This is a genomic window from Sphingomonas sp. Leaf30, from assembly GCF_001422525.1.
Classification (GTDB): Bacteria; Pseudomonadota; Alphaproteobacteria; order Sphingomonadales; family Sphingomonadaceae; genus Sphingomonas; species Sphingomonas aerolata.
This window is the reverse complement of sequence record NZ_LMKZ01000001.1, coordinates 410,642-465,173: the sequence shown is the minus strand read 5'-3', so window position 1 is coordinate 465,173 and position 54,532 is coordinate 410,642. Positions and strand designations below refer to the sequence as shown.

Here is a 54,532-nt window from a genome sequence, read left to right as displayed (position 1 = left end):
CCCCCAGCCGCTTCAGCATCGAGCCGATCTGCGGCCCCCCGCCATGCACCACGACCGGGTTGATCCCGACCGCCTTCAGCAGCACCATGTCCTCGGCGAAATCGCGCTGCAGCTCGGGGTCGCCCATCGCGTGCCCGCCATATTTCACGACGAAGGTCTTGCCGGCATAACGCTGCAGATAGGGCAGCGCCTCGGTCAGCGTCTCGGCCTTGGCGAGCAGGGCGGGATCGGGCGTATGATCGGTCATCCCGCCCCCTTAGCCAGTGCAGCGCTTGAACGAAAGCCGCGCTGCCCCCCTTCCGTCATCCTGACGAACGTCAGGACCCAGAGCCAAGCAGCGTCACCGTCCGCGACCCTGGGTCCTGACGTCCGTCAGGATGACGGACTAGATCAAACCCGGTCCAGCCGCCGCCCCAGCCGCACGAAGAAGGTGATCGCGAACGGCACCAGCACCACCGACAGCACCACCTTGGTCAGCATCTGCCCCGCCATCAGCTCGACGATCGGCCGCGCGCCGAGGAACGAGATGGTGATGAACAGCACCGTGTCGATCACCTGCGACACGATGCTCGCGATCATCCCGCGCAGCCACACCAGCCGCCCCTCGCCCCCGACCGGCCCCGCCAGCCGCGCGAAGATCAGGACGTTGAGCGTCTGCGAGATCCCGTAGGAGATCAGCCCCGCCATCATCATCCGCGCGCCCTGCCCGACGACGACCGGGAAGGCGTCGACCGCGGGCGGGTACATCCCCGGATCATGCGGCAGCGCGAGCACCAGCTGGATCAGCGCCGCCGACACCAGCAGCGGAATGAACCCCAGCCGCACCAGGAACGTCGCGGTCTTCTGCCCGTGCAGTTCCGAAATCGCGCTGCTGATCACCACCAGCAGCAGGAACGCGAAGATCCCCGCCTCGACCGCGAGCGGCCCGAGCGCGACCTGTTTCACCCCCAGCACGCCGGCGATGCACACCATGCCGCCATAGAGGACAGAGAAAATGAAGAGCGAACGCGGGAACGCGGGAAGGTCTGTGGTCATCGCGCCGGACGCTAGCGAAATGCCGCGCGCCGTCAAATGCCTAGCCCCCATGAAACCGCGCCGTGAAAGCGTGCAGGCGTCAAATGACTGGCGAGCACGGCGTACCCGTGTCATGTCGGCCGCTTGCGCAGCCGGGGGGCCGCGTGTGTCACCGTACCAAAACGCAGGGCGTCCATGGAAAGACTGATCATCGGCCTTGCAGGCATCGCCGTCATCCTCGGCATCGCGGTGCTGCTGTCGAGCGACCGCCGCGCGATCCGGCTGCGGATCGTCGGCGCCGCCTTCGCGCTCCAGGCGGGCATCGCGATCCTCGTGCTCTATTCGAGCTTCGGCAAGGTCGTGCTCGGCAGCATGTCGGGCGGCGTCGCCAATCTGCTCGGCTATTCGCAAAAGGGCACCGAATTCCTGTTCGGCAAGATGGCGACCCCCGAGATCGGCGGCCAGAGCTTCGCGATCGCCGCGCTCCCCGTCATCATCTTCTTCGCCAGCCTCGTCTCGATCCTCTATTATCTCGGCATCATGCAGTTCGTGGTGCGCTGGGTCGGCGGCGGCATCGAGAAGGTGATCGGCGTGTCGAAGGTCGAATCGCTCTGCGCGGCGGCGAACATCTTCGTCGGCCAGAGCGAATCGCCGCTCGTCATCCGCCCCTATCTCGCCGGCCTCACCCCCGCGCAGCTCTTCACCGTGATGACCAGCGGGATGGCCGGCGTCGCGGGTACGATCCTCGCGGCCTATGCGTCGATGGGCATCCGCATCGACTATCTCCTCGCCGCCAGCTTCATGGCCGCGCCCGGCGGGATCCTGATGGCGAAGATCATCATGCCCGACCGCGTCACGCCGCCCGAGGGCGAGCTCGCGCTCGGCGACCTGCCCGGCGAATCCTCCGCGGGCGAACCCATGCCGCAGGCGACGCATGACGAGGAAAAGCCCGCCAATTTGATCATGGCCGCCGCCCAGGGCGCGCAGACCGGCGTCCGCCTCGCGGTCGCGGTCGGCGCGATGGTGCTGGCGTTCGTCGCACTGGTCGCGCTCGCCAACGGCCTGCTCGGCGGGCTCGGCAACATGATCGGGCTGCCGGGGCTGAGCTTCCAGGGTCTGCTCGGCTATGTCTTCGCGCCGATCATGTTCCTCCTGAACGTGCCGTGGAGCGAGGCGGGGATCGCCGGCGGGCTGTTCGGGCAGAAGATCGTGCTGAACGAATTCGTCGCCTATATCTCGCTTGGCACCCAACCCGGGCTCAGCCCGCGGACGATCGCGGTGATCACCTTCTCGCTGTGCGGCTTCGCCAATTTCTCGTCGATCGCGATCCAGATGGCGGTAACCGGCAGCCTCGCCCCCAACCAGCGCCCGATGATCGCCAAACTCGGCCTCCGCGCCCTCGCCGCCGGCAGCCTCGCCAACCTCATGTCCGCCGCCCTAGCCGGCCTCCTGATCAGCTAAAAATACCCCTCTCCCCTCGGGGGAGAGGGAGGGGCCCACGCAAAGCCTGGGAGGGTGAGGGCACGCGAGGCTCGAGACCCCTCATCCCAACCACCCCTCACCCTCCCGTCGCCTAAAGGCTCCTCCTTCCCTCTCCCCCAAGGGGAGAGGGACAAAAAAACCCCTCTCCCCCCGGGGGAGAGGGAGAGGCCCACGCGAAGCGTGGGAGGGTGAGGGCACGCGAGGCTCGAACCCTCACCCCCTCACGGCAGCATCACCGTATCGATCACATGGATCAGCCCGTTCGACTGGCGCACATCGGCGATCGTGATCCGCCCCTTGTGCCCCTTGCCGTCCATGATGCCCCAGCCGCTGCCCGACTTCATGAACATCAGCGGCTCACCCTGCACGGTGGTGTAGCTGGCCGTCCCGCCATCCGCCTTGGCTTTCGCGGCGATGTCGGCGGCCATGATCGTCCCCGGCACGACATGATAGGTCAGCACGCCCGCCAGCTGCGCCTTGTTCTCGGGCTTGAGCAGCGTATCGACCGTCCCCGCGGGCAGTTTGCCGAACGCGGCATTGGTCGGCGCGAAGACCGTGAACGGCCCCGGTCCCGACAGCGTCTCGACCAGGTCGGCGGCCTTGACCGCGGCGACCAGCGTCGTGTGATCCTTCGAATTGACCGCATTCTCGACGATCGTCTTGGTCGGGTACATCGCGGCGCCGCCGACCATCGGGTTGGTCTGCGCGGCGACCAGCGCGGTGCCGCTGACGGCGACAGCGGCGGCAATGATCGTGGTACGAAACAGGGGGGTCATGACAGTCTCTCCTGATCGGCGCCGATGATCCGGCTGCCGCGGCGAAGATACGGCCACCCCGGCCGCAACGATGCACACGCTTTTTTACATTCCGGTGCGCAATGTTTCCCAGGCGGCAATCTCTTCGTCATGCCGCCGCGCAATCACCAGGTCGCCCGGTTCGCCGGACTCGAGATCGACCGTCACCGACCCGGTCCATTCGACCGTCGCATTGCCCGACAGCGTCACCATGCCGTCCGCCCCCGCCTCGGCGCGGACCAGCCCGCCGCGGTTGAACACCGTCGTCGGCGTGTCGTACGCGATCCGCCCCGTCAGGCACGCGGCAAAGGTCGACGCCGCCATCGCGCTGCCGCAACTGTCGGTCAGCCCGACCCCGCGCTCATGCGTGCGGACGAACAGGTCGGTCCCGCGCACCTCGACAAAGCTCACATTGGCGCGGTTGGGCAGCCAGTCGGGCGCCGCCTCGCAGGCCTCGCCGACGCGGACCAGCTCGGCATCGTCGACCGCCTCGACGAACGCCACCAGATGCGGGTTGGGCATCGCCACCGCGGTGAACGCGCGCGTCGAGGGCAGTCCGGCCAGCGGCGCCTCGACGATCTGGTCCGCATCGACATGCATCGGCCACGCCGCGACGTCGAGCGACGCCGGCCCCGCGGTCTCGCGCACCGTGAACACGCCCGGCGCAATCTCCGCGTCGCGCACGACCAGCGCATCGCTCGTCTTCAGCCGAGCGGTCGCGCGCGTCAGCCCGGTCGCGGCGAACCCCGCGCGCGCGACGCAGCGCAGCCCGTTGAGGCAGGTCTCCGATTCGCTCCCGTCCGAATTGAACATCCGCATCCCGAACGCACGCCCGTCCTCGTCACCCGCGGTCAGCAGCAGCAGCCCATCGCCGCCGACCGGCCCCGCGCGATCCGCCAGCGCGCGTGCGACGCGCGCCCAGTCCGCATCGCCCAGCGACAGCGCACGCGCGTCGATCAGCGGGAAATCGTTGCCGGAGCCGTGACATTTGATCAGATCGAAGCGCATGCCGCGCCCTTAACCCCGTCGCCGCGCAAAGGCGAGCCGCGCCCCCCATCCCCGCCCTCATAATGCCCGCCCGCATAATGTGTCGCGAGCCGATCGAGCGCGAGCGTCAGCACCAGCCGCCCCGCACGCGCCGGCCAGGACAGCGCGCGCTCCGCCGCGGGCAGCCCCTCGCCCGCGCACACCACCCGCCACAGTATATCCGCGAGCCCCGGCCCCGCCGCCGCGATCGCCGCGTCGAACCGCCGCTTCGCCGCGATCTGCGCGACGGTCGGGTCGAGCGTGTCCTGCCCGCCGCCATCAACCCGCGGCGTCCAGCGCATCGTCACGCTCGGCGCGATCGACGCGGTCTCGTACGCCGCCCGCAACCGCTCGCCCGCCGCAAACTGGCGCGCATCGATCAGCCCGCGCGACCGCAGCCAGGTCAGCGGCGACTCCGCCCGGTTGACCGTGACGCTCCGCCCGCCACGCGCGACACCTTCCCGCTGCACCTCCCGCTCACCGACCCTGTCAGCTTCACGCTCACCTTCCCTGTTGGCATCCCGCCGCATGCCCCGCCCGTCGATCGCGACCTCGATCAGATCCTGCATGCGCCGCCCTTTCCATTTGCCGAGTCCCGATTGTCTTGCCATATTCGACCAGAAATTGCAAGAAAAAACAACCTATCTGGTTTGTGCAAGCGACGGAGCCTGTCGATGATCACTGCTATCCGTGCCGTCCGCCGCGCCAAGGGATTGACGCTCGACGACGTCGCAAGGCGTTGTGATCCCCCGACAACCGCGCAGACGATCGGCCGGCTCGAGACGGGGACGCGGACCGTGTCGGTCGGCTGGCTCAACCGGATCGCCGCCGCGCTCGACGTCGCCGCGGTCGATCTCGTGACGATGCCCGAACGCGCCGATCTGCCCGTCGTCGCGATCCTGGATTCGACCGGAATTCAAGCCCCTACCCGCCCAAACCTCGCCACCCCGCCGCATGTCGAGCCGGGTCAGGTCGCGGTCACGGTGGCCGCCGGCGTCGGTGACTACCGCACGGGCGACGTGCTCTGGTGCACCACGCTCGGCCCCGACGAATTCGAGAGCGCGCTCTACCGCGACGTGCTCGTCCCCCGCCCCGCCGGTCGCTTCGCCTTTGGCCGTCTGGTCGCGCTAACCGACGGCAGTCCCACGCTTATTCCGGTCGGCGACGATGCCGCGCCCCAGCAGATCGAGCGCCCCGTCTGGATCGCCCGCGCGGTCCGCCTGATCCGCACGCTCTGAGTCGCCGCCCCGCATTGACGGCCCGGAGGCGGCGGGCCATCGCTGCCGCATGATCCGCGGTTTCTTCCTTTCGCTCGGCCAGCTCGGCGATCCGCCGGTGCTGCGCGTCTTTGCCAAGTCGATGGCGGTGACGCTGCTCGTCTTCGCCGCGCTCGGCCTGCTCATGTGGCTGGGCGCAAAGGCGATTTTCGCCGCCTGGCTGGGCAGCGACCAGGCCGGGATCGCCGCCGCGGTCGCGCTGTTCCTGACCATCCTCGCGGTCTGGATCCTGTTTCGCGCGGTCGCCATCGCGGTCGTCGGGATCTTCGCCGACGATGTCGTCGCCGCGGTCGAGGCGCGCCATTATCCCGCTAGTCTCGCCACCGCGCGGCCCGTGCCGTTCGCGCGCAGCCTCGCGATGGGGCAGCGCTCAGCGTTCCGCGTGCTGCTCGTCAACCTGTTGATGGTGCCCGTCTATATCGGCCTGCTCGTCACCGGTGTGGGGACCGCGGCGGCGTTTTTCGTGGTCAATGGCTGGCTGCTCGGGCGCGATCTCGGCGATATGGTCGCGGCGCGCCACATGGACGCCGCGGCGATGCGGGGCTGGCGTGCGACGACGCGGGCGTCGCGGTTCGTGCTGGGTCTTGCGAACACCGCGCTGTTCGTGGTTCCGATCCTCAACATCGCCGCCCCCGTGCTGGGCGCGGCGATGGCGACGCATTTTTATCACGGGACGCGCGCAGCGGTGCGCGCCCGGGGGACCAGCTGATGACGAGATCACGTGTCAACGCGTTGAAAGGCTTCGCAATCTCGCGGTCCGCCCCGGGCCTGGCGATCGCCCTCGGCCTCGCGCTCGCCGGCTGCGCCGCGCCGGTCGCGACCGCGCCGGTCGGCCGCCCCGCCATCCCCTATACCAGCGTCGGGCTCGAACGCGTGATCGGCCAGACCGCCGCCGGCCTGACCCGGCTGTTCGGCGATCCCGACGCCGATGTCCGCGAGGGCGCGGCGCGCAAGCTCCAGTTCCAGAGCGGAATTTGCGTGCTCGACGCCTATCTCTACCCCGCCGGATCGGGCGAGCCCAAGGTCACCTATATCGACGCGCGCGAGCTCGACGGCAGCACGATCGACCGCGCGAGCTGCGTCGCCGCGCTCACCCGCCGCGACGGCGGCCGCTAGGCCGCTCAGGGCCCGGGCGGCGGCCCCGTTTCGGTCGCGCCCGCCGCGCCGACCGGGATCCGCGTCGCGGGCAGCGCCGCCTGGCATTCGGGCGGCGGTGCCGGGGGCCGGCGGTGGAGATGATCGATCTCCGCCTGTCGCCGGTGCAGGTAGAAGGCGCGCGACGATGCATAGGGATCGCCCGCATCGTCATGCAAACACTTGAGAGTTTCGTCGAAATCGGCGCGGTGGTCGAGCGCGCCGAGCACGCCGGCCGGCACCGTATAGCTCGCATCGGTGAACGGCGACCCGATCGCGGTCGGCAACAGCAACCGGTCGAGCGTCCCGCCGATCAGGTCGCGCACCGTCGTCGGCCCGACCAGCGGCAGGAACAGGAACGGCCCGTTGCCGATCCCGTGATACCCCAATGTGTTGGCAAAGCCGTTCGACCGGCGCGGCAGCCGGAACGGCCGCTTCTTGGCGACGTCGATGACCCCCGCCGCGCCGACCGTCGAATTGATCACGAACCGCCCGACCGTCTCCGCCGCCTTGCCCGGCTTGAACTGCAGCAGGAAGTTCACGAACACGATCGGCTCGCGCAAGTTATAGAGAAAATTGTGAATACCCTTGCGGATCGGGCTCGGCACCTTGCGCTTGTAGACCCGCGCCACGGGTCCCACGACCGCGCTGTCGACCGCCTGCGTCGCCCCGAACGCCTGGGCATTGACGCCGCGGAGCGGATCCCCCGCATCACGCGACTGCCCGACGACGACGATGTCCTTCTGCGCGTTCGGCTCGGCGGGCACGGGCGCTGGAACCGGGACAGTCTGGGGCGCTGCAACCGGCGCTACGGGCACCACGGGCGGCGATACCGGCACGACGGGCGATTCGGGCACGCGCTGCTCGTCCGCGACCACCGTCGACGGCGCAACCGGGACCGGTGCGACGGGCAGCGGGTCGACGGCCTGCACCGCCAGCGCGGCGACCATCGTAGCAGTGGAAAATGCCAACATATGCAATCATCGCCCCTTGGACCGCCACCGCTGTCCGCATTGCCCCCGCAAGGCAAGTCTCGAATGCGCGCCCCTACACCGGCGTTCGTGAATAATTTCCCCTGTCGCGCGTCACTTGGCCCGCGTCAGCTTAAGTTCGCCCGGTCCCATTCCGCGCGGACGCCATCGTCATTTTCGCCGCCACGACGATCCGCTTTCTCGGCCGCGAATCGCACCGCGTCGAGTCGCGACAAGGCCCACACCGCCGTCCCGCGCACGACCGGCGCCGGGTCGCCCAGCAACGCCGCGACGCCCTCCGATAATGTCGCGTCATTACTATTCCCCGCCGCGATCAACGCGTTACGCACCATCTTGTCGCGCCCGATCCGCTTGATCGGCGATCCGGCAAAGACCTGGCGGAATCCCGCATCGTCGAGCGCGATCAGGTCGGCAATCTCGGGCGCGACCAGCTCGGCGCGCGGCGCGAAGGCGAGATTGGCGTTCGCGGCGGCGGCGAACTTGTTCCACGGGCACACCGCCAGGCAATCGTCGCAGCCATAGATGCGGTTGCCGATACCCGCCCGGAATTCATGCGGAATTACCCCCGCATGCTCGATCGTCAGATACGAGATGCAACGCCGCGCATCGAGCCTGTAGGGCGCCGGAAACGCATCGGTCGGGCACGCGCGCTGGCACGCGTCACAGCTCCCGCACAGATCCCGGCCCGCGGCGTCGCCCTTCAGTTCGAGCGTCGTGTAGATCGCACCGAGGAACAGCCAGCTGCCCTCTGTCCGGCTGACCAGATTGGTGTGCTTGCCCTGCCACCCCAGCCCCGCCGCCTCCGCGAGCGGCTTCTCCATCACCGGGGCAGTATCGACGAACACCTTGAGATCGAACGGATACTCGACACCGACCGCGTCGCTCGCCAGCCACCGGCCGAGCGCCTTCAGCTGCCGCTTGATGACGTCGTGATAATCTGCGCCCTGCGCATAGACCGAGATCCGGCCGACCTCGCCTTGCTCCGCCAGCCGCAGCGGATCGTCCTTCGGCGCATAGCTCATGCCCAGCGCGATGACGCTGCGCACCGCGGGCCACAGGCCGGCGGGGCTCGCCCGCTGCGCGCGCCGCTCCTCCATCCAGATCATGTCGCCATGCCGCCCTTCGGCTAGCCACTGGTGCAGCCGTTCGCCCGCCAGCGGCGCCGCATCCGCGCGCGCGATCCCGCACGCCGCAAAGCCCAGTTCGGCCGCCTTGGCCTTCACGCGTGATTCGAGGTCGGATGGCTTGTCGTCGGGCACGTCCGCCCGCTACCACAGCCGCTCGGCTTGAAGGAAGTTTGCGCGTGGGCGAGGAATGGGCGGTCAAGGCCGGCGGGCTGGTCAAGCGCTTCGGCGACCGGCGGGTGGTCGACGGCGTCGACATCGCCGTGCCGACCGGCGCGATCTACGGCGTGCTCGGCCCGAACGGCGCGGGCAAGACCACGACGCTGCGCATGCTGCTCGGCATCATCGAACCCGATGAAGGCCACCGCACGCTGCTGGGCTTCGACAGCCCGCGCGACGCCTCGGATCATGTCGGCTATCTGCCGGAGGAACGGGGACTTTATCCCGCGATGAAGGCGCGCGAGGCGATCGCGTTCATGGGCGCGCTGCGCGGTCTCGACTGGAAGACCGGGCGTGCGCGCGCGGTGACGCTGATGGAGGGGGCGGGGCTCGGCCATGCGGTCGACGAGAAGATCCGCAAATTGTCGAAGGGCATGGCGCAGCTCGTCCAGCTGCTCGGCTCGGTCGTGCATCAGCCCGATCTGCTCGTGCTCGACGAACCCTTTTCCGGGCTCGATCCGGTCAACCAGGAACGTCTTGAAAAGCTTATCCTTGTCGAACGCGATCGCGGCGCGACGATCCTGTTCTCGACGCATATCATGAGCCATGCGGAACGGCTGTGTGACCGGCTGGCGATCATCGCCGGCGGCAAGCGCCGGTTCGAGGGGACCGTCGACGACGCGCGCGGCGTCCTGCCCCAGCGCGTGCATTACACCCCGCACCGCCCCGACCCCGCGATCCGCGGCGTGCTGCCCCCCGACGCGCTGCCCGATCGCGACGGCTGGCGGTTCGAACTGCCGGGCGGCGGGATCGAGACGCTGCTGGTCCGGCTGATCGACGCAGGATACGGCATTTCCGGGCTCTCGATCGAACGCCCCGGGCTGCACGAGGCGTTCGTGCGAATCGTCGGCCAGCAGGAGGCGCAACCATGACCCGCTTCCGCCGCACGCTGCGCCAGACCTTCACCATCGCCCGCCGCGATTTCACCGCGACCGTCTTCACCCCGATCTTCCTGCTCTTCCTGTTCGCGCCGCTGATCATGGGCGCCTTCGGGGCGGTCGGCGGCCTTGGCGCGGCCAGCGTCACCGACGGCGCGCAGGACAAGGCGCAGATCATCGCGATCCTCCCCGCCGCCGAGTCGCGCATGATGGCCGAGGCGGATACGCGGCTGCGCGGCATCTTCCGGCCAGGCGAGGGACCACCCGACCTGACCACGCAGCCGGCCGCCGCCGATCCGGCGGCACAGGCGCGCAATGCCTTCGACCGCAACGATATCGACGCCGCCGCAGTCCTTTACGGCCCGCTCGCGGCGCCACAGATCCTCTATGGTCCCCGCGGCGACCGCGCCGCGGGCTATCTCGCGACGCTCGCGCAGACGACGCTGGCGGCGCAACAGGCAGGCGGCACGCTGCCCCCGATCGACGTGACCAAGACCCGGATCACGCGGTCGCGCGGATCGGTCGGCGGCCAGCATCAGTCGGCCTTCTTCGCGGTGTTCGGGATCTTCTTCCTGACGTTGTTCCTCTCGGGCCAGGTCGTCGGGACGATGGCCGAGGAACGCAACAACAAGGTGATCGAGGTGCTCGCCGCCGCGGTCCCGCTCGAATCGGTGTTCTTCGGCAAGCTGATCGGCATGTTCGGCGTCGCGGTGCTGTTCGTCGCCTTCTGGGGAACCGTCGTCGGACAGGTCACGACATTGCTTCCCGCAGGCGCGGCGGCGGCGATCGGCGATCTCCGTCCCGCAGTCGGCGGCCCGATGTTCGCGCTGCTCTTCGCGGGCTATTTCACCATGGCCTATCTGCTTCTGGGATCAGTGTTTCTCGGCGTCGGCGCGCAGGCCTCGACGATGCGCGAGATCCAGATGCTGTCGCTGCCGATCACGATCCTTCAGGTCGCGATGTTCGGCCTCTCCTCCGCCGCGGTCTCACGCCCCGGCAGCTGGATCGCGACGCTCGCCGAGCTGTTTCCGCTTTCCTCGCCCTTCGCGATGGCCGGGCACGCGGCCAATTCCCCCGAGCTCTGGCCGCACGTCGCGGCGCTGGCCTGGCAGGCCCTGTGGGTGACGATCTTCATCGTCGTTGGCGCACGACTGTTCCGCCGCGGCGTGCTCCAGTCAGGCAGCGCGCGGCCCTTCTGGCGCCGCGCGAAGCCCCACTGACACAGGTTGTTGACATCGCTGTCAGTACTTGGTCTCCTGCCCGAAAACAGGAGAGTGATGGGTGGCGACGCTTGCAGGCGAAATCACGACGGCTCCGATCAGCGAGCGCGTAACCAACGGGGCGGCAACCGGAAAACAGCCTATCGACCCGCTCGATGTCAGTCGCGCGGACCTCTACCGCGACGATGTCTGGCACGCCCCCTTCCGCCACCTTCGCGCCCATGCCCCGGTCCACCATGTCGCGAGCTCGGATTACGGCCCCTATTGGTCGGTCTCGAACTACCGGGGGATCGTCGAGGTCGAATCGCTGCCCGACCTCTATTCCTCCGAAGCCGGCGGCATCACGCTCGCCGATTTTGACCGCGATCGCGACGTCCGCATGCCGATGTTCATCGCGCGCGATCGCCCGATCCACACCAGCCAGCGCCGCACGGTGGCCCCCGCCTTCACGCCGAGCGAGATGACCCGCATGGCAGCCGACATCCGCCGGCGCACCGCGGAGATCCTCGACGGGCTCGACTGGAACACGCCGTTCGACTGGGTCGACCGCGTCGCGATCGAACTGACGACGCAGATGCTGGCGATCCTGTTCGATTTCCCCTGGGAGGATCGGCGCAAGCTGACCCTGTGGTCGGACTGGGCGGGCGACATCGAACTCGTCAAGAACGAGGAGACGCGCAAGCAGCGGCTCGCGCATATGTTTGATTGCGGGGCCTATTTCCAGACGCTCTGGAACGCCAAGATCGACCGGCCGCCGACGCCCGACCTGATCTCGATGATGATCCATTCGGATGCGATGGCGCATATGGAGCATCACGAATTCATCGGAAACCTGATCCTCCTGATCGTCGGGGGCAACGACACGACGCGCAACTCGATGTCGGCGCTGGCCTATGGCCTCGACGCGTTTCCCGACGCCCGCGCCATGCTCGAAGCGGATCCGGCGCTCATTCCCAACGCCGTGAGCGAGATCCTCCGCTGGCAGACACCGCTCGCGCACATGCGGCGCACCGCAACGCAGGATACCATATTGCAGGGCCAGTCGATCAAGGCCGGCGACAAGCTGGCCCTTTGGTATCTCTCGGCGAATCGCGACGAAAGCGTGTTTGGCGACGATGCCGACGCGATCCGCGTCGACCGTCCCAATGCGCGGCGCCATCTCGCCTTCGGCCACGGCATCCACCGTTGCGTCGGGGCGAGGCTCGCCGAGATGCAGCTCGCGATCCTGCTCGAGGAAATGGCGAAGCGCCGCATGCGGATCAACGTGGTCGGCGCCCCCACCCGGGTCGCCGCGTGTTTCGTCCACGGCTATCGTTCGCTCCCGGTCGAGATCAGCCGCTACTGACTTTCATCGCCCGCCTCCGCGCGCATCCTGTTCGCGGCAAGGTTCGTACTTATATCATGACCATGACACACACATCGCCCGATCGCCGCACGTTCCTCACGCTCGCCGGCGCCGGCGCGGCGGGCTTTGCCCTCTGGGGCTGCTCGTCGCAGTCCGCCCAGGCCGCCGAACGCTTCGAGGTCACACTGAGCGACGCGCAGTGGCGCAAGAAGCTGTCGCCGGATGCCTATAACGTGCTGCGCAAGGAAGGAACCGAGCGACCCTATTCGAGCCCGCTCAACGGCGAACATCGCGCCGGGATCTTTTCCTGTGCCGGCTGCGCGCTGCCCGCCTTTTCGTCAAAGACCAAGTTCGAGAGCGGGACGGGATGGCCGAGCTTCTGGCAGCCCTTGCCCAATGCCGTGCGGACCCGGGTCGATTCGACGCTCGGGATGGCGCGGACCGAGGTGCATTGCCGACGCTGCGGCGGGCATCTCGGCCATGTGTTCGACGACGGCCCCAAGCCGACGGGAAAGCGCTATTGCATGAACGGCGATGCGCTGACGTTCCGGGCGATGGCGGCCCGGTAATCGCTTAACTGGTTCAGCCCGCGTCGTTTACGAGCGTGAAGATGCCGCGCGGGTCGGTCGGGCCATGCTGCACCGTGGCGAGCTGAGCGGCGTTGGCGCGCTGCGTCGCGCTGGGCGCGCTGACCATCTGGAGCGACGGCTGGGCGGGGGCGTCGAGCATCTCGCCGCGCGGTGCATGGCCTGAATAGATGAAGCCCTTGGTCGGATAGGCCGAGGTGCCGAGATCGCCCTGCGGCCCGTACCAGACCTTGACCATGCTCCAGTCACCCGCGTCGGACACGTCGATCGCGCGAACATTCGTTTCGATCGCACCGCGACGCGACCAGTTGGCATGGGTCAGGAGCACTTCGCGGTCGCTGACGACCTTCGAGACCATCGCGACATGGCCGACGCGCATCCGCGAGGTCGGCGAGAAAGCGAGGACGGCACCGGCCTTTGGTGCATGGCCCCGCTCGTAGCGGCCCTCGGCCTGGCTCCACCAGGTGTTCGCGTTGCCGCGGATCTCGATGCCCGACACCGAGCGGGCAAAGGTCACGCACTGCCAGAACTGGGCCGCTGCCGGTGTGGCCGTCATCAGGCCGCACGATACCACCAGCGCAAAACGCGCTGCTAACGCCTTGAAATTCATCGAGACCCCCCGGTCAAAACCCGTTCGTCACAGCCTGGCTACGGGAGGTTCGATTTAATTGAAAGTCGCCGCGGAACCATATCCGACGAAGCGTGTTGTCGCGCCGACGAGCCCCTTTTTTAGCCGACCATGCCGCCCTTTTCCGATGTTCTGCCGCTGATGCAGCGGACACGCGCATGCGGGCCGGGATCGTTAGTCCCGCACCCATCAAGAGAGCGCAGTAGGGCCGGCTTTGCGATGACAGTACGGCGCACCACCTCGTCAAACCACGGCAATTCGAAAAACGGGTTTGCTACGCGCGGCGCGCGGCGATACCAGTCGCAAAAATCTCTGGAGGATGCCGCATGGATACGACCACCCTGTTCCGTCTCGACGGCCGCGTCGCACTGATCACCGGCGGCAGCCGCGGCATCGGCAAGATGATTGCGGCGGGCTTCATCGCGCAGGGCGCGAAGGTCTATATCTCGTCGCGCAAGGCGGATGTCTGCGAAGCCGCGGCGGCCGAACTCGGCCCCAACTGCATCGCGCTGCCGCAGGACGTCTCGACCGTCGCCGGCTGCAAGGCGCTCGCGGCGCAGTTCGCCGAGCATGAAAGCCAACTCGACATCCTCGTCAACAATGCGGGTGCGGCCTGGGGCGTGCCGTTCGAGGAGTTTTCGGAGGTCGGCTGGGACAAGGTCATGGACCTCAACGTCAAATCGCCCTTCTTCCTGACCCAGGCGCTTCACGCGGCGCTCAAGGCCTCGGGCTCGCGCGATCGGCCGGCCAAGGTCATCAACATCACCTCGATCGACGGCCAGCGCCTCAACCCGTGGGAAACCTACAGCTATCACGCGTCGAAATCGGCGCTGATCTACCTGACCAAGCGCATGGCCGCGCGGCTCGTGACCGATTCGATCAACGTCACCTCGATCGCCCCCGGTGCGTTCGCCAGCGACATGAACAAGGCGGCCCGCGATCACGGCGACGCGGTTGCGCAGGGGATCCCCGCTAAGCGGGTCGGCGTCGACGAGGACATGGCCGGCGCCGCGATCTATCTCGCCAGCCGTGCCGGTGATTACGTGATCGGCGAAACTATCACCGTCGACGGCGGCCTTGTCCACGCCTCGCTAGGCACCAGCATCGACGCCTGAGCAAAAGCCCTCTCCCCTCAGGGGAGAGGGAGGAGCCCGCCGCGCAGCGGTGGGAGGGTGAGGGCACGCAGTGCATTCGCTCCCCTGCCCTCACCCCCGCGCGCTCCCTCTCCCCGCCGGGGAGAGGGCTTGCCTGTCACCGGGCAATCCCACCCGCCGCGAGCACCGCCAGCGTCACCAGCTCGCTCGCCGTGCTCGTCATCGGCGCGACCTGCACCGGCTTCTCCATGCCGATCAGCATCGGCCCGATCACCGAATCGCCACCAAGCTCGCGCAGCAGCTTGGCCGAGATATGTGCCGACTGAAGACCCGGCATGATCAGCACGTTCGCCGGCCCCGACAGTCGCGCGAACGGATAATTCGCCAGCTGCTTCGGGTTGAGCGCCACGTCCGGCGCCATCTCGCCCTCATATTCGAACCCGACCTGACGACCGTCGAGCACCGTCACCGCATCGCGGATATTGTCGAGCCACTCGCCCTTCGGATTGCCGAAGTTCGAATAGCTCAGGAACGCGACGCGCGGCTCATGCCCCATGCGACGTGCGACCGCTGCGGTCTGCTCGGCGAAATCGGCGAGCTGTTCGGCGGTCGGGCGCTCGTTGACCGTGGTGTCGGCGATGAACACCGTGTGGCTCTGCCCGACAAGCAGATGGATACCGAACGGCGTCTTGCCCGCGGCCGGATCGATCACGCGGTAGATCTGGCGCATCGTCTCGCCATAGGTACGCGTGATGCCGGTGATCATCGCATCGCCCTCGCCGAGCTGCAGCAGCAGCGCACCGAAGATGTTGCGATCCTGGTTCACCATCCGCTCGCAGTCGCGCCGCAGATAGCCGCGACGCTGGAGGCGGGCATAGAGCAGCTCGACCATCTTCGGCACCAGCGGCGAGACGCGGCTGTTGTGCAGCTCGAAGCTCTCGGGGTCGGTGACGCCCAGTGCACGCAACCGGTCCGGCACGTCGTCGCGGCCGACCAGCACCGGCGTGCCATAGCCGCCCTCCTTGAACGCGATCGCCGCCCGCAGCACGACCTCTTCCTCGCCCTCGGCGAAGATCACGCGCTTGGGATGCGCCCGCGCGCCCTCATAGGCCATCGACAGCACCGAGGTGGTCGGGTTGAGACGCGCACGCAGCGACTGGCGATACGCCTCGATGTCGAGGATCGGCTTGGTCGCGACGCCCGATGCCATTGCCGCCTTGGCGACCGCGACGGGAACGACCTCCATCAGCCGCGGATCGAACGGCGCAGGGATGATATAGGCGGGGCCGAAGCTGTGGCTGACGCCGTATGCCAGCGCGACCTCCTCGGGCACACGCTCGCGCGCCAGCTCGGCGATCGCATTGGCCGCGGCGATCTTCATCGCGTCGTTGATTCCCGTCGCGCGGACGTCGAGCGCGCCGCGGAAGATGAACGGGAAGCACAGCACGTTATTGACCTGGTTCGGATAATCCGACCGGCCCGTCGCGACGATCGCGTCGGGACGCGCAGCCATCGCCAGTTCGGGGCGGATTTCGGGCTCAGGATTGGCCATCGCGAAGATGATCGGCGCGGCCGCCATGTCCTTGACCATCTCGGGCTTGAGCGCGCCTGCCGCCGACAGGCCGAGGAACACGTCCGCGCCGACCAGCGCCTCGGTCAGCGTCCGCGCGCTGCTCGTCGTGGCATGCGCCGACTGCCACTGGTTCACGTCGTCGCGACCCTGATAGATCACGCCGGTACGGTCGCACATGATGACGTTGTCGGGCCGCACGCCCATCGCCTTCATCAGCTCGGTGCACGCGATCGCCGCCGCGCCCGCGCCGTTGACGACCAGCTTGATGTCGCCAAGCTTGCGCCCGGTCACGAGGCAGGCGTTGATCAGCCCGGCCGCACAGATGATCGCGGTGCCGTGCTGATCGTCATGAAATACGGGGATATTCATCCGCTCGCGCAGCGTCTGCTCGATGATGAAGCACTCGGGCGCCTTGATGTCCTCGAGGTTGATGCCGCCGAACGTCGGCTCCATCAGCTCGACCGCATCGATGAAGCGATCGACATCCTCGGTCTTCAGCTCGATGTCGATCGAGTCGACGTCGGCGAAGCGCTTGAAGAGCACCGCCTTGCCCTCCATCACCGGCTTCGACGCCAGCGCGCCGAGATTGCCCATGCCGAGGATCGCGGTCCCGTTCGAGATCACCGCGACCAGATTGCCCTTGGCAGTATAGTCATAGGCGGTCGAGGGATCGTCGGCGATCGCCTGCACCGGAATCGCCACGCCGGGCGAATAGGCGAGCGCGAGGTCGCGCTGCGTCGCCATCGGTTTGGACGCAATGATCTCGAGCTTCCCGGGACGGCCTTCCGAATGGAACAGCAGCGCTTCGCGTTCGGAGAACTGGAGATTATTGTCGTCGGACATAAGCGGGGCCTCGGGGGTATCTGCATGGGGAGCCCCTGCCTTTACGGAACGCGTGGCTGTTCGTCACCCCTTGGGAACCCTTCGCAGTGCTATTGGACGTGCGGGCGGTTTTCGCTACCCCGCGCCGATGTCCACTCCCGCCGCTACCCCGATGATGACGCAGTATCTCGGCCTCAAGGCCGAGGCGCAGGATTGCCTACTGTTCTACCGCATGGGCGATTTTTTCGAGCTGTTCATGGACGATGCGCGCATCGCCGCGGCGGTGCTCGACATCGCGCTGACTGCCCGCGGCGAGCATGAGGGCAAGCCGATCCCGATGTGCGGCGTGCCGGTGCACGCGGCCACCGCCTATCTCCAGCGGCTGATCAAGGCCGGGCACCGCGTCGCGATCGCCGAACAGGTCGAGAGTCCGGCCGAGGCAAAGGCGCGCGGCGGATCGAAGGCGCTGGTCGCCCGCGCGATCGTCCGCGTCGTGACCGCGGGCACGCTGACCGAGGAAGCCTTGCTCGACGCGCGCAGCGACAATTGGTGCGTGGCGATCGGTGAAGCCGGGGGATCCGTCGCGATTGCCGCGGCCGACGTGTCGACCGGCCGGTTCGAGGTCATCGACGTCGCCGACGACGCGGTCGGGGCCGAACTTGCGCGACTTGCCGCGGCCGAGATCGTCGTCGCCGAGGCGAGCGGTTTTGCAGAGGCCGCCACGACGCTGCGCCCCAGGAGCGATTTCGACAGCGGTGCGGGCGAAGCGCGGCTCAAGCGAATCTACGGCGTCGCGACCCTCGACGGCTTCGGGCAGTTCGGGCGGGCCGCATTGGCCGCGGCCGGCGGTCTGGTCGCGTATCTCGAACATAATGCGAAGGGCGCGCTGCCCTTCCTGCGGCCGCCGCGAATCGGGCGGGCGGCACAGGTGATGGCGATCGACGCCGCGACGCGGGAAAGCCTCGAACTGACCTGCACCACCGGCGGCGTCCGCAAGGGAAGCCTGCTCGACGCGGTCGATCGTACCGTCACCGGTGCCGGTGCGCGGCTGCTCGGTGCCGATCTTGGCGCGCCCCTGATGGACAAGGCCGCGATCGACGCGCGGCTCGACCTCGTCCGGTTGTTCCATGACGACCAGGCGCTGCGCGAACGGTTGCGCGCGACGCTGCGCGCGCTGCCGGACATCGGCCGGGCGCTTGGCCGCCTCGCTGCGGGTCGAGGATCACCGCGCGATCTTGGCCAGTTGCGCGACGGTCTCGACGGCGCCTGGAACCTGGGGGAGCGGCTCGATGCACTTACCGATCCGCCGCGCCTGCTCAGCGACGTCGCACCGCTGTTGCGCGGGCATGGCAGCCTGATCGACCTGCTCAAGCGTGCGCTCGTACCATCGCCACCGATCGAAGCCTCTGACGGGGGGTATATCGCGGCGGGATATGACGCCGCTCTCGACGACCTGCGCGATACCGGCGCTGGGGGACGCCGCGCGATCGCCGCACTGGAGGCCGAGTTTCGCACCTCGACCGGCGTGTCCGCGCTCAAGATCCGCCACAATGGCGTGCTCGGCTATCATGTCGAGGTCCCTGCACGAGCTGCCGATTCGCTGATGAAGCCCGACAGCGGTTTCACGCACCGCCAGACCCTCGCAGGTGTCGTACGCTTCAACACGCCCGCGCTGCACGATGTCGCAACGAAAGTGTCGCAGGCGGGTGCGCATGCCACGGCGGCGGAGTCGGCCCATCTCGAGGATCTTACCGCGCGGGCGCTCGCCGGCCGCGAGGCGATCGCCGCGACTGCCGACGCGCTCGCCCGGCTCGATGTCGCCGCCGGTCTCGCCGAGCGCGCAGCCGAGGGGCAATGGTCGCGCCCGATCCTGGTCGACCATGCCTGTTTCGAGATCGAGGGAGGCCGGCACCCGGTCGTCGAGGCCGCCGTCGCCAAGTCGGGCGACCGGTTCGTCGCCAACGACTGCAACCTGTCGGAATCCTCGCGATTATGGCTCGTCACGGGCCCCAACATGGGCGGCAAGTCGACCTTCCTGCGCCAGAATGCGCTGATCGCGGTCCTGGCGCAGGCCGGAAGCTATGTGCCGGCGACCAAGGCTACGCTGGGTCTCGTCGACCGCCTGTTCAGTCGCGTCGGCGCGTCGGACAATCTCGCGCGCGGCCGCTCGACCTTCATGGTCGAAATGGTCGAAACCGCCGCCATCCTCGCACAGGCGACGCCGCGGAGCTTCGTGATCCTCGACGAGGTCGGTCGTGGCACCTCCACCTATGACGGCCTCGCGATCGCCTGGGCCGTGGTCGAGGCGATCCATGAGGACAATCGGTGCCGCTGCCTGTTCGCGACGCATTATCATGAGCTGACCCGGCTCGCTGAACGCTGCGAGGCGCTGTCGCTGCATCACGTTCGCGCGCGCGAGTGGAAGGGCGAACTCGTCCTGCTCCACGAACTCGCCGACGGGCCGGCGGATCGCAGCTACGGCCTAGCCGTTGCGCGCCTCGCCGGCATGCCGCCGGTCACTGTGCAGCGTGCCAAGGCGGTGCTAGCAAAGCTGGAAGCCGGGCGTGCCAAAACTGGCGGCCTGGCGGCGGGGCTGGATGATCTTCCGCTGTTCGCGGCCGCCGCGCAGATCGAGGAGGTGGCGTGCGACGTGCTGCGCGAAGACCTGGCGAAGCTCGACATCGATGCGATGAGCCCACGCGACGCGCTCGACGCGCTCTACCGGTTGAAGGCGCTCGCGACCGAGGGCTGAGCGCAAACCCGGCGAAAACCACTGTATCGCCGATACTTGCCCCCGGCCTGCAATCCCATCGCGCGGCGTCCTAGTATCACATGCAAGACGGATGCTACGCGCCGGCAGAATCATTGGAGCATGGGCTTTGGGCGGACACGGGCACGGGCATGCGGGACACGGGCACGAGCATGCACACGGGCATGCGGGGCATGGGCACGGACATGCACACAGCCATGCGCCGGCATCGTTCGACCGCGCGTTTGCGATCGGGATCGGACTCAACGTGGCGTTTGTCGCGGTTGAAGCCTTGGTCGGATTGCGGATCAACTCGGTTTCGCTGCTCGCGGACGCCGGGCATAATCTGTCTGATGTGCTTGGCCTGGTCGTCGCCTGGGGCGGGACGATGCTCGCGCGAACCGAGCCGACCAAGCGCTTTACCTATGGGCTGAAGGGATCGACGATCCTTGCGGCGTTGACCAATGCGCTGCTGTTGCTCGTCGCGCTCGGGGCGATCCTGCTGGAGGCGACACAGCGTTTCGCAGACCCAACGCCCACGGCGGGCCTGACCGTATCGATGGTGGCCGGGATCGGCATCGCGGTGAATGCGATCACCGCCTGGATGTTCGCGCGCGGTCGCAAGGGGGACGTCAACATCCGTGGCGCCTATCTGCATATGGCCGCGGACGCGCTGGTATCGGCGGGGGTCGTGATCGCGGGCGTGCTGATCTGGCAGACCGGGATCTCATGGATCGACCCGGCGGTCTCCATCGTCATCGCGGTCCTGATCTTCTGGCAAACCTGGGGATTGCTGCGTGAAACCGTCGAAATGGCGCTGTCCGCGGTACCGCGCGGGATCGAATTCGACCAGGTCGACGAGGCGCTATGCACCCTGCCCGGCGTGACGGCGATCCATGATCTGCACATCTGGCCGATGAGCACGACGGAGCCCGTCCTGACCGCGCACCTCGTCATGCCGGGCGGCCATCCCGGCGATCCGTTCCTCACCTCGACCCGCACGATGCTGCAGGAGCGTTTCGGGATCGGCCATGCCACGTTGCAGGTCGAGACGGGCGACGGTCAGCCATGCTCGATGACGCGCCACACGGTGATATGAACCTTTGGGGCGTTGCGGGGGTTATCCTAGTATAGTTCTGGAGTAATACCCGATGAAGAAGCATTTTATCGCTGCGCTCATGTCCGTTGCCGTCGTCGCCCCCGCTATAATGCCTGTCGAAGCCGCCGCTCAGCGTCATGACGACCGCCGGGGCCATGACGACCGCCGGAACAACGACTCGCGCCGCGGCAACGACCGCAACTGGCGCGGCGACGATCGCAACTGGGATCCTTCGCGCAGCTATCAGAACGGCAATTACCGCGAGCGTCGTCTCGGCCGCAATGATCGCATCTATCGCGGTAACGATGGCCGGGCCTATTGCAAGCGCAACGATGGCACGACCGGGCTCGTGATCGGTGCACTCGGTGGCGGCGTTCTTGCCAATCTGATCGGCGGCGGCACGCTCGGAACGCTGGCGGGTGCCGGTGGCGGTGCACTACTCGGACGGTCGGTCGACCGCGGTAACGTCAAGTGCCGCTGAGCTTTTTTGCTCTGTAAATGAAGATACGGCGGCCGAGCGATCGGCCGCCGTTATTGTGTCTGCCTCAGCCGGTTGAACTTAATAAGCGCGAGCCACCGCAAACTCGACCGCTTCGATCATCGCGTCCTTCGCCTCGCCATTGGCAAAGCCCGCGATCGAATCGATTGCCCGCTGACCATAATGCCGCGCCCGCGCAAACGTGTCGTCAATCGCGCGGGTTGCCCGGATCAGACGCACGGCATGCTGCAGGTCGGCGTCGGTGTCACGACGCCCCTCGACCGCATCCTTCCAGAATTGACGATCCTCGGCCGATCCGCGCGCATAAGCGAGGATCACCGGCAGGGTCATCTTGCCTTCTCGGAAATCGTCGCCCGCATCCTTGCCCATCGTATCCGCATCCGAGACATAGTCGATCGCGTCGTCGACAAGCTGGAAGGCGATCCCGAGGTTGCGGCCATAGGCGTCGAGTGCCGCCTCTTCATTCTCGGGCCGATCGGCCACCACGGCAGCGATTCGGCAGGCGGCAGCGAACAGCGCCGCGGTCTTCGCGCCGATGATGTCGAGATAGCGCTCCTCACCCAGATCGACGCGACGCGCCGCCGTCAGCTGATTGACCTCGCCCTCGGCGATGACCGCGCTGGTCGACGAGAGGATCTTGAGCGCCTTCAGGCTGCCCGCCTCGACCATGAGTTCGAAGCTGCGGCTGAAAAGGAAGTCGCCGACCAGTACGCTGGCAGGATTGCCCCAGATGATGTTCGCGGTGCGGTTACCACGCCGCAGGTCGGAGCCATCGACGACGTCGTCATGCAGCAACGTCGCGGTGTGGATGAATTCCACGGCCGCCGCGAGCAGGTGATGCTGCGTCCCGGCATAGTCCAGCAGCTGTGCACTCGCGAGCGTCAGCATCGGGCGCATCCGCTTGCCCCCGCCCGCGATCAGATGACCCGCCAGTTCGGGGATCAACGGAATATCGGAGGTCATGCGCGCGACGATCACCGCATTGACCTGATCCATGTCGGTGGTGACGAGCTTGACCATCGGGTCCAGCGAAGGCTGTGGCCCGGGATTCGAACGAGGGGAGTCGAGGCGGTGGACGGTGGCGCTCATCTGCCCGTGCCTCTGACGGCTACCGCCTCGCAAAGCAACCCTTGCCGGCTCGGCAAACCCCCACCAAAAGGCAGGCGACGGCAATAGGTGGAGGTTACACGATGCCCGACGACCTGCTGAGCGGCTATCGCCAGAGCATCGACAACATCGATGCGGCACTGATTCATATGCTTGCCGAACGGTTTAAGGTGACGCAGGCGGTTGGCCGGCACAAGGCGGAGCACGGGCTGCCGGCTGCCGATCCCGGACGTGAGGAGCGTCAGATCGCGCGGTTGCGCCGGCTCGCCGAGGAAGCTCAACTCGATCCGGAATTCTCCGAAAAGTTTTTGCGGTTCATCATCGACGAGGTGATCCGCCACCACCAGAAACTTTGCCAATGACGCGCTGGGCGGTGGTGGCCGATTGAAAGGTTCACGGCATCGCCAAGGGCGGCCGACATCCCCGCCAGGCCGCACTTCCCGCATATTTGCGTCAGCACAGCTTTATCGACCTGCACGCGCCGGTCGGTTAGGGGAGCGCGATGAGCTTCCTCCTCGCTATCGAAGGCGCCGACGGCGCCGGTAAGGCCACGGCCTCCGCACTGGTCGTCGACCAGTTGCAGGCCGCCGGGCGCAGCGCCGCGGTCATTTCGTTCCCGCGCTATACGGACACAGTCGGCGGCTGGGCGCTGGGGGCGATGCTCGCGGGCACACTGCCACGCGGCACGTCGCCAAAGGCCGCCGCCGTGCTATACGCGCTCGACCGGATGGAATCGCGCGATCACCTGATGGCAACGATGGCGGCGAACGACATCGTCGTGTTCGACCGCTATACCGCGTCGAACATGGCGTATCAGGCGGCGCAGGTGCCGATCGACGAAGCGGATACGATGATGGCCTGGATCGCGAATCTCGAGACGCGCAGCTTTGCCCTGCCGACGCCTGATCTGTCCGTCTACCTCGATACGCCGGCAGACATTGCACGCGGGCTGATCCGCCAGAAGCGCAAGCGCTCCTATACCGACGATGCGTTCGACGCGTATGAAGCGGATACCGGGCTCCAGGACCGCGTCCGCATCAACTATGCCGCGATGGCGGCGGCAGGGCTGCTGGGCCGCTGGGCGACCGTATCGACGGTCACGGCCGGCGCGTCGCGACCGCCAGCGGACATTGCACGCGATATCGTTGCATTGCTGCGCTGAACGCCCCGGAAGGAGACCGGCATGGCCGTCACCGATATTGCCACGCGTACCTATGATCACGGCTTCCGGCTCGATCCGATCGTCCGCAGCCTGCTCGATACCGATTTCTACAAGCTGCTGATGTTGCAGATGATCCGTCACCTGCATCCCAAGGTGCAGACGACCTTCACCCTGATCAACCGCACAACGAGCGTGCGGCTGGCGGACATCATAGACGAAAGCGAACTGCGCGCGCAGCTTGATCATGCGCGTAACGTGCGGTTCGGGAAGAAGGAGCTGATCTGGCTCGCGGGAAACAGCTTCTATGGCCAGGATCGCATGTTTGCGCCCGAATTCCTGCAGTGGCTCGCCGCCTTCCGGCTGCCCGAATACGAGCTGCGGACCGTCGACGGGCAGTTCGAGCTGCGCTTCGAGGGCTGCTGGGCGGAAACGACGATGTGGGAAATCCCCGCGCTCGCGATCATCAATGAATTGCGCGCGCGCGTGGCGGTCCGCGATCGCGGACGTTTCGCGCTCGACGTGATCTATGCCCGTGCGAAGGCCAAGTTGTGGGACAAGGTCGAACGGCTGAGGGATCTGCCCGATCTGGTCTTGTCCGACTTCGGTACGCGCCGCCGCCATGGCTTCCTGTGGCAACGCTGGTGCGTCGAGGCACTCAAGGAAGGGCTTGGCAGCCGTTTCATCGGCACGTCGAACGTCTTGCTGGCGATGGACAACGATCTGGAAGCCATCGGCACCAACGCGCATGAATTGCCGATGGTCTATGCCGCACTGGCCGACGACGACCGGGGGATAGCGGATGCCCCCTACCGGGTGCTCGATGACTGGCGACGCCATTATGGCGGCAATCTGCTGATTGCGTTGCCCGACGCGTTCGGAACGAGCGCGTTCCTCGCCAACGCGCCCGACTGGGTCGCCGACTGGACGGGCTTCCGCCCCGACAGTGCGCCGCCGATCGCCGGTGGCGAAGCGATCATTGCCTGGTGGAAGGCACAGGGTCGCGACCCGAAAACGAGACTCTTGATCTTCTCGGACGGCATGGATGTCGACACGATCGAAGAGACCTATCGGCATTTCCACGGCCGGGTGCGGATGAGTTTTGGCTGGGGAACCAACCTGACCAACGATTTCCGAGGATGTGACCCCGATGGCATGGCCGGACTCGAGCCGATCTCGCTGGTCGCCAAGGTGACGCAGGCCAATGGACGCCCGGCGGTCAAGCTGTCGGACAATCCAGCCAAGGCGACCGGCGATCCGCGCGAGATTGCCCGGTACCTGCGAATCTTCGGTGACGAGGGCCGCACGAACGCGAAGGTCGCGGTCTAGACCCTGCGCCACCGCCCTAAAATGGCCATGCCCTGCCGCCACGGGTAGCGCCCATGGCTGTTTCGCGATTCCCCCTCGGCGCGTCGATTACCCGGTCGAGACGCATCGCGCTGCTCTTCGCCGCGCTCCTGCCGCTCACCCCCGCACAGGCCGACCCTGCAGCCTTCGACCTGTCCGGTCCGGCGCTGAACGTCATGGTGACGCACGGCGCGACGACGTTGCCGATCGGGCAGGTGCCCAATCTCAGCGAAGGCGACCGGATCACCGTGAGTGCGGATCTACCCCGTGATCAGGGTGTCCATTACCTGCTGGTGGCCGCATTCCTGCGCGGCGCGACCAATCCACCCCCCAAAAACTGGTTCACGCAGGCCAAGACGTGGGAGCGCAAGAAGAATACCCTCGACCTGACCGTGCCCGCGGGCGCACGGCAGCTGATCCTCTTTCTCGCGCCGGAAACCGGTGGGGGTTACGACTCGATCGTCGACGCCGTCCGCAAACAGCCCGGCGCGTTCGTCCGCGCCTCGCAGGAGCTCAATCAGGCGTCGCTCGACCGCGCGCGGCTCGACACGTTCCTGGACTCGATCCACCGCCTCGAGCGCACGCATCCTGAACGGATCGAGGCCGTATCGCCGGTTCTGACCCGCAGCCTCTCGATCACGCTCAAGGCCGAATGCCTCGAACAGGCGATTGATCTCCAGGCGGCCTGCCTGACGCAAAGCCGCAGCTCGCTGCTACTGGCTGACAGCCACAGTGCATCGCTGACCGAAACCCTCGTCGGCGCCCCCACCGATCTGGCGTTGCAACTCGCCGCAACACCCGAGGCCGGATACGGCTATTACAGCTCCTATATCGGCGTCGTTCGCGATCTTGCCCGGATTTTCGGTGCATTCCAGTCGACCCAGTTCCAGTATATTCCCGCCCTCGGCCGCGCGGCAGAGTCGCGCCTGTCGCTGTTGCTGAACGCCGCCCCCTCCTTTGCAAAGCCCAAGTCGGTCATGGTCGCGGCGCTTCCGGCGATCGAGGCGCCCGAGCCGCCGCCGCTGCGGACGATCGCGCCCGGTCGCGCGCTGTGTCGAGCACGAGAGGGTGTGCTGCTTCCGGTCGAAGGCGCGCCGCTGATCTATGCCACGCGCTATGCGCATGCCATGGCGGTCCGCGTGACGCGGGCCGACGGCAGCACGCTCGATCTGCCGGTCAGCGCCGATGTCGAACGCGGGGGGTTCCTTCTCGCCGGCCCGGGCAGCGACGGCGGCGACGTGCGAGCCGGTTTTGACGCCACGCTTCATGGCGTATGGGGCTTCACCCCGTTCGACGGTCCACGCTTTCGCATCCAGAGTCCGCGCGCGAACAGCTGGCGCGCGATCGAGGGCACCACGGTGATCGCCGGACGCGATAACAGCCTGACGATCGAGGGCGGAGCAGCCGCCTGTGTCGAGGACATCGCACTCGCCCGCACCTCCGGCACGACCGAGCCGCTCAAATGGGCAGCATTGCCGGATGGCCGGATCACCGCAACGATCCCGAAGGCGCAGATCGCGGCGGGGCAAATCAGCCTGCTCATCCGTCAGCAGGGAATCGCAGATGTCGATACGATCACCGTGACGGCCTTGACGGAGACGGGGCGGATCGACGCGTTCACGCTGCACGCCGGCGATCTTCATGGTGTCCTGACGGGCACGCGGCTCGACACCGTCGCCTCGCTGAGCGTCGATGGCGCGGTATTCAGCCTTGGTGCGGTGGTACGAACCGGCAAGGCCGACGAACGCGTCATGACGGTCGACGCGCCTGCCCCAGTCACCGGCTGGGCCGCGGGCCAGGATCGATCCGGGCGGGTGACGCTGAAGGACGGGCGCGTGCTGCCGGTCGCCGTGCATGTCGCTCTAGCGCGGCCTTCGGTCACACTCATCGACAAGACCATCGCCCCGGCGGCGCACGCAGCGTCGCTGCCGATCACATTGCCGTCGAGCACCGTCATGCCGCTCGATGCCAGCCTGACCTTTTCGATCCGCGGCGCGGGGGCGACCCGGTTCAGCGGGCGCGAACAGGTCGAGATCGCCACGGTCGACGGACGCGCGTCGACGGTCATCGCCGCCGCGAACGGCTACCGCGTCCAGACCGCACAGGTCGCGATTGCGACGATCGAACCGGCCAAGGCGCTGGGCGTATCGGCCTATGGCCCGCTGCGCTACCGCCTCCTGCAGGACGGTGTGGAAAGCGACTGGGCGCCACTCGTCACCCTTGTCCGCCTGCCGACCATCACGGGCTTGACATGCGACAGGGGCGCGCCGCGCTGCCTGCTGAACGGTGACGCGCTGTATCTGCTCGCCGCGGTTGGCGGAGACGCGCAGTTCACCGGCGCTGCGGCAATTCCCGACGGCTATACCGCCAGTACGGTCGCAATTCCGCGCCCGACCGACACGCTGTTCCTCAAGCTGCGCGACGACGATTCAGTCGTTGCAACCGCCAAGCCGAACGTCGTCGACCGCTAGCCCAGCGAGGCGTCGAGCCTTGTCACCGATCCTTTGGCTCGCGTGAGAGGCGGGCCATCAGGATCGCGGCGCGCTTGGCCTGACGGCGAATGCTCGCAAGGTCGACCGTCTCCCCCGGTGCATGATCGCCGCTGCTCGCGGTTCCGAGCCCGATCAGCCCGTCGACATCGCCCGCAACGAACGCAATGTCGCCCGCACCCCGCTTGAGCGGATCGAGCGCAGCCATCTCGGGCAGCCCCATGTCGCGATTGACCAGATTCAATCGGTCGAGCAGCGCGCGATTTCCCACCGTCGGCGGCATGGCGGGATACCCGCTTTCGAACCGGATCGTCGCATTCGTGCCCGGCGCATGCGCCGCAACGATCCGCTCCATCTTCGCACGGACCCGCATGGTCTGACCTTCGCTCAGGGTTCGGAAGTCGCCACGGGCGACCGCGGTTGCCGGAATGATATTGCCCTTGCCCGTCGCGCTTGCTCGGACGCCGTCGCTGTCGAGCGCCGCCGTCGCACCGCCTGCGACCACGCCCGTATTGAACGTCAGGTTGGGTTCGGGCAGATCCTTGCGAAATGCCGCCAGGATCCGGGCCATCTCGTTGATGGCGCCGTCACCATAGGCGTCCGAAAAGATCAGCGACGAGTGCCCGGTCTTGCCCGACGTGGTGAGCACCCATCCGTTCGACGACCGTCGCGCGATCGATCCCATGTCGCGACCCTCGACGACCGACAGGCCTTCGAAGTCGAGCGCGATGTCGGCGCGCTTGCCCGCTGCGATCAGATCGCCCCGCGCGATCGCCACCGGGTCGCCCGCATCTTCCTCATCGCCGGTCAGCACGATCTCGATATCGGCGGCGTCCAGCAGGCCGGCGGCCTTCATCGCCCGCAGCGCCGACAGCATCACGACGATCCCGCCCTTGTCGTCGCCCGCGCCTGGCCCCGTCGCGCTCTCGCCTTTGCGTTCGAACCGTTGAAACGGTGAATCCTGCTCGAAGACGGTGTCGAGATGACCGATGAGCAACAGGCGTTTGGCGCCAGGCTTGCCCGGGTGCCGCGCGATCAGATGTCCCGCCCGCTGCGTCTGTGGCATCGGTTTCCAGGTCACTGCAAAGCCGAGTGGTTCGAGCTGCGCACGGACCATCGCACCGACCTTGGCGACCCCTTCGAGATTCATCGTGCCGCTATTCTGGTCGACGAGCGTCTTGAGCAGTGCGATCGAGCGCTCATGCTCGGCGTCGACGGTCGCAACCGCCCGCATTTCTGCCGGCGTGAGGCGCGCCTGCGCTGCCCCTGCGAGAAGGATACCCCCGACCACCGTCGCGACCCACCAGAATTTCTGTCGTGCCATAAGCGTCTCAACTCCCTTGGCAGCATGAAAGCGGGGTTCGGCCGCCGCGTCCAGTGTCGGGAGATATGGTGGGCGCTGACGGGTTCGAACCGCCGACCTACTCGGTGTAAACGAGCCGCTCTACCAGCTGAGCTAAGCGCCCTCCCGGGATGAAACCCTGAGGTCGGGGTTCGATGCCAAAGCTGCGGCGTCGGGGCAAGCCCCAAAGCGCATGCGTTCAGGCGATCCGCAGCTCGTTGCGCAAGACTGCGCCGAAATAGCCGCGCATTGCGTCGCGCGCGGGCGGCGACAGCGCCATATAGGCGCGGCGGCGATCATGCGGATCGGGCTGACGTTCGAACAGCCCGCTATCGGTCATGCGCGCGATCCAGCGCAACGCCGTCGTCGGCGCGACGGCTGCGGCGATGCACAGGCTCGATACCGACACACGGCGCCGCTCGAGATCGGCGGCGTAGAGATCGAGCAGCATGTCCCAACCCGGATCCTCGAACAGCGTGCCGCCGAAAAACTGGTCGCGAAGCCGCCGCGCGCGGATCGCGCGTCGAATGTCGGTCGCGTCGTGTTGCGTCGCCCCGGGCGCCGCCTGATAGGCGACCGATCGATCGCCGACGATCGCCGGGGGATCGGACGGTCGATCATGATCTGCCTGTGTCAGCCGGGCAAGCGCCTCGGCGATGCGCCCGACCTCCGCGCTCAGGCGCTCGAGCCGGGCCCCGTCGCTCTCACGCGTGACGTCGAAGACCCCGGCGGGCTGGCGCGATCGTTCGATCGCGATCGCCACCGCGGCCACGCATTCGCCGATCCCGGGATCGACGAGCAGCGATGTCGCACCGCCCAGCGTCAGCGCGGTGACCGCGTCGATCTGGTCCGCCCGCAGCGCCACCACCAGCGCAGCATCGGTATCGGCGGCCCAGCCCACGATCTGCGCCATCCGTTCGGCGCGCAGCGGTGCGTTGATCCCCACCGTATCGACCAGAATGATACGCGGTGTCGCGGACCGATCGAGTGGGACGTGCCAGTCGATCCGGGCAATCAGGCGCCCGCCCAGCGCATCCAGCGCGGTCGCGAGCCGATCCCCTGCCCCCGCACCGCCAAGGTCCGCAATCAGAACCGCAGCGGCACCGCCATCATAGCGTATGTCCGCCGATAGCGCGTCGATCGCCGTCATTGCCGCATCCCCCGCCAGACGCGATTAGGCCATGGATCGTACCGGATTCACACGCCAAATGGGTCGGTTCTCGGCGGATCCGGCGGACAGGCAGACGCCGTCAGTCGAGCGCCTTGACGATGTCTTCGACCATCTTCTTCGCATCCGCCAGAAGCATCATCGTATTGTCGCGGTAGAACAAGTCGTTGTCGACCCCGGCATAGCCGACCCCGCCCATCGACCGCTTGATGAACAGCACGGTCTTCGCTTTCTCGACGTCGAGCACCGGCATGCCATAGATAGGCGACGATTTGTCGGTCTTGGCCGCCGGGTTGGTGACGTCGTTCGCGCCGATCACGAAGGCCACGTCGGTCTGCGCGAATTCGCTGTTGATGTCCTCAAGTTCGAACACGTCGTCATAGGGCACGTTCGCCTCTGCCAGCAGGACGTTCATGTGGCCTGGCATGCGCCCCGCGACGGGGTGGATCGCATATTTCACGCGCACCCCTTCCGCCTTCAGCTTGTCGCCCATCTCGCGCAGGACGTGCTGCGCCTGGGCGACCGCCATGCCGTAGCCGGGCACGATGACGACCTGTTCGGCCTGGCTCATCAGGAAGGCGGCATCCTCCGCCGAACCGCGCTTCCACGGGCGGTCGCTGGCGGCTGCGGGGCCGCCGGCATCGGCAGACTGTCCGAACCCGCCGGCGATCACGCTGATGAAGCTGCGGTTCATCGCCCGGCACATGATGTAACTAAGGATCGCGCCCGACGAGCCGACCAGCGCGCCGGTGATGATCATCGCGGTGTTGTGGAGCGTGAAGCCCATCGCCGCGGCCGCCCAGCCCGAATAGGAATTGAGCATGCTGACGACCACCGGCATGTCGGCGCCGCCGATCGGCACGATCAGCAGGAAGCCGATGACGAAGCTCAGGGCCGTGATCGTCCAGAAGATCCACGGCTCCTGATTGGTGACGAAATAGGCGATCAGCCCGAGGATCGCGGCAAGCAGCGCGATGTTGATGACGTGGCGACCGGGCAGCATGATCGGCTTGCCGCCCATGTTGCCGTTTAGCTTCAGGAAGGCGATGACCGAGCCCGAGAAGGTGATCGCGCCGATCGCGACGCCCAGCCCCAGCTCGATCCGGCTGACCGGCCGGATGATCGCGACCGGATCGCCGAGCAGCGGGATCATCAGGTCCGAGATCCCGAATGCCTGCGGGTTGAGATAGGCCGCGACCCCGACCAGCACCGCGGCAAGCCCGACCAGCGAATGGAACGCGGCGACCAACTGCGGCATCGCGGTCATCGCGATCCGCCGGGCGGTCACGAGCCCGATCGCGGCACCGATGCCGATCGCGACGACGATCTCCCAGATGCCGACATTGAGATGCGTGACCAGCGTCGTGACGACCGCGATCGTCATGCCGATCATGCCGAACCGGTTGCCGCGCTGGCTCGTCGCAGGGCTCGACAGGCCGCGCAGCGCGAGGATGAAGCACATGCCGGCGACGAGATAGGCCAGCGCGACCCAGGGGTTCACGGCTACGTCATGCATCACTCAGTTCCCCTCGGATCCGTGACGGTCACTTGGCGACCGGCCGTTCCTTTTTCTTGTACATCGCCAGCATCCGCGCGGTGACCGCAAAGCCGCCGAAGATGTTGACGCTCGCCAGCACGACCGCGAGCAGCCCGAGATATTTCGCGACCGGCGATCCCGCCGCGGCGGACGCGATCAGCGCGCCGACGATGATCACGCTGGAAATCGCGTTGGTCACCGCCATCAGCGGCGTGTGGAGCGCAGGCGTCACCGACCAGACGACATAATAGCCGACGAAACAGGCCATGACGAAGATCGACAGGATCGCGATAAAGTCCATCTCAGCCCTCCTGAGCCCCGCGAATGTTGCGAATGTTGAGACGCAAACGGGGTTTTGTATCGTGCCGGGTCATGGCTGCAAACGCGGATTGACGACCGCGCCGTCGCGGGTCAGGCGGATCGCGTCGCCGATTTCCGCATCGAGCACCGGCCGCCCCGTCTCCTTGTCCCAGAAGGCACTGAGAAAGTTGAACAAATTGCGGCTGAACAATGCACTGGCGTCGGCGGCGAGCCGGCTGGGGACGTTGCGATGGCCGACGATCCTGACGCCGTTCACCTCGACGATCTCGCCCGCGACCGCACCCTCGACATTGCCGCCCTGTTCGACCGCGAGATCGACGATCACCGAGCCGGGCTTCATGCTCGCGACCTGCGCGGCCGAGATCAGCCGCGGCGCGGGACGGCCGGGGATCAGCGCGGTGGTGATGACGATGTCCTGCTTGGCGATGTGCCCGGAGACGAGCTCGGCCTGCGCGGCCTGATATTCGGGGCTCATCTCGCCCGCATAGCCGCCCGTCCCCTCACCCTCGATCCCCGCGACGCTTTCGACGAAGATCGGTTTCGCGCCGAGCGACTGGATCTGCTCGCGCGTCGCGGCGCGGACGTCGGTGGCAGAGACCTGCGCCCCGAGCCGGCGCGCGGTCGCGATCGCCTGGAGCCCGGCGACGCCGACCCCCATCACGAACACGCGCGCTGCGCTGATCGTCCCTGCCGCGGTCATCATCATCGGAAAGGCGCGGCCATATTCGGCCGCGGCGTCGAGCACCGCCTTGTAGCCCGACAGGTTCGACTGCGAGGACAGGATGTCCATCGACTGCGCACGGGTGATCCGCGGCATGAACTCCATCGCCAGCGCCTCGAGGCCCGCCGCGGCATAGGCATCGACCCGGGCGCGCTCGCCAAAGGGATTGAAGCTCGCGACGACCCAGGCGCCGGGCGCGGCGCCCGCCAGCGTTGCCGGATCCGGCGCCTGCACGCCGAGCACGATGTCCGCACCCGAAATCGCCGCCGCCCGTTCGGTGACACTCGCCCCCGCATCGGCATAGGCCGCGTCGGCAATCGACGCGGACTGGCCGGCCCCTGCCTCCACCGCGAGCGTTGCGCCCAGCGCGACGAACTTGCGAACGGTTTCGGGCGTCGCGGCAACCCGCCGCTCGCCGTCCACCTGCTCCTTGAGGACGGCGATCTTCATCGGATCAGGAAATCAGCCAGATGACGATCGCGACGATCACCGCACAGGCGATCGCGCCGATCTTCATCACGCCGATGACGCTGTCATAGGTCGCAGCATGACCCTTGATGTTTGCATCGTCCGCCATGATCCGTCCCTCGCCATTCTGTTATCGGTGCGACCTTATCGGGCCGGTGCCCCAGCCTCAACCCCCGCGCTTCCAAACCCCGGCTTCACGCCGTCGTGCAGCCGCCGCGACACGGTCGGAGCGCATCGCAACCGCCTCAAAGCGATATTTAAGTCGCCCTTTACCTGAAAACGCTAAAGACTGTCCGCAAACGGGACAGGATTCGCCATGACGCGCAACGGGCAGCGCCTGCTACTACTGATCGACAACGAGCCTGCACAACGGCGGCTGGTGTCCGCACTGGCGTCGCGTGGCGGCTGGCGGACCGTGTTCGCGAGCGACGGCGAGATGGCGATCGCCACGCTCGGCACGCAGGACGGGATGCAGCTCGACGCGATCATCCTCGACCATTCCGCACCGCATGAGGACGCATCGGCGGTGATCGCCGAGCTGCGCAATCGCCGCCCGGCACTGCCGATCCTGATGCTGACCGCGAACGGATCGGTCGAGCATGCGGTGAACGCGATGCGCGCGGGCGCGACCGACTTCCTGGTCAAGCCGCTCGCGCCCGACCGGCTGCTCGCCTCGCTCGACGCGGTCGTCGCCGGCACGACCGCGGGCGAGCTGCGCCCGCTGACCGAGAAGATCCCCGCGCTGCTCGCCTTCGACGAGATCGTGGGCTCGTCGCCCGATTTCCGCGCCGCGCTGGCGATCGCCGCCAAGGCCGCGCGCGGCCGCGTCGCGATCCTGCTCGAAGGCGAAAGCGGGGTCGGCAAGGAGGTCGTGGCCGAGGCGATCCATGCGGCGTCGCCGCGTGCCAAACGCCCGATGATCAGCGTCAATTGCGGCGCGATCCCCGCCAATCTGGTCGAGAGCGAGCTGTTCGGGCACGAGGAAGGCGCGTTTACCGGCGCGTTCGAGCGCAAGATCGGCCGGTTTCGCGAGGCGGACGGCGGCACGCTGTTCCTCGACGAGATCGGCGCGATGCCGATCGACGCGCAGATCAAGCTACTCCATCTGCTCGATACGGGCGACGTCCATGCACTCGGTGCGCGGCATCCGCAGCAGGTCGACGTCCGGGTGATCGCTGCCAGTAACACGACGCTGATCGACGAGGTCGAGGCGGACCGGTTTCGCGAGGACCTCTATTACCGGCTGAACGCGGTGCAGGTGACGATCCCGCCGCTGCGCGAACGGACCGGCGACATCCCGGCGCTTGCCCGACACCTGCTCGCGCGGATCGCGCAGCAGCCGGGACTGCGTCCGCTCGGCATCACCGACGATGCGCTGGCGCTGCTGGTCCAATATGACTGGCCGGGCAATGTCCGGCAGATGCAGAATGCGCTCTTCCGCGCCGCGGTGCTGTGCGAAAGCGATGCGCTGACACGGGCTGATTTCCCGCAGATCGCGGCGCTCGGCAGCCGCCGCCGGCCCGAGCCCGCCACCGCGGCCGGCGGCGGTGGGGTGACGCTGTTCAGTGCCGACGGGCATCTGCGCACGCTGGAGGAGATCGAATCGGACCTCATCCGGCTGGCCATCGGTCATTATCGCGGGCGGATGACCGAGGTTGCGCGGCGTCTCGGGATCGGGCGGTCGACGCTGTACCGCAAGCTCGCCGAGCTCGGGATCGACAACGTCGCCTGACCCCGGGCGACGTTACCTTAAAATCGGATCAGGGGCGGCGACCTACCAGAGCACGCCCTTGACCGGCTTCAGCGGCTCGGGGGCCTCGTCGCCGATCGCCTGGAGCAGGTCGATCTCGATCGTCCGGCACATCGCGTTGAGCGGCACGTCGTGGATCGTGTCCGCGAACGGATCGACGAGATCGTCGCCGATCTGAAGCACCGCGAGGAACATCAGCCCTGCGATCGTCGAGCCGATCGGGGTTGCGAAGCCGAGCGTCTCGACCAGCCCGATCGGCAACAGGATGCAGAACAGCCGGGTGAAGAGCGTCGGGAAGAAGCGGTACTGGTTGGGCAGCGGGGTGTTCTTGATCCGCTCCATCCCGCCCTGCGCATTGGCGATATCGACCAGCAGCCGTTCGAACGACGCCTGCTGGATCGTGTCGATCCAGCCGTTGCGGCGGGCGATGTCGATCCGCCGCCCGGTGCCGTCGAGCAGGCCGTTGGCGGGATTGGTCCGCGCGAGGGCGAACGACGCCTCGTCCTCGGACAGGAAGCGCAGGACATCGGGCGCGACCGGCTGGCGGCGCAACTGACAGCGCAGCGCGTTCACATAGGCGATCTGGCGCAGGACGATCGTCCGCTTGAGATCATGGCCTTCGGGTTCGGGCAGCAGGTTGCGCGTCATGCGGGCAAGGCTGCGCGAGGCGTTGGTCATCAGCCCCCAGAGGCCGCGGCTTTCCCACCAGCGCTGATAGGCGGAATTGTCGCGAAAGCCGAGGAACAGCGCGAGCGCGGTGCCGAACAGCGTCAGCGGCAGCGACGGCGCATGAAAGGGCAGGACATAATAGGTGATGGTCACCACGACGTCCCAGACAAAGAGCCCGAGCAACGGGCGCCAGACTTCGCTGAGGATCTGGCTGAGGCGCGGTGTTGCGGTAACGATCAAACGAAAGGCTCCTTGCTGACGCCTTGTCTAATGCGCGATCGCGCATTTCGCTGCAATGCGGCGATATTCCGCCCCGAACATGTGACCAGAAGATCGGCGCGGGGTCAGCCGCCGACGAGTGCGAGGTCGCGCATCCCGCGCCAGACGCGCAACGCCTGGACGGTCTCGGCGACGTCGTGGACGCGCAGGATCTGGACGCCCGCCTCGACGCCCTTGAGCGCGAGCGCGAGCGATCCGGCGAGCCGGTCGCCGACCGGGGCCTCGTTCGACAAAGCGCCGATCAGCCGCTTGCGGCTCGCCCCGAGCAGGATCGGGCAGCCGAGCCCGTGAAACATCGCGAGGCCGTTGAGCAGCGCGATATTATCGGCGAGCGTCTTGCCGAAGCCGATGCCGGGATCGACGATGATCCGCGTGCGATCGACGCCGCCCGCGACGACCGCGGCGATCCGCGCCTCGAGCCAGTCGAACACGTCGGTGACGACGTTTGCGTAGCCGGTCCGCCCGTGGCCGCCCTCGCGCGGGTCGGGCGAGTGCATCAGCACGACCGGACAGCCGCTGGCGGCGACGACCTCGAGCGCGCGATCGTCCCACAGCAGGGCGGCGACGTCGTTGACGATATGCGCGCCGGCGGCGAGCGTCGCCGCCATCACGCCGGCCTTGCGCGTGTCGACCGAGACGATCGCGCCGGCGCGGGCGAGCCGCTCGACGACGGGGACGAGCCGGGCGATCTCGTCGCCTTCCCAGACCGCCGCCGCACCGGGGCGGGTCGATTCGCCGCCGACATCGATCATCGTCGCGCCGGCCGCGGCCATGTCGATCCCGGCGGCCGCGGCGGCGGCGGGGTCGTCGACATGCTTGCCGCCGTCGGAGAAGCTGTCCGGGGTGACGTTGAGAATAGCCGCGACGAGCGGCTGGTCGAAGCGCAGCATGCGCTCGCCGAGCTGGAGGGGCGCACGCGGCGCGGTGATGAGCGCGTGAAGATGCGCCGCGCGCTCGCCCTGCGTGGCGACGTCGGCGACGGGGATCGTGCGACGGGTCCCGCGCTCGATCACCTCATAGGCGGCGAACCACTGCATCCCGCCCGCGAGCCGCGCGACGCTGCCGTCGGGATGGCCGATCGGGGTGTCGACGAACTGGACGGGGCGGAGGTGGAGGCTGGTCATGCCCCCCTTTTCCCCAAATCCGCATGCCGTTCAAACGGCTAATCCCGTTCGTCCCGTATAGGCATCGAGCACGTCGAGATGCCGTATCGAGGGGCATGTACCTCGATACGAGCCCTCGACTACGCTCGGTCTCTACTCGGCACGAACGGCAATTCGCTAGACCGTCGTCGCCAGCAAATAGGTCTGGCGGAGGTCGTCGATCGGTTTCAGCCCCTTGTCGCTCTCGTAATGCCAGAAGCTCCAGCCATTGCAGGCGGGCGCGTTCTGGAGCGTCGAGCCGAGCTTGTGGATCGAGCCGATCGTGCCGCAATCGCTGAGCAGCGAGCCGTCCGCGCGGATCGTCGCGCGCCAGCGGCGCTTGCCGTCGGTCAGCACCGTGCCGGGCGCGAGATACGCATTCTCGACGAGCACGCCGAACGCGACCTTGGGCTGTGCGCGCGGGCTCATCATCGTCGCCAGCGCGGATTCGTCGAGCGGCAGCGCGGCCTCGATCCGCTCCTGCGCCGCCTCGATATACTCGCCCTCGCGGTCGATCCCGATCCAGCTACGCCCCAACCGCTTGGCGACCGCGCCGGTCGTGCCGGTGCCGAAGAACGGGTCGAGCACAACGTCGCCGGGCTTGGTGCAGGCGAGCAGGATCCGGTAGAGCAGCGCCTCGGGCTTCTGCGTCGGATGGACCTTGGTGCCGTTCTTCTTCAATCGCTCGGGGCCGCCGCAGATCGGGAATTCCCAGTCGCTGCGCATCTGCAGTTCGTCGTTGAGCGTCTTCATCGCGCGGTAGTTGAAGGTGTATTTCGCCTTCTCGCCCTTCGACGCCCAGATCAGCGTCTCGTGCGCGTTGGTGAAGCGCGTGCCACGGAAATTGGGCATCGGGTTGGTCTTGCGCCAGACGATGTCGTTGAGGATCCAGTAGCCGAGATCCTGCACCGCCGCGCCGACGCGGAAGATGTTGTGATAGCTGCCGATCACCCAGATGCTGCCATCGTCCTTGAGGATCCGGCGCGCTTCCTTCAGCCAGGCGCGGGTGAAGCGGTCATAGGCGGCGAAGGTGTCGAACTTGTCCCACTCGTCGGTGACCGCGTCGACATGGCTGCCATCGGGGCGATAGAGCTCGCCGCCGAGCTGGAGATTGTAGGGCGGATCGGCGAAGATCATGTCGATCGAGTTCGACGGCAGCGCCTTCATGCGCTCGATACAGTCGCCGCGCAGGATCTGGTCGAGCGGCAGCGCGGGCTGCACCGCCGGCGCCGCTACCTTCTTTACCGCGCGCGGCCGCGCGATCGTGTCGATCAAACCCATGTTTTTGCGCCCCTTGTCGACCCCCATAGCTGCGGAATTGTCCGACTCCGTCAAGCAAAGTTTGATGAACGGCGCGCGCGTGCGAATCCGTCGGTGCGACCAAACGAGTCGCCGTCGCCCAGATGTTGAGTCGTGACAGACTCGCGCCTCAAGCCCTTGGGGTGTGGCGCGAAAGACTCAGCTCGTCGTTTCCTTCGCGAAAAGGCCCTCGCGCGTCAGATAGGCCGCCGCGACGGGGGCGAAACTGCGGCGATGAATCGGTGTGGGGCCATGATCGCGCAGCGCCTTCATGTGGTGCGCGCAGCCATAGCCCTTGTTCGAATGCCAGTTATATTCGGGGTGGACGTCGGCGGCGGCGATCATGATCAGGTCGCGCGTGTGCTTGGCGACGATCGAGGCGGCGGCGATCGACAGCGATTTCGCATCGCCCCCGACCAGCGGGGTGGCGGGGTAGCTCCAGCGCGGCAGGCGGTTGCCGTCGACCAGCACATGGCCCGGCGCGTGGCCGAGCTCGGTGGCGAGCGCGTCGACCGCGAGCGTCATCGCCTTCATCGTCGCCCAGTAGATGTTGAGCGTGTCGATCTCGTCGGGCTCGACGATGCCGATGCCGACGATCGCACAGCCCGTGAGCCGCGCGCAGAGCCGTTCGCGTTCCGAGGCGGAGAGCTTCTTCGAATCGTCGATGCCGCGGGGCACGCCCTTTGGCGGCAGGATCACCGCGGCGGCGACGACCGGGCCGGCAAGCGGACCGCGACCGGCCTCGTCGACGCCGGCGACGGGGCCGACGCAGAGCTTTTCATGTTTCATGCCGGGCATGTGCGGTCTTTCAGCTGGTCGAACGGGCTGACGCCGAGCGCGTGCCCCATCGGCCCGTGCCCTGCGCCAAGCCCCGGCGGCTGCGCAAGCGCGGCGCGGACGAACGCGATCGCGCGCGCGATGGCTGCGTCGAGCGACATGCCCTGCGCGAGGCCGGTGGCGATCCCGCTGGCGAGCGTGCAGCCGGTGCCGTGCGCGTGACGGGTTTCGATGCGGGGGTTGGTCCACCGCGTTTCGCCGGCGTCGGTGACGAGGCGGTCGGTGACGCGCGGGCCTTCGGCGTGGCCGCCCTTGATGAGCAGGGCGGGCCCGAGGGCACGTACCGCCGCCTCACCGCCGAGCGCTGCGAGTTCGGGGAGGTTGGGGGTGACGAGCGTGGCGATCCGCATGAGGCGGGCGAAGGCGGCGATCGTGTCGGGGGCGGCAAGTACCGAGCCGCTACTGGCGATCATGACCGGGTCGAAGATGATCGGTATCGGGTCCCGGGAGAACATTGACGTCAGGCGGTCGGCGACGGCGTTGGCAGTTTCTGCCGAGCCGATCATGCCGATCTTCACCGCGTCGACACCGATGTCGGCCACGACCGAGTCGATCTGCGCGAGGACGATGTCGGTGGGCACCGGGTGGACCGCCTGCACGCCGAGCGTGTTCTGCGCGGTGATCGCGGTGATGGCGGTCATCGCGTGGCCGCCGAGCATCGTGACGGTCTTGATGTCCGCCTGGATGCCGGCGCCGCCGCCTGAGTCCGAACCGGCGATGATGAGGAGTCTCGCGGTCATTGGCGGTGCCGGGCGGGGTTGGAGGTCATGGGTCGGGCTATGGCATAGTCGGTGCGGTGCGGAACAGGGAAGCGCGACATATGCGAGCATCCTCCCCGGCGGAGGCCGGGGCCCAGTTGGGAAACATTGATGGCTGAGCGCAGCGCTTCGTTACTCCCGCCTTGCCAACTGGGCCCCGGCCTTCGCCGGGGTGGTAGAGGTTTGGAGCGGGGTCTAGTGCCGCCGGCCCGAGGCGGGCCTTTGTGGCGGGGCGTCGCCGAACCGGGTCGGGCGGTCGAGAAGTTCGCCGCCGCAATTCGGACAGCGCTCGTCGAGCGCGTCCGCGCAGGAGGCGCAGAAGGTGCATTCGTACGAGCAGATGAACGCGCCGGGCGCGTCGGCGGGAAGCTCGGCGGCACAGCGTTCGCAGGCGGGGCGCATCTCGAGCATCAGGCGGCGACCTTGCGGACGGCGTCGCAGATCCGGTCGACGACGCGCCCGACCTGACCCGGATCATCGCCCTCCGCCATCACGCGGATCACGGGTTCGGTGCCCGACGGGCGGATGACGAGCCGCCCCTTGCCGGCGAGTTCGGCCTCGGCCTGCGCGATCACCGCTTTCACCGCCTCGTCGTCGAGCGGCTTGCCGCCGCCGAACCGGACGTTCTTCAACAGTTGCGGCAAGGGTTCGAACCGGTGGAGCACCTCGCCCGCTCGCGCGCCCGAGCGTTTGACCTCGGCGAGGATCTGGAGGGCTGCGACCAGGCCGTCGCCGGTCGTGGCATAGTCGCTGAGGATGATGTGCCCCGACTGCTCGCCGCCGACATTATAGCCGCTCGACCGCATCTTTTCGAGCACGTGACGATCGCCGACCTGGGTACGGACCAGCCCGAGCCCCTGCGCGGCGAGATGGCGTTCGAGGCCGAGATTGGACATCACGGTGGCGACGAGGCCGCCGCCCTTGAGCCGCCCCTGCCGCGCCCAGCTTGCCGCGATCGTCGCCATCAGCTGATCGCCGTCGACGATCGTGCCGGTCTCGTCGACGACGATCAGCCGGTCGGCGTCGCCGTCGAGCGCGATGCCGATATCCGCGCCGCTCGCGACCACCGTCTCGGCGAGCGCCTGCGGTGCGGTCGAGCCGACGCCGTCGTTGATGTTGGTGCCGTCGGGCGTGACGCCGATCGCGACGACGTCCGCGCCGAGTTCCCACAGCGCCGAGGGGGCGACCTTGTAGGCGGCGCCGTTCGCGCAATCGAGTACGATCCGCATGCCGTCGAGCCGCAGATTTTCCGGGAAGGTCGACTTGGCGAAATGGATATAGCGCCCCTGCGCATCGTCGATCCGGCGCGCGCGGCCGATCTTGCTCGACGCGACCAGCGGCACGTCGCCGTCGATCAGCGCCTCGATCGCGGTCTCGGCCTCGTCGGACAGCTTGAAGCCGTCGGGGCCGAACAGCTTGATCCCGTTATCGGCATAGGGGTTGTGGCTGGCGGAGATCATCACGCCGATATCGGCGCGCATCGACTGGGTCAGCATCGCGACCGCAGGCGTCGGCATCGGCCCGACCATCACCACGTCCATGCCGACGCTGGTAAAGCCCGCAACGAGCGCGGATTCGAGCATATAGCCCGACAGCCGCGTGTCCTTGCCGATCACGACGCGGTGGCGATGATCGCCGCGCAGGAAATAGGCGCCCGCCGCCATGCCGACCTTCATCGCCATCTCCGCGGTCATCGGCGATGCGTTGGTGGCACCGCGAATGCCGTCGGTGCCGAAATATTTCCTTGCCATCGTCAATGCTTTCCGTCCGGTATCGCTCTCTGGCATCGCTGATAGCGCGGTGGAACACGAAGGGCGAGCATGTCGCAGACTACACGGATACTCGCAGCGCTGTTCGGCGGCATCGGGATCGGCATCGCCGCGGCCGCCTGGTCGCCGGCCCACGCGCTCGCGGCGACGGCGGTGACACAGCCGATCGGCGCGGCCTGGCTGCACGGGTTGCAGATGGTGATCGTGCCGCTGGTCGTCGGGCTGCTCGTCACCGGGATCGGCGCGACGACCGAGGCGGCACGCGCCGGGCGGATCACGATGCGGGCGATGGTGATGATCGTCGTCATCCTGTGGAGTTCGACGATCATGTCCGCGCTGGTCATGCCGCTGATCCTCGATGCCTTCCCGCTGCCACGCGGGCTCGGCGCCGCGCTGCGCGCCGCGCTGACCGGTGCCGCCCCGGTCGGGCCGGTGCCGGGGATCGGCGCGTTCTTCGACACGATCGTACCGACCAACATCGTCGCCGCGGCATCGAGCGATTCGTTCCTGCCGCTCACCGTCTTCGCGCTGACGTTCGCCTTTGCCGTCACGAAACTGCCCGACGATCGCCGTCGCGTGCTGACCGGCTTCTTCCAGGCGGTCGTCGACGCGCTGCTGATCATCATCAAATGGGTGCTGAAGCTTGCGCCGATCGGCATCTTCGCGCTCGCCTACGGGGTCGGTGCGCGCACCGGGACGGCGGCGTTCGGCGCGCTGCTGCACTATATCGTCTGCGTCTCGGCGATCGGCTTCATCGTCCTGCTGAGCGCCTATCCGATCGGGATGATCGGCGGCCGGGTCAGCCTGGGCCGGTTTGCGCGCGCGGTCGCGCCGGCGCAGGCGGTGGCGATCAGCACCCAGTCGTCGCTCGCCTCGCTGCCGGCGATGCTGAAGGCCTCGACCGAGCTCGGCGCGTCGCCCGCCACCGCCGGGATCGTCCTGCCGCTGTCGGTCGCGGTGTTCCGCGCGACCAGCCCGGCGATGAACCTCGCGGTCGCGCTGTACGTCGCGCACTGGCTGGGGCTGCCGATCGGGCCGGGACAGATGGCCGCGGGCGTCGCGACCGCGGCGATCACGACGATGGGATCGATCTCGCTGCCCGGCACGATCAGCTTCGTCGCCTCGGTCGCGCCGGTCGCGCTGGCGATGGGCATCCCGCTCGAAGTGCTCGGCCTGCTCATCGCGGTGGAGACCATTCCCGACCTGTTTCGCACGGTCGGGAACGTGACGATGGACACCGCCGTCACTATCTCCGTCGCGGCGCGGTCCGATCACGGCGGCGGCGCCGAGGAGATTCCGCATGAAATATCGCACGCTCGGCCCTGATTTCGAGGTTTCCGCGCTCGGCCTCGGCTGCATGCCGATGGCCGGGGTCGGCAAGGACATGTACGGCAGCGCCCCTGCCGACGAGAGCATCGCGACGATCCACCGCGCGATCGAGCTGGGCGTGACGCTGTTCGATACCGCCGAAATCTATGGTCCGTTGATCAACGAGGAGCTGCTCGGCAAGGCGATCCGCGGCAAGCGCGACGGCGTCGTGATCGCGACCAAGTTCGGCTTCCGCTATGACGAGAACGGCATGACCGGCGTCGACAGCACGCCCGCCAATGTGCGGCGCGCGTGCGAGGGATCGCTCAAGCGGCTCGGCGTCGAGACGATCGACCTGCTCTATCAGCATCGCGTCGATCCGGGCGTGCCGATCGAGGAGACGGTGGGCGCGATGGCCGAGCTCGTCCGCGAGGGCAAGGTGCGGCATCTGGGGCTGTCGGAGGCGGGGCTCGACACGATCCGGCGTGCCGCGGCGACGCATCCGATCGCGGCGCTGCAGAGCGAATATTCGCTGTGGGAGCGCGGGGTCGAGGACGCAATCCTGCCGCTGTGTCGCGAGCTGGGGATCGGGTTCGTGCCCTATTCGCCGCTGGGGCGCGGGTTCCTGACCGGGCAGATCACTGCGCGGTCGGACCTGCCCGAGGGCGATTACCGCCGCAACGACCCGCGCTATTCGGACGCAAACTTCGCCAAGAACATGGAAATGGTCGCGGTGGTGAAGGCGATCGCGGACACGCATGGGGCGAGCCCGGCGCAGGTCGCGCTGGCGTGGCTGCTGGCGCAGGGCGACGACATCGTGCCGATCCCGGGGTCGAAGCGCCGCGTCACGTTGGAGGACAGCATGAAGGCGGCCGAGGTCACGCTGTCGGCGGACGATCTGGCGAAACTCGATGCGGCGGCGCCGAGGGGTGGCACGGCGGGGCCGCGCTATGGGGAGAAGGCGCTGTCGATGACGCGGATCTGAGAGATCCGCTAACCCCCTAGAATCGTCATCCCCGCGCAGGCGGGGATCCAGACTGGCAAGCCGTGGTCTATCACGAACTGCAGAGTGTCTGGATCCCCGCCTCCGCGGGGATGACGGATTATTGGGGATGATGCGTCGGCAGGTCCAGCGGCCTTACTGGACCCCGTGCATCCACTTCTTGATCAGCGGCGAGATCAGCAGCAGCAGCACGCCGATCCCCGCCGAGACCAGCCCGATCGTCCAGAACACGCCGGCATAGGTGTCGAGGCTGACCTTGAGATTGGTCACCTGCCCGCCGACCGTCTCGACGCTGGCGACCTGCGCGACGATGCCCGCGACATATTGCGCGACCGAGATCGACAGGAACCACACGCCCATCATCAGCCCGACGACGCGCGCGATCGACAGTTTGGTGATCATGCTGAGCCCGACCGGCGAGATGCAGAGCTCGGCGAACGAGTGGATGAAGTAGAGCCCGGCGAGCCACCAGATCGCGACCTTGAACGTCGGGCCGACCATGCTCGCGCCCCAGACGAGGAACAGGAAGCCGACGCCGACGCCGATCAGCGCGATGCCGAACTTGACCGGGATCGACGGCTCGATGCCCCTGGCCGCAAGCTTGGTCCACAGGATCGACATCACCGGCGCGAGCGCGACGATGAAGAACGCGTTGAAGAACTGGGTCTGCCCGGCCGAGATGCTGAACAGGCCGAACACGCTGAGATCGGTGTTGCGATCCGCGAACAGGGTCAGCGACGAGCCGGCCTGCTCGAACAGCGTCCAGAACACGACGTTGAAGACGATCAGCACCATCGCCGCGAGCATCATCTGGAACTCACGCCGCTCGCCATTGACGAACGACCAGATCAGGATGCCCGGCACCGCGACCAGGAACGTGCCGAACAGCAATTTGCCCATCAGCGACAGCGAGACGATGTAGCCGATGATCCCCGATCCGGGCACCGGCGGCTCGGCGTTCATCAGGTTGACGAATAGCAGGTAGAAGATCGGGATGCCGAGCAGCGCGAGCGCATAGATGCCGAGCGCGCGATCGGGGCCGCTGCGCACCGGCGGCTCGCCATATCCGTTGAGTTTGCCGCCATCGAACTGGATCAGCGTCCACGAGAACAGCATGCCGATCGCCGCCAGCCCGAAGCCGGCCCACCAGCCGAACGCGACCGCGAGGAACGGGCAGAGCAGCTGCGAGAAGAGCGAGCCGAGGTTGATCCCCATGTAGAAGATCGTGAACCCGGCATCGCGCCGCTTGTCGCCCTGCGCGTAGAGCTCGCCGACCATCGTCGAGATGTTGGGCTTGAAGAAGCCGTTGCCGACCGAGATCATGCAGAGTGCGAGCAGCATGATCGTGACGTAGAAGCTGCTGCGTTCCGCGCCCGATTCAAAGCCGCCCTTTTCGACCGTGCGCGCGGTCGATCCGTCCGCCGCGAGCAGCGAGACGGTGCCGTCGTCATTGCCCTTGATCTTCAGCCTGTTCGCGCCGTCGACGAGGTAGCGGACCTCGCTGTCGGCCTGTTCGACGACCTGGATCTCGTAACGCTGGTTGGCGATCGTCGCATAGGGCTTGGCGGTCTCGCCACCGAAGCAGAGCAGCAGGTAGCCCATCGCCATGATGATCGCGCCGAACTTCACCGCGCGCTTCGAGCCGAGATACTGGTCGGCGAGATAGCCGCCGACCAGCGGCGTCAGATACACCAGGGCGGTATAGCCGCCGTACAGGCCGGTCGCCTCGCGGTCGCCGAACACGAAATGCTTGGTGAGGTACAGCGTGAGCAGCGCGCGCATGCCGTAATAGCCGAAGCGCTCCCACATCTCGGTGGTGAACAGTCGCGCGAGCTGGCGGGGATGGCCGAACCACGTCTCCCCGCTGGCGGGGTTCACATGGGTGATATCCGGCTCTCGCGGCGTATCCGCGGTCGGGGTGTCCACCATATTTTACGCTCCCTGAAACGCTGGGCCGCCGTCGAACGCGGCGGCTTCATTGCGGCCTTACCTAGCGGCAAAGCCGGGACTGTAAATATCGGTGGCCGCGCGACCGCCTGCTAAATCGCGGATGCGGCTGTAAATTGCCGCGCCCCGTGCCTATCTGCGGGGCGATGTTCAACGACACTTCCAGCCCGCTTTCGCTGCTTGCGACCCGCCGTTCGGGCAAGCCGCGCGACCTTGTCGCGCCCGGTCCCGATGCCGACCAGCTCGCGCAGATCCTGGCGATCGCGGCGCGCACCCCCGATCATGGCAAACTGGCGCCGTGGCGGTTCGTGGTGGTCGGCCAGGACCAGCGCACCGCGCTCGCCGCGCTGATCATCGATGCGTACCGCGTCGAGCGGCCGACCGCGTCGCGGACCGAGATCGAGGCGCTCGACCAGTTCGCGCACCAGGCCCCCGCGCTGGTCGTCGTGCTGTCGTCACCCAAGCCGAGCCATATCCCCGTGTTCGAACAGGAATTGTCGACCGGGGCGGCGTGCATGAACCTGCTCCACGCGGTGCATGCGCTGGGCTTTGCGGGCGGCTGGCTGACCGGCTGGCCGAGCTATTCGGACACGGTGCGCGATGCGTTCGGCGAGGGCCATGAGCGGATCGCCGGGTTCCTGTTCGTCGGCACGCCGTCGCGGCCGCTCGACGAACGGCCCCGCCCCGATATGGAACGTGTCGTCTCGCGCTGGCGGCCCTAGGACTCGACGAAATGGCCAATTGCTGTATTAAGGCAGCATGACAGCGCTCAGCAGCGAAGACAGCCCCGTATATCTCCGCCTCCGCGCCACGATCGCCGCCGGGATATTACGCGGCGACTATCGCGCGGGTGATCAGCTGCCCTCGGTCCGCGCCTTTGCCGCCGAGCACGGCGCCAACCCGCTGACCGTCGCCAAGGCCTATCAGACGTTCCAGGACGACGGCTATGTCGAGGTCCGGCGCGGCGTCGGCATGTTCGTCCTGCCGGGTGCTGCGGAGGCCCTGCGCGTGGCGGAACGCGAGACGTTCGTCACCACGCACTGGCCGCGCATCCTCGGGCATATCGACCTGCTTGGTCTCGACGCGCGCGACCTGCTGGCGCACGAGCGGGCCTGAGCCGCCCCGCGGGATGATCCCGCGCGGCGGGTGGCTCAGAACAGATTCAGCGCGGCGATGTCCTCGACGCTCAGGTCGATCCCGAACAACAGGCTCATGCGGATCCGGTAGACGCGCGGGTCGGTGATCTCGCCGCTCGCCGTGTCGGTGCCCGACCGCCGGCGATAGGTGCGCCCCATCAGCGACGCGAAGCCGTTGGGCAGGACGATGCTGGCGATCGCGGTCTGGGTGAAGCGGCTCGCGGGGGCGGTCGACGTCCAGTGATTGCCGAGCAGCAGGTCAGCGTCGAACACCTCGGCGATCGTGAAGCTGTATTGCGGCTGGAACCCGCCGCTCGCGCCGCGTCCGTCGGTGGTCATCGGATCGCCGTCGCGCAGCAGCATCCAGCCCTGTTCGCCGTGATCGCGGCTGATCGCCTCGAGCCGGAAGCGCGCGCCATCGGGCGCGGTCGCCTCGGCACCGTCCGCGAGCGGGAGAACGGGGGTGTAGCTGCCGCCGAAGCCGGTGTCGGCGATCCAGGCCTGCCCGTCGATCGTCACCAGCGCGAAAGTGTGCGTGAGCGGCGGCACTTCGGTCGCGGCGATCCAGACGCGGGCGAGCACCGGGCGGGCGGCAAAGCCCAGCTCGGCGAGCGCGTCGAGGAACAGCCGGTTATGCTCGAAGCAATAGCCACCGCGGCGCGCGGTCACGAGCTTGGCGAACACCGAGGCGCTGTCGATCGCGATGCCGCGGCCGAGCACGACGTCGAGATCCTCGAACGGGATGGCAAGCCGGTGCGCCAGCTGCAACCGGCCGAGGCCGATCGAATCGAGCGTCGGCCGCGCGGGCATGGCGACACGGGTCAGGTAAGCGTCGAGATCGAACATCGGTCGGGGGGTCCTCGTTTGGGTTTGCCCTTACCGTGCGTGTGGCGCGGCCGTCGAGTGCCGAAGGGCGGGTGGGGGTTGTTGGGGGGCATGGCCGCGGTTCTGGGGCGGGCGTGCGCCACGCGTACGTACGCCCCCCGCCGCCGCGTGCATACGTCCCCCGCCGCCGCCCCTCACCCCCGCCGTTCGTGCTGAGCGGAGTCGAAGCACCTGGGCTTGGGGCAGCCCTTCGACTGCGCTCAGGGCGAACGGGGTGGGTGTGGGAGCGGGGCGAATGGAAGCGGGGCCAACGGGGGTGGGGCGGACGGGGGTGAGTGTACCAGCCCCCGCCGTCATCCTGGGCTCGACCCAGGGCCCAGAGCCACGGACGCCTGCGTGCGTGCCTCTGGAACCTGACGTTCGTCAGATGACGGAAGGGGCGGATACGTGGCGGCGTTCGGACTTACGCCGCGAACAGCGCCGGTTCGATCGCGTAGAGCACCGCCGCGCTGGCGCTGGCGGCGGCGACGAGGCCCATGGCTTCGGGGACGACCTGCTCGAGGTAGAAGCGCACCGAGGCTGCCTTCATCCGTCCGAAATCGTCGGTGCCGGCGACCGCGCCCTGGCGCTCCATCAGCCAGCCGCAGGTCGCGACCGACAGCATCGTCAGGAAGGGATAGCTCGCGGCGAGCTTGTCGTCGGCATCCGCGGTGGCGAGGCGGCGGCCGATCGCGTCGCAGGCGTCGACGAGCGCGAGCAGCCGTTCGTCCCTGGCTTCCGCGCGGATGTCGGCGATCAGCGTGGCGAACGCGCCGCCATTGTCGAGCGCGAGCTTGCGGCCGACCAGATCGGCGGCCTGGATGCCGTTGGTGCCTTCGTAGATCGGCGTGATGCGCGCATCGCGGAAATACTGCGCGGCACCGGTCTCCTCGACATAGCCCATGCCGCCGTGCACCTGGATGCCGAGCGAGGCGACCTCGTTGCCGATGTCGGTGCCGTGCGCCTTGGCCAGCGGGGTGACGAGTTCGAGGCGGTTGCGCGCCGCGGCGTCGCCCATATTGGCGCGGTCGACCTGTCCGGCGGCATAATAGACGAGCGCGCGCGCCGCCTGGGTCTGCGCCTTCATCCGCAGCAGCATGCGGCGAACGTCGGGATGCTCGACGATCTTGACCGACTCCTTGTTCGGCGAGCCCGCGCGCGCCGACTGGACCCGGTCGAGCGCATAGGCGACCGCACCCTGGGTGGCGCCCTCGGCGACCTGCACGCCCTGGAGCCCGACATTCAGCCGCGCATTGTTCATCATCGTGAACATCGCGCGGATGCCGCCGAGTTCCGCACCGATCAGCTCGCCGACGCAGTCGTCATTATCGCCGAAGCTCAGCACGCAGGTCGGCGAGGCGTGAAGCCCCATCTTGTGCTCGATCGAGACGACGCGGACGTCGTTGAAGTCGCCGGGCGTGCCGTCGTCGTTCAGACGGTATTTCGGCACGAGGAAGAGCGAGATGCCCTTGGTACCCGCGGGCGCGCCGGGCGTCCGCGCGAGGACGAGGTGGACGATGTTCGGCGCCATGTCGTGATCGCCGAACGAGATGTAGATCTTGGTGCCCTTGATCGACCATTTGCCGTCACCCAGCGGGGTGGCGGTGGCGCGCAGCGCGCCGACGTCGGAGCCGGCCTGCGGCTCGGTCAGGTTCATCGTGCCGGTCCATTCGCCGGTCGCGAGATGCGGGAGGTAGAGCGCCTGCTGTTCGGGGCTGCCGTGATGCGCGAGCGCCTCGATCGCGCCGACGGTCAGCGTCGGGCAGAGCGCGAAGCCCATGTTCGCCGAGCCCAATGTGTCGAGCACCGCGGTCTGGATCGCAAAGGGCAGGCCCTGCCCGCCCCATTCCTCCTCGACGCCGATCGTGCCCCAGCCGCCCTCGACATAGTCCTTGTACGCCTGCGCGAAGCCGTCGGGCATGACGACGCCGTCGGGGGTCCATTTCGCGCCGACAGTGTCCCCTGCGCGGTTGAGCGGCGCCCATTCGCCTGCGGCGAACTGTCCCACGCCTTCGAGCACCGCGTCGACGACGTCGTCGCTGGCGGCGGCGAACCGGTCGGTGGCGGCGAGTTCGCCGATCCGCACGACGTGATCGAGCACGAAACGCTGTTCGGTGGTTGCTGGGGTGAAGGCCATGGCATCCTCTTATCGCTATGCTTTGCGCCCGCTATAGGCCTTCAGAATGACGCGTCCACACCCCCTGATTTTACCCTACGGCACCGCGGCGGTCGCGCAGGCGGCGGCGATGATTCGCGCCGGCGGACTCGTCGCGGTGCCGACCGAGACGGTCTACGGACTCGCCGCGGATGCGACCGACGCGCAGGCGGTGGCGGGGATCTATGCCGCCAAGGGACGGCCGAGCTTCAACCCACTGATCGTGCATGTCGCGGATCTTGCCGCGGCCGAACGGATCGCGGTGTTCGATGCGGATGCACGCGCGCTGGCCGCGGCGTTCTGGCCGGGGCCGCTGACGCTGGTGCTGCCGGTGCGCCGCGATTCGGGGATCGCGGCGCTGGTGACCGCGGGGCTCGACACGATCGCGATCCGGGTGCCGCGGCACCGCGCGATGCAGGCGCTGATCGCGGCATCGGGGCGGCCGCTCGCGGCGCCGTCGGCCAATGCGAGCGGGGGGATCTCGCCGACGACGGCGGCGCATGTCGCGGCGAGTCTGGGGGGGAACGTGCCGCTGATCCTCGACGATGGCGCGACCGAGGCGGGGCTCGAGTCGACGATCGTGGCGGGGCGGACGGTGTTGCGGCCGGGGCCGGTGACGGCGGAGTTGCTCTTAAGCCACCTCCCCGGCGGAGGCCGGGGCCCAGGTGGAAAGGTCGCTGTAACGAAGGACGATGGGCCTCACGATCGTCCCGCAACTGGGCCCCGGCCTTCGCCGGGGGGGCGTGCGGTTACGGCGCCCGGGCAGCTTGAAAGCCATTATGCGCCGAGCAAGTTGCTTCGGTTGAACGCGCTCTATGCCGAGCCCGAAGAGTGGCTGATCGGGTTTGGTGACGTAGCGGGCGACATATCGCTCTCTGCCTCGGCAAACCTCGTCGAAGCGGCCGCGAAGCTGTTCGACCTGCTCCACGCCGCCGATGCGAACGACCGTCCGAGAATCGCCGTCGCGCCGATTCCATCCGAAGGCATCGGCGAGGCGATCAACGACCGCCTCCGCCGTGCTGCGCACCGCTGACGCTCTCGTCATCCTTACGAACGTCAGGACCCAGAGCCACAGGCGGCCCCCCCGTAACCCTGGATCCTGACTTTCGTCAGGATGACGAGGTGGGGGGCGCCGCCTGTTCAGCCATGCTGGCGTTACGCGCTCACCGCGGCCTTCGACCGTGCGGCGAAGCTCTTGCGCAGCTTCTGCAGCTTGGGGGGGATCACCGCCATGCAATAGGGGTTGGAACGGCCCGAGGTTTCCCAATAATCCTGGTGATAGCCTTCGGCCTCATACCAGGTGGTCATCGGCTCGATCGTCGTGACGATCGGCTTGGCGCTGTCCGCCTGTGCACGCTCGAGCGCCGCCTGCATCTCGGCCTTCTGCGCGTCGTCGGCGGGGAACATTGCCGAACGATATTGCGTGCCGACGTCGTTGCCCTGCCGGTTGAGCGTCGTCGCGTCATGCGTCGCGAAGAAGATGTCGAGCAGGTCGCCAAGCTTCAGCTGTTCGGGATCGAACCCGATCCGGATCGCCTCGGCATGGCCGGTGTCGCCGCCGCACACCTGTTTGTACGTCGGATCAGGCACATGCCCGCCAATATAGCCGCTCTCGGCGCTCTCGACGCCGATCACGTCCTTGAACACGGCCTCGGTGCACCAGAAGCACCCGCCCGCCAGCGTTACATAATCCGTCATCACGATCTCCTTTCCGCCAAGATAGGAAGCCGCTACCCCGCAGCAAAGAGGAGACGCATGTGATCGACGGTCCAAGGCTTGATGGCAGGGTGATGGTAACGGGCGGCGCCGGCTATATCGGCAGCCATGCGGTCCTGGCGCTGCTCGACGCGGGGCACGAGGTGGTCGTGGTCGACAATCTGGTCACCGGCTTCGACTGGGCGGTCGATCCGCGCGCGACCCTGGTCGAGGCGAACGTCGCCGACGATGCGAAGGTCCGCGCGGCGATCCGCGATCACAAGGTCCGCGCGATCATGCATTTCGCCGGCTCGGTCGTGGTGCCCGAATCGGTCAGCGACCCGCTCAAATATTACCGCAACAACACCGCCGCCAGCCGGTCGCTGATCGAGAGCGCGGTGGCGGAAGGCGTGCCGCACTTCATCTTCTCGTCGACCGCGGCGACCTATGGCACGCCCGAGAAGGTGCCGGTCGCCGAGGGCGATCCGACGGTGCCGATCAATCCCTACGGCATGTCGAAACTGATGACCGAGGCGATGCTGCGCGACGTCGCGGCGGCGCACCCGATCAACTATGCCGCGCTGCGCTATTTCAACGTCGCGGGCGCGGATCCGCAGGGGCGCAGCGGCCAGTCGACGGTCGGCGCGACTCACCTGATCAAGATCGCGGTCGAGGCGGCGACGGGCAAGCGCAGCCATGTCGGCGTCTATGGCACCGATTTCGCCACCCCCGACGGTACCGGCGTGCGCGACTATATCCATGTCAGCGACCTTGCCGCCGCGCATGTCGCAGCGCTCGACCTGTTGGTCGCCGAGCCAGCGAAGAGCCACACGCTGAACGCGGGTTATGGCACCGGCTTCTCGGTGCTCGAGGTGCTCGATGCGGTCGACAAGGTCACCAACATGACGATCGACCGCCGGCTCGAGGGGCGCCGCGCGGGCGATCCGGCGATGCTGATCTCGGACAACAGCGCGATCCTTTCGACGCTCGATTGGCAGCCGCGCCATGCCGATCTCGACGGGATCGTCCGCGATGCGCTGGCCTGGGAACGCACGCTCGCCGAGCGCCAGCGCTAAAGACGGGCCCGATCAGGCGTCGGCGGGCGGGCGGCCAAAGGCGTGGCGCTCGCCGCCGATCGCCGCCCGGGCGTGCGCGGTGGCGAGCCACCAGCCAAGCGCCCACAGCGTTCCGAAGCTCCAGCCGGCGAGCACGTCGCTCGGCCAGTGGACGCCGAGATAGACGCGGCTGCATCCGATCGCCCCGACCATCAGGATCGCCATGACGAGGATGTAGCGCCGCGCTGCATTCGACACGGTGACCTGCGACGCGAGCCCGGCGAGCGTGAGATAGACGATCGCGCTGTTCGCCGAATGCCCGCTCGGGAAACTCATGTTCGACACCTGGACCAGATGGTCGACGATGTCGGGTCGCGGCCGGGCGACCTCGGTCTTGACCAGCGCGACGACCATCCCGCCGCTGATACTGGCGGCAAGTGTCGCCGCCGCGCTGAGCCAGAGCCGCTGGACCGCGAGCAGCCCCGCCGCCAGCACCACGATGATCGTCAGCACGACACCGCCGCCGAGCGCGGTGACGTCGGCGGCGACCTTGGGCAGCCAGGACGGTCCGCCCCAGGCGCGCAGGTTGAGGATGATCGCGCGGTCGAAATCGAACGGCCAGTGGCCGACCGCAATACCGATCAGCAGGACGAGCGCGATCGCGACCGCGCCGACCGATGCGCCCGCAAGCACCACCGGCAGGCGACGGCGATGCGCCTCGCCCGGGGTGGCGCCGCCGGGCGTCACGCTGCGATCACCGTCGCCACGGCCGGCCGACGCCGTCATGCGGAATTATTCCAGATCGCCCTCGTCGATGACGATCAGCGACGCGGACGGCTTCTTCATCGCGGCTTCGGCGCAGACGTCGACGATCTCGTCGCTGAAACGCTCGAACAGCTCGAGCGCGTCGTCCTCGGGCTCGTCGCCGCTGAGCTCCTTCAGCACGGCATATTTCACCGCGAAATCACGGTCGTCGCCGTCGATCTCGGCGGTGAACTCGACCTGCCGCTCGCGGTCGTTGTCGGTAAGGCTGTTCTGGTCGATTACGAGGCTGCTGGCCATGTCTTGAACTCCCGGGGTTACGCGATCGTCCCTGCCCTCGCCCCTCGTGCAGGGCAAGCCGGTAAAACGCGTTTTGCGCTTCGCCGATACAGGGTTGGTCAGGCAGCGATAACCCGTGAGCCCGGCCTTCGATCCGGGAAAGGTCCACGCCGCGGTGTTTCACCACCCCGAGCGATCAGGCGCCCCATTCCGGCCCGTCCTCGTCGCGGTAGAAGCCGTCGTCGCGGTCGGGTTCGGGCGGGGGTGGCGGCGGGCCGGGATCCGCGATCGGCGGCGGCAGCGAAGGGTCACCCCCGCCGAAGCGGATGCGGATATAGGCACCGCCCTGATGCATCGCCTGGAACAGCGCGCTCGACTCCTCGGCCTGCAGCCGCCGGCCGATCATCGGCGCGCGTTCGGCGCTGATATAGCCGAGCTGGATGTCGCGCTCACTCCACACGCCGACCGCATTCGAATCATGCGGATTCTTCGGTTCGCGGCGCAGGGTCACGCGGTCGCCCGGCGCACAGAGCAGGATTTCCATCCGCCGGTTGCTCCGGGTCTTGTCCGCATTGGGGAAGTCGATGCCGACGATCGAGGTGGTGAATTC

53 protein-coding genes and 1 tRNA gene are annotated in these 54,532 nt (G+C 67.5%); 23 read left to right on the top strand and 31 right to left on the bottom strand.

The features are described from left to right. Positions 1-247: acetylglutamate kinase (gene argB, locus ASE89_RS20945; protein ID WP_201781517.1), on the bottom strand; the 247-nt coding region annotated here is incomplete at its 3' end. A gap of 143 nt (positions 248-390) precedes the next feature. After that, positions 391-1,035, bottom strand: coding sequence for a queuosine precursor transporter (locus tag ASE89_RS02255; RefSeq protein WP_031440508.1), 645 nt, complete (start codon positions 1,033-1,035; stop codon positions 391-393). Positions 1,036-1,209: 174 nt separating this feature from the next. Between ASE89_RS02255 and ASE89_RS02250 the strand changes: the two genes are divergently transcribed. Further along, the gene (locus ASE89_RS02250) at positions 1,210-2,475 is read left to right on the top strand and encodes a NupC/NupG family nucleoside CNT transporter (RefSeq protein WP_031440507.1); all 1,266 of its coding nucleotides are present in this window, start codon (positions 1,210-1,212) and stop codon (positions 2,473-2,475) included. A 242-nt stretch (positions 2,476-2,717) separates the two neighbouring features. Here ASE89_RS02250 and ASE89_RS02245 read toward each other — a convergent pair whose 3' ends face one another. The 3 genes from ASE89_RS02245 to ASE89_RS02235 all read right to left on the bottom strand — a co-directional run bounded on the left by ASE89_RS02245 (position 2,718) and on the right by ASE89_RS02235 (position 4,846). Beyond that, on the bottom strand, positions 2,718-3,272 hold the full coding sequence (locus tag ASE89_RS02245) for a fasciclin domain-containing protein (RefSeq protein WP_056406915.1): 555 nt from the start codon (positions 3,270-3,272) through the stop codon (positions 2,718-2,720). Positions 3,273-3,356: 84 nt separating this feature from the next. After that, complete coding sequence (gene dapF, locus ASE89_RS02240; protein ID WP_056673635.1) at positions 3,357-4,298, bottom strand: diaminopimelate epimerase; 942 nt, start codon at positions 4,296-4,298, stop codon at positions 3,357-3,359. Next, positions 4,283-4,846: a DUF6456 domain-containing protein gene (locus ASE89_RS02235; protein ID WP_443024339.1), complete on the bottom strand. Its 564-nt coding sequence runs from the start codon at positions 4,844-4,846 to the stop codon at positions 4,283-4,285. The genes dapF and ASE89_RS02235 overlap by 16 nt, the downstream gene beginning before the upstream one ends. 144 nt (positions 4,847-4,990) lie before the next feature. Here ASE89_RS02235 and ASE89_RS02230 point away from each other — a divergent pair, with 144 nt between their 5' ends. The 3 genes from ASE89_RS02230 to ASE89_RS02220 are packed head-to-tail and all read left to right on the top strand — an operon-like array spanning position 4,991 to position 6,709. Next, the gene (locus ASE89_RS02230; RefSeq protein ID WP_031440838.1) at positions 4,991-5,554 is read left to right on the top strand and encodes a helix-turn-helix domain-containing protein; all 564 of its coding nucleotides are present in this window, start codon (positions 4,991-4,993) and stop codon (positions 5,552-5,554) included. 49 nt (positions 5,555-5,603) lie between these two features. Next, positions 5,604-6,302 carry an EI24 domain-containing protein gene (locus ASE89_RS02225; RefSeq protein WP_056673632.1) on the top strand — a complete coding sequence of 233 codons (699 nt, stop codon included), beginning with the start codon at positions 5,604-5,606 and terminating at the stop codon, positions 6,300-6,302. Further along, the gene (locus ASE89_RS02220) at positions 6,302-6,709 is read left to right on the top strand and encodes a hypothetical protein (protein ID WP_056673627.1); all 408 of its coding nucleotides are present in this window, start codon (positions 6,302-6,304) and stop codon (positions 6,707-6,709) included. The genes ASE89_RS02225 and ASE89_RS02220 overlap by 1 nt, the downstream gene beginning before the upstream one ends. Positions 6,710-6,714: 5 nt before the next feature. Here the strand turns inward: ASE89_RS02220 and ASE89_RS02215 are convergent, their stop codons facing one another. Both ASE89_RS02215 and queG read right to left on the bottom strand, forming a co-directional pair. After that, positions 6,715-7,701: an MlaA family lipoprotein gene (locus ASE89_RS02215; RefSeq protein ID WP_236701589.1), complete on the bottom strand. Its 987-nt coding sequence runs from the start codon at positions 7,699-7,701 to the stop codon at positions 6,715-6,717. A gap of 125 nt (positions 7,702-7,826) precedes the next feature. Next, entirely contained in the window at positions 7,827-8,978 is a 1,152-nt protein-coding gene (gene queG / locus ASE89_RS02210; protein ID WP_056673621.1) for a tRNA epoxyqueuosine(34) reductase QueG, read from the bottom strand. A gap of 38 nt (positions 8,979-9,016) precedes the next feature. Here queG and ASE89_RS02205 point away from each other — a divergent pair, with 38 nt between their 5' ends. From ASE89_RS02205 to msrB, 4 genes are all read left to right on the top strand, one after another. Further along, a complete protein-coding gene (locus tag ASE89_RS02205) occupies positions 9,017-9,934 on the top strand; it encodes an ABC transporter ATP-binding protein (RefSeq protein WP_056673618.1) in 918 nt (305 codons plus the stop codon). Next, a complete protein-coding gene (locus ASE89_RS02200) occupies positions 9,931-11,160 on the top strand; it encodes an ABC transporter permease (protein ID WP_056673614.1) in 1,230 nt (409 codons plus the stop codon). The genes ASE89_RS02205 and ASE89_RS02200 overlap by 4 nt, the downstream gene beginning before the upstream one ends. A gap of 97 nt (positions 11,161-11,257) precedes the next feature. Further along, positions 11,258-12,505 carry a cytochrome P450 gene (locus tag ASE89_RS02195; protein ID WP_056675164.1) on the top strand — a complete coding sequence of 416 codons (1,248 nt, stop codon included), beginning with the start codon at positions 11,258-11,260 and terminating at the stop codon, positions 12,503-12,505. A 62-nt stretch (positions 12,506-12,567) separates the two neighbouring features. Next, positions 12,568-13,074: a peptide-methionine (R)-S-oxide reductase MsrB gene (msrB, locus tag ASE89_RS02190; RefSeq protein WP_031439784.1), complete on the top strand. Its 507-nt coding sequence runs from the start codon at positions 12,568-12,570 to the stop codon at positions 13,072-13,074. A gap of 13 nt (positions 13,075-13,087) precedes the next feature. Here the strand turns inward: msrB and ASE89_RS02185 are convergent, their stop codons facing one another. Continuing rightward, entirely contained in the window at positions 13,088-13,702 is a 615-nt protein-coding gene (locus tag ASE89_RS02185) for a CHAP domain-containing protein (protein ID WP_082451190.1), read from the bottom strand. 344 nt (positions 13,703-14,046) lie between these two features. Between ASE89_RS02185 and ASE89_RS02180 the strand changes: the two genes are divergently transcribed. After that, on the top strand, positions 14,047-14,835 hold the full coding sequence (locus ASE89_RS02180) for an SDR family oxidoreductase (protein ID WP_056673612.1): 789 nt from the start codon (positions 14,047-14,049) through the stop codon (positions 14,833-14,835). A gap of 136 nt (positions 14,836-14,971) precedes the next feature. On the opposite strand, the gene ASE89_RS02175 is transcribed toward ASE89_RS02180, so the two are convergent. Beyond that, on the bottom strand, positions 14,972-17,230 hold the full coding sequence (locus tag ASE89_RS02175; RefSeq protein WP_031394701.1) for an NADP-dependent malic enzyme: 2,259 nt from the start codon (positions 17,228-17,230) through the stop codon (positions 14,972-14,974). Between the two features lie 151 nt (positions 17,231-17,381). Here ASE89_RS02175 and mutS point away from each other — a divergent pair, with 151 nt between their 5' ends. The 3 genes from mutS (at position 17,382) to ASE89_RS02160 (ending at position 21,538) form a co-directional block, all read left to right on the top strand. Further along, complete coding sequence (gene mutS, locus ASE89_RS02170; RefSeq protein ID WP_056673609.1) at positions 17,382-19,961, top strand: DNA mismatch repair protein MutS; 2,580 nt, start codon at positions 17,382-17,384, stop codon at positions 19,959-19,961. A 127-nt stretch (positions 19,962-20,088) separates the two neighbouring features. Next, positions 20,089-21,057 (top strand): cation diffusion facilitator family transporter, encoded by a 969-nt coding sequence (locus ASE89_RS02165; protein ID WP_056673607.1) that lies wholly within the window; start codon positions 20,089-20,091, stop codon positions 21,055-21,057. A gap of 52 nt (positions 21,058-21,109) precedes the next feature. After that, positions 21,110-21,538, top strand: coding sequence for a glycine zipper 2TM domain-containing protein (locus ASE89_RS02160; protein WP_056673604.1), 429 nt, complete (start codon positions 21,110-21,112; stop codon positions 21,536-21,538). A gap of 78 nt (positions 21,539-21,616) precedes the next feature. Here the strand turns inward: ASE89_RS02160 and ASE89_RS02155 are convergent, their stop codons facing one another. Then, positions 21,617-22,645: a polyprenyl synthetase family protein gene (locus ASE89_RS02155; protein ID WP_056406890.1), complete on the bottom strand. Its 1,029-nt coding sequence runs from the start codon at positions 22,643-22,645 to the stop codon at positions 21,617-21,619. 101 nt (positions 22,646-22,746) lie between these two features. On the opposite strand from ASE89_RS02155, the gene ASE89_RS02150 reads away from it, so the two are divergent. The 4 genes from ASE89_RS02150 (at position 22,747) to ASE89_RS02135 (ending at position 27,640) form a co-directional block, all read left to right on the top strand. Next, positions 22,747-23,025 (top strand): chorismate mutase, encoded by a 279-nt coding sequence (locus ASE89_RS02150; RefSeq protein ID WP_031395533.1) that lies wholly within the window; start codon positions 22,747-22,749, stop codon positions 23,023-23,025. A 140-nt stretch (positions 23,026-23,165) separates the two neighbouring features. After that, on the top strand, positions 23,166-23,825 hold the full coding sequence (locus tag ASE89_RS02145) for a thymidylate kinase (protein ID WP_056673601.1): 660 nt from the start codon (positions 23,166-23,168) through the stop codon (positions 23,823-23,825). A 21-nt stretch (positions 23,826-23,846) separates the two neighbouring features. Then, positions 23,847-25,151, top strand: a complete 1,305-nt coding sequence (pncB, locus tag ASE89_RS02140; protein ID WP_056673598.1) for a nicotinate phosphoribosyltransferase — start codon at positions 23,847-23,849, stop codon at positions 25,149-25,151. 53 nt (positions 25,152-25,204) lie between these two features. Further along, positions 25,205-27,640 (top strand): hypothetical protein, encoded by a 2,436-nt coding sequence (locus ASE89_RS02135; protein ID WP_056673595.1) that lies wholly within the window; start codon positions 25,205-25,207, stop codon positions 27,638-27,640. 22 nt (positions 27,641-27,662) lie between these two features. Here ASE89_RS02135 and ASE89_RS02130 read toward each other — a convergent pair whose 3' ends face one another. The 7 genes from ASE89_RS02130 to ASE89_RS19540 form a co-directional block, all read right to left on the bottom strand. Next, complete coding sequence (locus tag ASE89_RS02130; RefSeq protein ID WP_056675161.1) at positions 27,663-28,982, bottom strand: M20/M25/M40 family metallo-hydrolase; 1,320 nt, start codon at positions 28,980-28,982, stop codon at positions 27,663-27,665. A gap of 66 nt (positions 28,983-29,048) precedes the next feature. Further along, a tRNA-Val gene (locus tag ASE89_RS02125) sits at positions 29,049-29,124 on the bottom strand. A 75-nt stretch (positions 29,125-29,199) separates the two neighbouring features. Beyond that, on the bottom strand, positions 29,200-30,150 hold the full coding sequence (locus tag ASE89_RS02120) for a hypothetical protein (RefSeq protein ID WP_056673594.1): 951 nt from the start codon (positions 30,148-30,150) through the stop codon (positions 29,200-29,202). Between the two features lie 100 nt (positions 30,151-30,250). Continuing rightward, on the bottom strand, positions 30,251-31,684 hold the full coding sequence (locus ASE89_RS02115; RefSeq protein WP_056673591.1) for an NAD(P)(+) transhydrogenase (Re/Si-specific) subunit beta: 1,434 nt from the start codon (positions 31,682-31,684) through the stop codon (positions 30,251-30,253). A gap of 28 nt (positions 31,685-31,712) precedes the next feature. Next, positions 31,713-32,006 (bottom strand): NAD(P) transhydrogenase subunit alpha, encoded by a 294-nt coding sequence (locus ASE89_RS02110; RefSeq protein WP_031394789.1) that lies wholly within the window; start codon positions 32,004-32,006, stop codon positions 31,713-31,715. Between the two features lie 69 nt (positions 32,007-32,075). Beyond that, positions 32,076-33,197, bottom strand: coding sequence for an NAD(P) transhydrogenase subunit alpha (locus ASE89_RS02105; protein ID WP_056673587.1), 1,122 nt, complete (start codon positions 33,195-33,197; stop codon positions 32,076-32,078). Between the two features lie 4 nt (positions 33,198-33,201). Then, positions 33,202-33,324 (bottom strand): aa3-type cytochrome c oxidase subunit IV, encoded by a 123-nt coding sequence (locus tag ASE89_RS19540; RefSeq protein ID WP_031396100.1) that lies wholly within the window; start codon positions 33,322-33,324, stop codon positions 33,202-33,204. 207 nt (positions 33,325-33,531) lie between these two features. Between ASE89_RS19540 and ASE89_RS02100 the strand changes: the two genes are divergently transcribed. Next, positions 33,532-34,947, top strand: coding sequence for a sigma-54-dependent transcriptional regulator (locus ASE89_RS02100; RefSeq protein WP_031439238.1), 1,416 nt, complete (start codon positions 33,532-33,534; stop codon positions 34,945-34,947). A 42-nt stretch (positions 34,948-34,989) separates the two neighbouring features. Here ASE89_RS02100 and ASE89_RS02095 read toward each other — a convergent pair whose 3' ends face one another. The 7 genes from ASE89_RS02095 to glmM all read right to left on the bottom strand — a co-directional run bounded on the left by ASE89_RS02095 (position 34,990) and on the right by glmM (position 41,700). Next, a complete protein-coding gene (locus tag ASE89_RS02095) occupies positions 34,990-35,874 on the bottom strand; it encodes a bestrophin family protein (protein ID WP_031396098.1) in 885 nt (294 codons plus the stop codon). Between the two features lie 104 nt (positions 35,875-35,978). Continuing rightward, positions 35,979-37,037, bottom strand: coding sequence for a dihydropteroate synthase (gene folP / locus ASE89_RS02090; RefSeq protein ID WP_056673584.1), 1,059 nt, complete (start codon positions 37,035-37,037; stop codon positions 35,979-35,981). Positions 37,038-37,193: 156 nt separating this feature from the next. Further along, the gene (locus ASE89_RS02085; protein ID WP_056675158.1) at positions 37,194-38,336 is read right to left on the bottom strand and encodes a site-specific DNA-methyltransferase; all 1,143 of its coding nucleotides are present in this window, start codon (positions 38,334-38,336) and stop codon (positions 37,194-37,196) included. Positions 38,337-38,513: 177 nt separating this feature from the next. Then, positions 38,514-39,152, bottom strand: coding sequence for a ribonuclease HII (locus ASE89_RS02080; RefSeq protein ID WP_056673581.1), 639 nt, complete (start codon positions 39,150-39,152; stop codon positions 38,514-38,516). After that, the gene (gene thiD, locus ASE89_RS02075) at positions 39,140-39,931 is read right to left on the bottom strand and encodes a bifunctional hydroxymethylpyrimidine kinase/phosphomethylpyrimidine kinase (protein WP_056673578.1); all 792 of its coding nucleotides are present in this window, start codon (positions 39,929-39,931) and stop codon (positions 39,140-39,142) included. The genes ASE89_RS02080 and thiD overlap by 13 nt, the downstream gene beginning before the upstream one ends. Before the next feature lie 213 nt (positions 39,932-40,144). Beyond that, positions 40,145-40,360 (bottom strand): DUF1272 domain-containing protein, encoded by a 216-nt coding sequence (locus ASE89_RS02070; RefSeq protein WP_031395385.1) that lies wholly within the window; start codon positions 40,358-40,360, stop codon positions 40,145-40,147. Then, positions 40,360-41,700 carry a phosphoglucosamine mutase gene (gene glmM, locus ASE89_RS02065; RefSeq protein WP_056673574.1) on the bottom strand — a complete coding sequence of 447 codons (1,341 nt, stop codon included), beginning with the start codon at positions 41,698-41,700 and terminating at the stop codon, positions 40,360-40,362. The genes ASE89_RS02070 and glmM overlap by 1 nt, the downstream gene beginning before the upstream one ends. 69 nt (positions 41,701-41,769) lie before the next feature. Between glmM and ASE89_RS02060 the strand changes: the two genes are divergently transcribed. Both ASE89_RS02060 and ASE89_RS02055 read left to right on the top strand, forming a co-directional pair. Continuing rightward, positions 41,770-43,044 (top strand): dicarboxylate/amino acid:cation symporter, encoded by a 1,275-nt coding sequence (locus tag ASE89_RS02060; protein ID WP_056673571.1) that lies wholly within the window; start codon positions 41,770-41,772, stop codon positions 43,042-43,044. Next, positions 43,019-44,011 (top strand): aldo/keto reductase, encoded by a 993-nt coding sequence (locus ASE89_RS02055; protein WP_056673570.1) that lies wholly within the window; start codon positions 43,019-43,021, stop codon positions 44,009-44,011. The genes ASE89_RS02060 and ASE89_RS02055 overlap by 26 nt, the downstream gene beginning before the upstream one ends. Positions 44,012-44,164: 153 nt before the next feature. Here the strand turns inward: ASE89_RS02055 and ASE89_RS02050 are convergent, their stop codons facing one another. Then, a complete protein-coding gene (locus ASE89_RS02050; RefSeq protein ID WP_056673564.1) occupies positions 44,165-45,958 on the bottom strand; it encodes a peptide MFS transporter in 1,794 nt (597 codons plus the stop codon). 164 nt (positions 45,959-46,122) lie between these two features. Between ASE89_RS02050 and ASE89_RS02045 the strand changes: the two genes are divergently transcribed. Both ASE89_RS02045 and ASE89_RS02040 read left to right on the top strand, forming a co-directional pair. Continuing rightward, positions 46,123-46,698 (top strand): nitroreductase family protein, encoded by a 576-nt coding sequence (locus ASE89_RS02045; RefSeq protein ID WP_031394567.1) that lies wholly within the window; start codon positions 46,123-46,125, stop codon positions 46,696-46,698. Positions 46,699-46,735: 37 nt separating this feature from the next. After that, a complete protein-coding gene (locus ASE89_RS02040; RefSeq protein ID WP_031394568.1) occupies positions 46,736-47,092 on the top strand; it encodes a GntR family transcriptional regulator in 357 nt (118 codons plus the stop codon). Between the two features lie 35 nt (positions 47,093-47,127). On the opposite strand, the gene ASE89_RS02035 is transcribed toward ASE89_RS02040, so the two are convergent. Next, complete coding sequence (locus ASE89_RS02035; RefSeq protein ID WP_056673561.1) at positions 47,128-47,958, bottom strand: arylamine N-acetyltransferase family protein; 831 nt, start codon at positions 47,956-47,958, stop codon at positions 47,128-47,130. 442 nt (positions 47,959-48,400) lie between these two features. Beyond that, positions 48,401-50,113, bottom strand: a complete 1,713-nt coding sequence (locus ASE89_RS02030) for an acyl-CoA dehydrogenase (RefSeq protein WP_056673559.1) — start codon at positions 50,111-50,113, stop codon at positions 48,401-48,403. 46 nt (positions 50,114-50,159) lie between these two features. On the opposite strand from ASE89_RS02030, the gene ASE89_RS02025 reads away from it, so the two are divergent. Next, complete coding sequence (locus ASE89_RS02025) at positions 50,160-51,164, top strand: L-threonylcarbamoyladenylate synthase (protein WP_056673557.1); 1,005 nt, start codon at positions 50,160-50,162, stop codon at positions 51,162-51,164. A gap of 122 nt (positions 51,165-51,286) precedes the next feature. Here the strand turns inward: ASE89_RS02025 and msrA are convergent, their stop codons facing one another. Then, positions 51,287-51,829 (bottom strand): peptide-methionine (S)-S-oxide reductase MsrA, encoded by a 543-nt coding sequence (gene msrA, locus ASE89_RS02020; protein WP_031395728.1) that lies wholly within the window; start codon positions 51,827-51,829, stop codon positions 51,287-51,289. Between the two features lie 92 nt (positions 51,830-51,921). On the opposite strand from msrA, the gene galE reads away from it, so the two are divergent. Beyond that, the gene (galE, locus tag ASE89_RS02015) at positions 51,922-52,902 is read left to right on the top strand and encodes a UDP-glucose 4-epimerase GalE (RefSeq protein ID WP_031438854.1); all 981 of its coding nucleotides are present in this window, start codon (positions 51,922-51,924) and stop codon (positions 52,900-52,902) included. 12 nt (positions 52,903-52,914) lie between these two features. Here the strand turns inward: galE and ASE89_RS02010 are convergent, their stop codons facing one another. From ASE89_RS02010 to ASE89_RS02000, 3 genes are all read right to left on the bottom strand, one after another. Beyond that, positions 52,915-53,667, bottom strand: a complete 753-nt coding sequence (locus ASE89_RS02010) for a phosphatase PAP2 family protein (protein WP_082451189.1) — start codon at positions 53,665-53,667, stop codon at positions 52,915-52,917. A gap of 6 nt (positions 53,668-53,673) precedes the next feature. Then, entirely contained in the window at positions 53,674-53,943 is a 270-nt protein-coding gene (locus ASE89_RS02005; protein ID WP_031395725.1) for a DUF1488 family protein, read from the bottom strand. A 175-nt stretch (positions 53,944-54,118) separates the two neighbouring features. Beyond that, positions 54,119-54,532 (bottom strand): HIRAN domain-containing protein (locus ASE89_RS02000; RefSeq protein ID WP_082451188.1); only part of this gene is annotated, 414 nt, incomplete at its 5' end.

Coding starts and splice junctions, on each gene's coding strand:
- ASE89_RS02255 (WP_031440508.1), bottom strand. CDS start 1,035: ATGACCACAGACCTTCCCGCGTTCCCGCGTTCGCTCTTCATTTTCTCT.
- ASE89_RS02250 (WP_031440507.1), top strand. CDS start 1,210: ATGGAAAGACTGATCATCGGCCTTGCAGGCATCGCCGTCATCCTCGGC.
- ASE89_RS02245 (WP_056406915.1), bottom strand. CDS start 3,272: ATGACCCCCCTGTTTCGTACCACGATCATTGCCGCCGCTGTCGCCGTC.
- dapF (WP_056673635.1), bottom strand. CDS start 4,298: ATGCGCTTCGATCTGATCAAATGTCACGGCTCCGGCAACGATTTCCCG.
- ASE89_RS02235 (WP_443024339.1), bottom strand. CDS start 4,846: ATGCGGCGGGATGCCAACAGGGAAGGTGAGCGTGAAGCTGACAGGGTC.
- ASE89_RS02230 (WP_031440838.1), top strand. CDS start 4,991: ATGATCACTGCTATCCGTGCCGTCCGCCGCGCCAAGGGATTGACGCTC.
- ASE89_RS02225 (WP_056673632.1), top strand. CDS start 5,604: ATGATCCGCGGTTTCTTCCTTTCGCTCGGCCAGCTCGGCGATCCGCCG.
- ASE89_RS02220 (WP_056673627.1), top strand. CDS start 6,302: ATGACGAGATCACGTGTCAACGCGTTGAAAGGCTTCGCAATCTCGCGG.
- ASE89_RS02215 (WP_236701589.1), bottom strand. CDS start 7,701: ATGTTGGCATTTTCCACTGCTACGATGGTCGCCGCGCTGGCGGTGCAG.
- ASE89_RS02200 (WP_056673614.1), top strand. CDS start 9,931: ATGACCCGCTTCCGCCGCACGCTGCGCCAGACCTTCACCATCGCCCGC.
- msrB (WP_031439784.1), top strand. CDS start 12,568: ATGACACACACATCGCCCGATCGCCGCACGTTCCTCACGCTCGCCGGC.
- ASE89_RS02185 (WP_082451190.1), bottom strand. CDS start 13,702: ATGAATTTCAAGGCGTTAGCAGCGCGTTTTGCGCTGGTGGTATCGTGC.
- ASE89_RS02180 (WP_056673612.1), top strand. CDS start 14,047: ATGGATACGACCACCCTGTTCCGTCTCGACGGCCGCGTCGCACTGATC.
- ASE89_RS02175 (WP_031394701.1), bottom strand. CDS start 17,230: ATGTCCGACGACAATAATCTCCAGTTCTCCGAACGCGAAGCGCTGCTG.
- mutS (WP_056673609.1), top strand. CDS start 17,382: ATGATGACGCAGTATCTCGGCCTCAAGGCCGAGGCGCAGGATTGCCTA.
- ASE89_RS02160 (WP_056673604.1), top strand. CDS start 21,110: ATGAAGAAGCATTTTATCGCTGCGCTCATGTCCGTTGCCGTCGTCGCC.
- ASE89_RS02155 (WP_056406890.1), bottom strand. CDS start 22,645: ATGAGCGCCACCGTCCACCGCCTCGACTCCCCTCGTTCGAATCCCGGG.
- ASE89_RS02150 (WP_031395533.1), top strand. CDS start 22,747: ATGCCCGACGACCTGCTGAGCGGCTATCGCCAGAGCATCGACAACATC.
- ASE89_RS02145 (WP_056673601.1), top strand. CDS start 23,166: ATGAGCTTCCTCCTCGCTATCGAAGGCGCCGACGGCGCCGGTAAGGCC.
- pncB (WP_056673598.1), top strand. CDS start 23,847: ATGGCCGTCACCGATATTGCCACGCGTACCTATGATCACGGCTTCCGG.
- ASE89_RS02135 (WP_056673595.1), top strand. CDS start 25,205: ATGGCTGTTTCGCGATTCCCCCTCGGCGCGTCGATTACCCGGTCGAGA.
- ASE89_RS02130 (WP_056675161.1), bottom strand. CDS start 28,982: ATGGCACGACAGAAATTCTGGTGGGTCGCGACGGTGGTCGGGGGTATC.
- ASE89_RS02120 (WP_056673594.1), bottom strand. CDS start 30,150: ATGACGGCGATCGACGCGCTATCGGCGGACATACGCTATGATGGCGGT.
- ASE89_RS02115 (WP_056673591.1), bottom strand. CDS start 31,684: ATGCATGACGTAGCCGTGAACCCCTGGGTCGCGCTGGCCTATCTCGTC.
- ASE89_RS02110 (WP_031394789.1), bottom strand. CDS start 32,006: ATGGACTTTATCGCGATCCTGTCGATCTTCGTCATGGCCTGTTTCGTC.
- ASE89_RS02105 (WP_056673587.1), bottom strand. CDS start 33,197: ATGAAGATCGCCGTCCTCAAGGAGCAGGTGGACGGCGAGCGGCGGGTT.
- ASE89_RS19540 (WP_031396100.1), bottom strand. CDS start 33,324: ATGGCGGACGATGCAAACATCAAGGGTCATGCTGCGACCTATGACAGC.
- ASE89_RS02100 (WP_031439238.1), top strand. CDS start 33,532: ATGACGCGCAACGGGCAGCGCCTGCTACTACTGATCGACAACGAGCCT.
- folP (WP_056673584.1), bottom strand. CDS start 37,037: ATGACCAGCCTCCACCTCCGCCCCGTCCAGTTCGTCGACACCCCGATC.
- ASE89_RS02085 (WP_056675158.1), bottom strand. CDS start 38,336: ATGGGTTTGATCGACACGATCGCGCGGCCGCGCGCGGTAAAGAAGGTA.
- ASE89_RS02080 (WP_056673581.1), bottom strand. CDS start 39,152: ATGCCCGGCATGAAACATGAAAAGCTCTGCGTCGGCCCCGTCGCCGGC.
- thiD (WP_056673578.1), bottom strand. CDS start 39,931: ATGACCGCGAGACTCCTCATCATCGCCGGTTCGGACTCAGGCGGCGGC.
- ASE89_RS02070 (WP_031395385.1), bottom strand. CDS start 40,360: ATGCTCGAGATGCGCCCCGCCTGCGAACGCTGTGCCGCCGAGCTTCCC.
- glmM (WP_056673574.1), bottom strand. CDS start 41,700: ATGGCAAGGAAATATTTCGGCACCGACGGCATTCGCGGTGCCACCAAC.
- ASE89_RS02060 (WP_056673571.1), top strand. CDS start 41,770: ATGTCGCAGACTACACGGATACTCGCAGCGCTGTTCGGCGGCATCGGG.
- ASE89_RS02055 (WP_056673570.1), top strand. CDS start 43,019: ATGAAATATCGCACGCTCGGCCCTGATTTCGAGGTTTCCGCGCTCGGC.
- ASE89_RS02050 (WP_056673564.1), bottom strand. CDS start 45,958: ATGGTGGACACCCCGACCGCGGATACGCCGCGAGAGCCGGATATCACC.
- ASE89_RS02045 (WP_031394567.1), top strand. CDS start 46,123: ATGTTCAACGACACTTCCAGCCCGCTTTCGCTGCTTGCGACCCGCCGT.
- ASE89_RS02040 (WP_031394568.1), top strand. CDS start 46,736: ATGACAGCGCTCAGCAGCGAAGACAGCCCCGTATATCTCCGCCTCCGC.
- ASE89_RS02035 (WP_056673561.1), bottom strand. CDS start 47,958: ATGTTCGATCTCGACGCTTACCTGACCCGTGTCGCCATGCCCGCGCGG.
- ASE89_RS02030 (WP_056673559.1), bottom strand. CDS start 50,113: ATGGCCTTCACCCCAGCAACCACCGAACAGCGTTTCGTGCTCGATCAC.
- ASE89_RS02025 (WP_056673557.1), top strand. CDS start 50,160: ATGACGCGTCCACACCCCCTGATTTTACCCTACGGCACCGCGGCGGTC.
- msrA (WP_031395728.1), bottom strand. CDS start 51,829: ATGACGGATTATGTAACGCTGGCGGGCGGGTGCTTCTGGTGCACCGAG.
- galE (WP_031438854.1), top strand. CDS start 51,922: ATGGTAACGGGCGGCGCCGGCTATATCGGCAGCCATGCGGTCCTGGCG.
- ASE89_RS02010 (WP_082451189.1), bottom strand. CDS start 53,667: ATGACGGCGTCGGCCGGCCGTGGCGACGGTGATCGCAGCGTGACGCCC.
- ASE89_RS02005 (WP_031395725.1), bottom strand. CDS start 53,943: ATGGCCAGCAGCCTCGTAATCGACCAGAACAGCCTTACCGACAACGAC.